The 57,063-nt window shown below is 66.6% G+C and carries 48 protein-coding genes (2 of these 48 cut by a window edge); 27 read left to right on the forward strand and 21 right to left on the reverse strand.

The features are described 5' to 3' along the window. The 3 genes from ACHWVH_RS00485 to ACHWVH_RS00495 all read left to right on the forward strand — a co-directional run. Positions 1–589 carry the 3' portion of an EAL domain-containing protein gene (locus tag ACHWVH_RS00485; protein ID WP_152180853.1) on the forward strand. The gene continues 206 nt to the left of window position 1, outside the view, so only the last 589 of its 795 coding nucleotides appear in the window; the start codon falls outside the window, past its left edge; it ends in the stop codon at positions 587–589. Between the two features lie 91 nt (positions 590–680). Continuing rightward, positions 681–1,259: a mechanosensitive ion channel domain-containing protein gene (locus ACHWVH_RS00490; RefSeq protein WP_394686455.1), complete on the forward strand. Its 579-nt coding sequence runs from the start codon at positions 681–683 to the stop codon at positions 1,257–1,259. A gap of 109 nt (positions 1,260–1,368) precedes the next feature. After that, on the forward strand, positions 1,369–1,632 hold the full coding sequence (locus ACHWVH_RS00495; protein ID WP_017914688.1) for a DUF2789 domain-containing protein: 264 nt from the start codon (positions 1,369–1,371) through the stop codon (positions 1,630–1,632). 3 nt (positions 1,633–1,635) lie between these two features. Here the strand turns inward: ACHWVH_RS00495 and ACHWVH_RS00500 are convergent, their stop codons facing one another. Next, entirely contained in the window at positions 1,636–1,902 is a 267-nt protein-coding gene (locus ACHWVH_RS00500) for a DksA/TraR family C4-type zinc finger protein (protein ID WP_010342319.1), read from the reverse strand. 113 nt (positions 1,903–2,015) lie between these two features. Beyond that, positions 2,016–2,549, reverse strand: coding sequence for a DUF2058 domain-containing protein (locus ACHWVH_RS00505; RefSeq protein WP_152237953.1), 534 nt, complete (start codon positions 2,547–2,549; stop codon positions 2,016–2,018). A gap of 117 nt (positions 2,550–2,666) precedes the next feature. Between ACHWVH_RS00505 and ACHWVH_RS00510 the strand changes: the two genes are divergently transcribed. Together ACHWVH_RS00510 and ACHWVH_RS00515 are read left to right on the forward strand one after the other, a co-directional pair. Continuing rightward, complete coding sequence (locus tag ACHWVH_RS00510; RefSeq protein ID WP_267121171.1) at positions 2,667–3,164, forward strand: YgjP-like metallopeptidase domain-containing protein; 498 nt, start codon at positions 2,667–2,669, stop codon at positions 3,162–3,164. Positions 3,165–3,232: 68 nt separating this feature from the next. Then, on the forward strand, positions 3,233–3,943 hold the full coding sequence (locus ACHWVH_RS00515) for an rRNA pseudouridine synthase (RefSeq protein ID WP_394686456.1): 711 nt from the start codon (positions 3,233–3,235) through the stop codon (positions 3,941–3,943). Positions 3,944–4,044: 101 nt separating this feature from the next. Here the strand turns inward: ACHWVH_RS00515 and ACHWVH_RS00520 are convergent, their stop codons facing one another. After that, a complete protein-coding gene (locus ACHWVH_RS00520; protein ID WP_148828783.1) occupies positions 4,045–4,851 on the reverse strand; it encodes an SGNH/GDSL hydrolase family protein in 807 nt (268 codons plus the stop codon). 505 nt (positions 4,852–5,356) lie between these two features. Here ACHWVH_RS00520 and ACHWVH_RS00525 point away from each other — a divergent pair. Further along, a complete protein-coding gene (locus tag ACHWVH_RS00525) occupies positions 5,357–6,976 on the forward strand; it encodes a PQQ-binding-like beta-propeller repeat protein (RefSeq protein WP_394686523.1) in 1,620 nt (539 codons plus the stop codon). A 251-nt stretch (positions 6,977–7,227) separates the two neighbouring features. On the opposite strand, the gene ACHWVH_RS00530 is transcribed toward ACHWVH_RS00525, so the two are convergent. Further along, positions 7,228–10,140, reverse strand: coding sequence for a TonB-dependent receptor domain-containing protein (locus tag ACHWVH_RS00530; RefSeq protein WP_295926948.1), 2,913 nt, complete (start codon positions 10,138–10,140; stop codon positions 7,228–7,230). A gap of 721 nt (positions 10,141–10,861) precedes the next feature. Between ACHWVH_RS00530 and ACHWVH_RS00535 the strand changes: the two genes are divergently transcribed. Both ACHWVH_RS00535 and ACHWVH_RS00540 read left to right on the forward strand, forming a co-directional pair. Then, positions 10,862–12,262 (forward strand): serine protease, encoded by a 1,401-nt coding sequence (locus tag ACHWVH_RS00535; RefSeq protein WP_295972610.1) that lies wholly within the window; start codon positions 10,862–10,864, stop codon positions 12,260–12,262. A gap of 132 nt (positions 12,263–12,394) precedes the next feature. After that, positions 12,395–12,562 carry a hypothetical protein gene (locus tag ACHWVH_RS00540; protein ID WP_295911273.1) on the forward strand — a complete coding sequence of 56 codons (168 nt, stop codon included), beginning with the start codon at positions 12,395–12,397 and terminating at the stop codon, positions 12,560–12,562. Positions 12,563–12,663: 101 nt separating this feature from the next. Here the strand turns inward: ACHWVH_RS00540 and ACHWVH_RS00545 are convergent, their stop codons facing one another. The 3 genes from ACHWVH_RS00545 to ACHWVH_RS00555 all read right to left on the reverse strand — a co-directional run bounded on the left by ACHWVH_RS00545 (position 12,664) and on the right by ACHWVH_RS00555 (position 14,642). Further along, the gene (locus ACHWVH_RS00545; protein WP_017908222.1) at positions 12,664–12,837 is read right to left on the reverse strand and encodes a DUF1328 family protein; all 174 of its coding nucleotides are present in this window, start codon (positions 12,835–12,837) and stop codon (positions 12,664–12,666) included. A 153-nt stretch (positions 12,838–12,990) separates the two neighbouring features. After that, positions 12,991–13,566, reverse strand: a complete 576-nt coding sequence (locus ACHWVH_RS00550; protein ID WP_295926955.1) for a glycoside hydrolase family 108 protein — start codon at positions 13,564–13,566, stop codon at positions 12,991–12,993. Positions 13,567–13,667: 101 nt separating this feature from the next. Continuing rightward, the gene (locus tag ACHWVH_RS00555; RefSeq protein WP_295926958.1) at positions 13,668–14,642 is read right to left on the reverse strand and encodes a lipase family protein; all 975 of its coding nucleotides are present in this window, start codon (positions 14,640–14,642) and stop codon (positions 13,668–13,670) included. A 289-nt stretch (positions 14,643–14,931) separates the two neighbouring features. Between ACHWVH_RS00555 and ACHWVH_RS00560 the strand changes: the two genes are divergently transcribed. Beyond that, a complete protein-coding gene (locus ACHWVH_RS00560; protein WP_010342308.1) occupies positions 14,932–15,420 on the forward strand; it encodes a pyridoxamine 5'-phosphate oxidase family protein in 489 nt (162 codons plus the stop codon). A gap of 171 nt (positions 15,421–15,591) precedes the next feature. Here ACHWVH_RS00560 and ACHWVH_RS00565 read toward each other — a convergent pair whose 3' ends face one another. From ACHWVH_RS00565 to ACHWVH_RS00580, 4 genes are all read right to left on the reverse strand, one after another. Then, positions 15,592–16,743 (reverse strand): M50 family metallopeptidase, encoded by a 1,152-nt coding sequence (locus ACHWVH_RS00565; RefSeq protein ID WP_394686457.1) that lies wholly within the window; start codon positions 16,741–16,743, stop codon positions 15,592–15,594. Positions 16,744–17,054: 311 nt separating this feature from the next. Continuing rightward, positions 17,055–18,113 carry an HDOD domain-containing protein gene (locus ACHWVH_RS00570; protein WP_394686458.1) on the reverse strand — a complete coding sequence of 353 codons (1,059 nt, stop codon included), beginning with the start codon at positions 18,111–18,113 and terminating at the stop codon, positions 17,055–17,057. A 315-nt stretch (positions 18,114–18,428) separates the two neighbouring features. Next, positions 18,429–18,914 carry a nuclear transport factor 2 family protein gene (locus ACHWVH_RS00575; protein WP_394686459.1) on the reverse strand — a complete coding sequence of 162 codons (486 nt, stop codon included), beginning with the start codon at positions 18,912–18,914 and terminating at the stop codon, positions 18,429–18,431. A 156-nt stretch (positions 18,915–19,070) separates the two neighbouring features. Continuing rightward, on the reverse strand, positions 19,071–22,643 hold the full coding sequence (locus ACHWVH_RS00580; RefSeq protein WP_394686460.1) for a methylmalonyl-CoA mutase family protein: 3,573 nt from the start codon (positions 22,641–22,643) through the stop codon (positions 19,071–19,073). A gap of 218 nt (positions 22,644–22,861) precedes the next feature. Between ACHWVH_RS00580 and ACHWVH_RS00585 the strand changes: the two genes are divergently transcribed. Together ACHWVH_RS00585 and ACHWVH_RS00590 are read left to right on the forward strand one after the other, a co-directional pair. Then, positions 22,862–23,179: a hypothetical protein gene (locus ACHWVH_RS00585; protein ID WP_295926967.1), complete on the forward strand. Its 318-nt coding sequence runs from the start codon at positions 22,862–22,864 to the stop codon at positions 23,177–23,179. 466 nt (positions 23,180–23,645) lie between these two features. Continuing rightward, positions 23,646–24,746, forward strand: coding sequence for a Glu/Leu/Phe/Val dehydrogenase dimerization domain-containing protein (locus tag ACHWVH_RS00590; RefSeq protein WP_295926969.1), 1,101 nt, complete (start codon positions 23,646–23,648; stop codon positions 24,744–24,746). Between the two features lie 123 nt (positions 24,747–24,869). Here ACHWVH_RS00590 and ACHWVH_RS00595 read toward each other — a convergent pair whose 3' ends face one another. Further along, entirely contained in the window at positions 24,870–27,683 is a 2,814-nt protein-coding gene (locus ACHWVH_RS00595; RefSeq protein WP_295926972.1) for an autotransporter serine protease, read from the reverse strand. Positions 27,684–27,885: 202 nt separating this feature from the next. Between ACHWVH_RS00595 and ACHWVH_RS00600 the strand changes: the two genes are divergently transcribed. From ACHWVH_RS00600 to ACHWVH_RS00625, 6 genes are all read left to right on the forward strand, one after another. Continuing rightward, positions 27,886–29,061 carry a thiolase family protein gene (locus ACHWVH_RS00600; RefSeq protein ID WP_267118344.1) on the forward strand — a complete coding sequence of 392 codons (1,176 nt, stop codon included), beginning with the start codon at positions 27,886–27,888 and terminating at the stop codon, positions 29,059–29,061. A 122-nt stretch (positions 29,062–29,183) separates the two neighbouring features. Then, positions 29,184–29,525 carry a hypothetical protein gene (locus ACHWVH_RS00605; RefSeq protein ID WP_048490955.1) on the forward strand — a complete coding sequence of 114 codons (342 nt, stop codon included), beginning with the start codon at positions 29,184–29,186 and terminating at the stop codon, positions 29,523–29,525. 580 nt (positions 29,526–30,105) lie between these two features. Continuing rightward, entirely contained in the window at positions 30,106–30,459 is a 354-nt protein-coding gene (locus ACHWVH_RS00610; protein WP_267085124.1) for a hypothetical protein, read from the forward strand. A 127-nt stretch (positions 30,460–30,586) separates the two neighbouring features. Beyond that, positions 30,587–32,296: a diguanylate cyclase gene (locus tag ACHWVH_RS00615; RefSeq protein WP_394686461.1), complete on the forward strand. Its 1,710-nt coding sequence runs from the start codon at positions 30,587–30,589 to the stop codon at positions 32,294–32,296. A gap of 104 nt (positions 32,297–32,400) precedes the next feature. Continuing rightward, positions 32,401–32,946: a polymer-forming cytoskeletal protein gene (locus tag ACHWVH_RS00620; protein WP_295919171.1), complete on the forward strand. Its 546-nt coding sequence runs from the start codon at positions 32,401–32,403 to the stop codon at positions 32,944–32,946. After that, the gene (locus ACHWVH_RS00625; protein WP_017916930.1) at positions 32,943–33,305 is read left to right on the forward strand and encodes a hypothetical protein; all 363 of its coding nucleotides are present in this window, start codon (positions 32,943–32,945) and stop codon (positions 33,303–33,305) included. The genes ACHWVH_RS00620 and ACHWVH_RS00625 overlap by 4 nt, the downstream gene beginning before the upstream one ends. Positions 33,306–33,765: 460 nt before the next feature. On the opposite strand, the gene ACHWVH_RS00630 is transcribed toward ACHWVH_RS00625, so the two are convergent. Beyond that, a complete protein-coding gene (locus ACHWVH_RS00630; protein ID WP_394686524.1) occupies positions 33,766–35,421 on the reverse strand; it encodes an acyl-CoA dehydrogenase family protein in 1,656 nt (551 codons plus the stop codon). A 96-nt stretch (positions 35,422–35,517) separates the two neighbouring features. On the opposite strand from ACHWVH_RS00630, the gene ACHWVH_RS00635 reads away from it, so the two are divergent. From ACHWVH_RS00635 to pdeM, 4 genes are read left to right on the forward strand one after another with little or no spacing between them, the layout of a single operon-like run. Continuing rightward, complete coding sequence (locus ACHWVH_RS00635; protein ID WP_295926981.1) at positions 35,518–36,522, forward strand: ligase-associated DNA damage response exonuclease; 1,005 nt, start codon at positions 35,518–35,520, stop codon at positions 36,520–36,522. Next, a complete protein-coding gene (locus ACHWVH_RS00640) occupies positions 36,519–38,111 on the forward strand; it encodes an ATP-dependent DNA ligase (protein ID WP_394686462.1) in 1,593 nt (530 codons plus the stop codon). The genes ACHWVH_RS00635 and ACHWVH_RS00640 overlap by 4 nt, the downstream gene beginning before the upstream one ends. After that, entirely contained in the window at positions 38,108–40,654 is a 2,547-nt protein-coding gene (locus ACHWVH_RS00645) for a ligase-associated DNA damage response DEXH box helicase (RefSeq protein ID WP_295926985.1), read from the forward strand. Before ACHWVH_RS00640 ends, ACHWVH_RS00645 begins: the two co-directional genes overlap by 4 nt. Then, positions 40,644–41,294: a ligase-associated DNA damage response endonuclease PdeM gene (gene pdeM, locus ACHWVH_RS00650; RefSeq protein WP_267123395.1), complete on the forward strand. Its 651-nt coding sequence runs from the start codon at positions 40,644–40,646 to the stop codon at positions 41,292–41,294. Before ACHWVH_RS00645 ends, pdeM begins: the two co-directional genes overlap by 11 nt. 273 nt (positions 41,295–41,567) lie before the next feature. Here pdeM and ACHWVH_RS00655 read toward each other — a convergent pair whose 3' ends face one another. The 5 genes from ACHWVH_RS00655 to nagZ all read right to left on the reverse strand — a co-directional run bounded on the left by ACHWVH_RS00655 (position 41,568) and on the right by nagZ (position 45,612). Then, positions 41,568–42,818, reverse strand: coding sequence for an NAD(P)/FAD-dependent oxidoreductase (locus ACHWVH_RS00655; RefSeq protein WP_295926990.1), 1,251 nt, complete (start codon positions 42,816–42,818; stop codon positions 41,568–41,570). 95 nt (positions 42,819–42,913) lie between these two features. Next, positions 42,914–43,120 carry a cold-shock protein gene (locus ACHWVH_RS00660; RefSeq protein WP_003488188.1) on the reverse strand — a complete coding sequence of 69 codons (207 nt, stop codon included), beginning with the start codon at positions 43,118–43,120 and terminating at the stop codon, positions 42,914–42,916. 88 nt (positions 43,121–43,208) lie between these two features. Further along, a complete protein-coding gene (locus ACHWVH_RS00665) occupies positions 43,209–43,955 on the reverse strand; it encodes an S-methyl-5'-thioinosine phosphorylase (protein ID WP_010342285.1) in 747 nt (248 codons plus the stop codon). Between the two features lie 95 nt (positions 43,956–44,050). Further along, positions 44,051–44,605 carry a hypoxanthine-guanine phosphoribosyltransferase gene (locus tag ACHWVH_RS00670; RefSeq protein ID WP_295921999.1) on the reverse strand — a complete coding sequence of 185 codons (555 nt, stop codon included), beginning with the start codon at positions 44,603–44,605 and terminating at the stop codon, positions 44,051–44,053. After that, complete coding sequence (gene nagZ / locus ACHWVH_RS00675; protein ID WP_267099088.1) at positions 44,605–45,612, reverse strand: beta-N-acetylhexosaminidase; 1,008 nt, start codon at positions 45,610–45,612, stop codon at positions 44,605–44,607. The genes ACHWVH_RS00670 and nagZ overlap by 1 nt, the downstream gene beginning before the upstream one ends. 646 nt (positions 45,613–46,258) lie before the next feature. On the opposite strand from nagZ, the gene ACHWVH_RS00680 reads away from it, so the two are divergent. The 4 genes from ACHWVH_RS00680 to ACHWVH_RS00695 all read left to right on the forward strand — a co-directional run bounded on the left by ACHWVH_RS00680 (position 46,259) and on the right by ACHWVH_RS00695 (position 52,625). Further along, positions 46,259–47,533, forward strand: coding sequence for an HlyD family secretion protein (locus tag ACHWVH_RS00680; protein ID WP_295926997.1), 1,275 nt, complete (start codon positions 46,259–46,261; stop codon positions 47,531–47,533). Next, positions 47,526–49,628, forward strand: coding sequence for a peptidase domain-containing ABC transporter (locus ACHWVH_RS00685; RefSeq protein WP_394686463.1), 2,103 nt, complete (start codon positions 47,526–47,528; stop codon positions 49,626–49,628). The genes ACHWVH_RS00680 and ACHWVH_RS00685 overlap by 8 nt, the downstream gene beginning before the upstream one ends. A 562-nt stretch (positions 49,629–50,190) precedes the next feature. Next, positions 50,191–51,231: a RimK family alpha-L-glutamate ligase gene (locus ACHWVH_RS00690; protein WP_295927003.1), complete on the forward strand. Its 1,041-nt coding sequence runs from the start codon at positions 50,191–50,193 to the stop codon at positions 51,229–51,231. A 242-nt stretch (positions 51,232–51,473) separates the two neighbouring features. Further along, positions 51,474–52,625 carry a DUF6624 domain-containing protein gene (locus ACHWVH_RS00695; RefSeq protein WP_295927004.1) on the forward strand — a complete coding sequence of 384 codons (1,152 nt, stop codon included), beginning with the start codon at positions 51,474–51,476 and terminating at the stop codon, positions 52,623–52,625. A 251-nt stretch (positions 52,626–52,876) separates the two neighbouring features. Here the strand turns inward: ACHWVH_RS00695 and ACHWVH_RS00700 are convergent, their stop codons facing one another. The 3 genes from ACHWVH_RS00700 to rlmD form a co-directional block, all read right to left on the reverse strand. Beyond that, on the reverse strand, positions 52,877–53,542 hold the full coding sequence (locus ACHWVH_RS00700) for a DsbA family oxidoreductase (RefSeq protein ID WP_295927006.1): 666 nt from the start codon (positions 53,540–53,542) through the stop codon (positions 52,877–52,879). Positions 53,543–53,659: 117 nt separating this feature from the next. Beyond that, positions 53,660–54,184, reverse strand: a complete 525-nt coding sequence (locus tag ACHWVH_RS00705) for a CYTH domain-containing protein (protein WP_267107882.1) — start codon at positions 54,182–54,184, stop codon at positions 53,660–53,662. 76 nt (positions 54,185–54,260) lie between these two features. Continuing rightward, positions 54,261–55,607, reverse strand: coding sequence for a 23S rRNA (uracil(1939)-C(5))-methyltransferase RlmD (gene rlmD / locus ACHWVH_RS00710; RefSeq protein WP_295927010.1), 1,347 nt, complete (start codon positions 55,605–55,607; stop codon positions 54,261–54,263). 144 nt (positions 55,608–55,751) lie between these two features. On the opposite strand from rlmD, the gene ACHWVH_RS00715 reads away from it, so the two are divergent. Together ACHWVH_RS00715 and ACHWVH_RS00720 are read left to right on the forward strand one after the other, a co-directional pair. After that, the gene (locus ACHWVH_RS00715; protein WP_026144765.1) at positions 55,752–56,468 is read left to right on the forward strand and encodes a response regulator transcription factor; all 717 of its coding nucleotides are present in this window, start codon (positions 55,752–55,754) and stop codon (positions 56,466–56,468) included. Between the two features lie 305 nt (positions 56,469–56,773). Beyond that, a protein-coding gene (locus ACHWVH_RS00720; protein ID WP_394686464.1) for a TonB-dependent siderophore receptor crosses the window boundary here: on the forward strand, positions 56,774–57,063 show its 5' portion. The gene runs 1,888 nt beyond the window's last position; only the first 290 of its 2,178 coding nucleotides appear in the window; it begins with the start codon at positions 56,774–56,776; the stop codon falls past the right edge of the window.

The raw sequence follows: 57,063 nt of genomic DNA on the forward strand, positions 1-57,063 counted from the left end.
GATGTACCGCTTCGACCAGACCTGCCGGGTGCAGGCGATCGCCACCGCCGCGCAGCTGGGCCTGCGCACGCGCCTGTCGATCAACTTCATTCCCAATGCGGTGTACGAGCCGGCGACCTGCATCCGCCTGACCCTGAGGGCGGCCGAGCACTTCGGTGTGCCCACCGGCGACCTGATCTTCGAGTTGAGCGAGTCCGAACGCATCGCCGACCTGCCCAAGGTCGTGCGCATCCTGCGCGACTACGCGCAGCGCGGCTTCCTGACCGCGATCGACGACTTCGGCGCCGGCCACTCCGGCCTCAACCTGCTCGCCGATTTCCAGCCGCACCTGATCAAGCTGGACATGGCGCTGATCCGCGGCATCGACGGCAGCGCCGCGCGCCGCCACATCGTCGGCGGCATCGTCGCGATGGCCGCGCCGCTGGGCTGCCGCATCCTCGCCGAGGGCGTGGAGACGCCTGCCGAGTACCGCGCACTGCGTGCGCTGGGCATCGACCTCTACCAGGGCTATCTGTTCGCCAAGCCGGCGCTGGAAGCCTTGCCGGACGTCACCGAGGCCCAGTGGGAGGCGCTGGAACGCGCCGGCTGAACCGCCCACCGCCGCAGCGCACGCCAGCACGACTTGCCCGCGGCGGCCACGCTTGCGACCATCGCGCCTCCCCTGCGTGTTCCGAAGTGCAATGCCCTCGCTCCATACCCTGCTGCCGCCGTGGACGCACCGCTGGCTCGACGTGATCGTGCCCGGCGCGCAGATCGTGCTGATCGTGCTCGGCGCCTGGTTGCTGCGGACCTTGCTGCGACGGTTGATCCGGCGCCTGGGCGAGCACTACGCACTGCCGCCGGAACTGGTGATGATGGCGCGCCGCGGCATCGGCTTCGTGATCTACGCGGCGGCGCTGCTGCTGATCCTGGACCGCTTCGGCGTCTCCGGCACCGTGCTGTGGACCGCCTTCACCGGCTTCGCCGCGGTCGCGGCGGTGGCGTTCTTCGCCGCCTGGAGCGTGCTGTCCAACATCTTCTGCACGCTGTTGATCTTCACCACGCGCCCGTTCCGCCTGCACGACCACATCGAATTGCTGGAGAACGGCGAAAAGCCGGGACTGAAGGGCCAGGTGATCGACATCAACCTGATCTACACCACGCTGCGCGAGGAACGCGACGGCGACGGCGAGAGCGTGCTGCAGATCCCCAACAGCCTGTTCTTCCAGCGCAGCACGCGCCGCTGGCGCGGCCATCCGGCTCCATCCGGGCTGGGCTGAGCGCCGCACGCCACCGACGCGGACGCTGACGCCACGCACATGACGAAGCCGCTATGGTCGATGCCAGCCGCCTAGCGCGGCGATCTCCCCTTTCCCGACCAGGTACTGCATGGAACCCGTCATTCATCCGTTCGCCGACCTCTTCGCCCAACTTGGCCTGCCCAACAGCGAAGGCGAGATTCGCCAGTTCATCGCCCAGCATGCGCCGCTGCCCGATGACATGCGCCTGGAAGAAGCCCCGTTCTGGACACCCGCGCAGGCGCAACTGCTGCGCGAGGAGCGCCTGGAAGACGCCGACTGGGCGATCGTGGTCGATCAGCTCAACATCGCGCTGCACGCAAAGCCTGCGCTGGAGACCGATCGCGCCGGCTGAGCCTCAGCGCAGCTGGCTGTCCTTGCTGCCGCGGCGGTTGTAGCCGCTGTGCTCGTGCTGCGCGCGGTCCTGCGCGTCCTGGCAGGCCACGCACAGGCGCACACCCGGCACGGCCTTGCGCCGCGCCTCGGGAATCGGCGCGTCGCAGTCCTCGCAGTGGCTCAGCCCCGGCCCCTGCGGAAGTTGGCTGCGCGCCCGCTTGATCGCATCCTCGACGGTCGCATCGATCTGGTCCTGCACCGCGCCGTCGCCTGCCCACCCAGTGGCCATGGTCGTCTCCGCACTCTTGCCTTGCCTGGATGATGCGGCCGGCACCGGCGAATGCAATGCACGCCGGCTTCACCTCGCCGAGACGTTCATGCAGCGCCGCCCGGCGTCCCGCCTCACCAGATCAGGTCGTCCGGGACCTTGAACTGGCTGTAGTACGGATCGTCCTCGCCGCTGGCCGGCGTTGCTGCCAGCGCATCGAACACGATGGTCGCCGGATCGCGCGCGACGATCTTCTCCACGACGGCGCGCGGCACCGGCACGTAGCCGGCATCCAGCCGCGCGATCGCCACGCTGCCGGCGATCAGCTGCGCGCGCAGCGCCGCATCCACCCGCAGCCGCTGGATCTTGCCGGCATCGGTGAAGTGGTAGTCGATCTCGCCGTCGGCCTTGAGCTTGTGGCTTTCGACCAGTTGCCGCGCCTGCGCGCGCTGCTCCTGCACACGCGCCTGCGCATTGCGCTCGGCGGACAGCGCACGATCGCGCTCCACCCGCTCCTGCCGCAACCGCTCGCTCTCCAGCTGCTCGGCACTGGGCGGCGGCGGGGTCTTGCCCTGGCGCGCCTTGGCCTGCTCGCGCGCGACCTGCGCCACCTGGCTCTTCTTCACCAGGCCGGCCTTGAGCAGTTGCTCCTGCAGGGGATTGCGCATCGGAAGCGTCCACGGACTCGGATTCGGGAGGCGCATGATACCCGCAGCGCCGGTGCCCGCCCGCGAAGGCCGCACACGGCGGATGCCCCGCCGCGCGCGGCAGGCTAAGGTGGCGGGATGGACACCCTGCGCTACCTCGTCGGCTACCCACCCCAGGTCCTGGACCAGGTGCGCGAACTGATCGCGCGCCAGCGCCTGGGCGACTGGCTGCGCCGCCGCTACCCCGAGGCCAACGCGGTGCGCACCGATCGCCAGTTGTACGACTACACGCAGGCGCTGAAGGACCGTTGCATGCGCAGCGCCGAACCGCTGCACAAGGTGGTCTACGACAACCGCCTGCAGGCGGTGAAACATGCGCTGGGCACCCACACCACGGTGTCGCGCGTGCAGGGCGGCAAGCTCAAGGCCAGCCGCGAGATCCGCATCGCCGGCGTGTTCCGCGACGCGCCGGCGGCGTTCCTGCCGATGATCGTGGCCCACGAACTGGCGCACCTGAAGGAAAGCGCGCACAACAAGGCCTTCTACCAGCTGTGCGCACACATGACGCCGGACTACCACCAGTTGGAGTTCGACCTGCGTCTCTACCTGACCCAGTTGGAACTGGCCGAGCACTGAGGCGCAGCTGCGTGGCAGCGTCCCCGCGACGCCCGTACACTGCGCCCCCGACCGATCGCGTACTGCCGATGTCCAGCCCCGTCCGTCTCGACAAGCATCTCGCCGCCCTGCTGCCGTGTTCGCGCGGCGAGGCGCAGCAGTACATCGAGGGCGGCTGGGTCAGCGTGAACGGGGTGGTGGTCGAGGAACCGCAGACGCCGATCACCACCCAGCAGGTGACGCTGGCGCCCGACGCGCAACTCGGCCCGGCGCAGGCGGTCACGCTGCTGCTGCACAAACCGGCCGGGATGCGCGCCGAGGATGCGATGGCATTGGCGACGCCCGGCAACCGCAGCGCGCTGGATGCCAGCGACATGCGTGTGCTCAAGCGCCATTTCCTGCGCCTGAGTCTGCCGCTGCCATTGGAGACCGAGGCCAGCGGATTGCTGGTGCTGAGCCAGGACCGCCGCGTACTGCGGCGGCTGAGCGAGGACGCGGCCACGCTGGAGCAGGAGTTCGTGGTGGAGGTGAGCGGCACGTTGCAGCCCTACGGCCTGCATCGGCTCGCGCACGGCCTGCGCCATGGCCAGCGCACGCTGCCGCCGTGCAAGGTCAGCTGGCAGAGCGAACAGCGCCTGCGCTTCGCGATCAAGCACGTGCAGCCGGGCCAGTTGCACGACATGTGCGCGCAGGTCGGGCTGGAAGTGACCGGCCTGCGCCGCCTGCGCATCGGCCGCATTCCGCTGGGCAAGCTGGCGCCGGGCGAGTGGCGCTATCTGCCGGAGGGTGAGCGGTTCTGAGGGATTGCGGGTGCGGCCTCGCCGATCGTTGTTGCCGGCGGTCGTACCCTCACCCCAACCCCTCTCCCGGGGGGAGAGGGGCTAGGAGCGCGCGCGGTGACTCAGGGCTTTGCCAGCGCGCGCTGGATCGCCTGCTCGGCCAGTGGCGCCATCACCGCATAGCCGGCGTTGTTGGGGTGCACGCCATCGATGGCCACGGTCTTGTCCATGCCGCCGTCGCGGTTGCTCAGCTTGCTGTAGTAGTCCAGGTACACCGCGTCGTGCTGCTGCGCGTACTGCTGCATCCACGCGTTGAGCGCACGCACCTTCTGCGCCGGCTGCAGGCCCGGCCGCCACGGATAGTCGGTGACCGGCAACACCGAAGCCAGCACCACCTTGATGTGATGCGCCTGCGCAAGCTCGGTCATCGCGCTGAGGTTGTCCTCGATCATCTCCAGGGTGGACAGCCCGGTGTTGCCGGCCAGATCGTTGGTGCCGGCCAGGATCACCACCACCGCCGGCTTCAGGTCGATCACGTCCTGGCGGAAGCGCACCAGCATCTGCGCGGTGGTCTGCCCGGAAATGCCGCGATTGACGTAGGCGGACTTGCCGGGGAAGAACGTGGTGCCTTCGCGACGGCCCCAGGCGTCGGTGATGGAGTCGCCGTAGAACACCACGCGCGGCGCGTCCGCTGCCGGCGCCGGCAGCGCGGCATTGTCGGCGCGATAGCGCTGCAGTTGCGCCCAATCGAGCAGGCGCTGCTGCATCGCCTTCACTTCATCGGGCTTGAGCGTGTCCGGCGCCCGCGTGTACAGCGCATCGACCTTGCCCTCCAGCGCCGCGGTGGACACGGGCGTTGCCGCCTGCACGGCGCCAGCGGCCGTGGCGCACAGCGCGATGGCGAGGGACAACAGCGAGGGGCATTTCATCGAGGCATTCCTTGTGCGGACAACGGTGATCGCACAGTGTAACCAACCGCTCGCACCGCCCATGCGGCGTCGCCGCAGCGCACTGCGGCACGTCCGACTGCACCGCGATTCAGCCCGCGCTCACGCGGCGAATCCGGCACACGGGATCGATGGCGCATATCGCCACGCGCCACGCGGACGCAATCTGCCGCGCCGTGTCGATGCGCGGCAACACGCGGCCGCGACGGCCATCGCAGCCTGCGACGACATGCGTCACGCGCGTGCCGGCACGATGACAACGCGATGCCGCCACCATCGTTTTTCGCTATCGCAGCAACCTTTTGCAAAGGCCCTAACTTTTTCGTAAGTACATGACACGCAAGGATTTTCACTTCTAGGATGGCCGCGGACGTGACGGGGGGATCCTCACTCCCAAGCCCGAAGGACATCCATGAAAACGCGTGATGCACACCAGAACCACTCCCGCCTGCGGCTGGCGTTGATTCCCGGCTTGATGTTCAGCGCAATGGCGATGGCGCAGTCCGCAGGCACCGCAGCGGCGACGACCGACACCAGCGCCGCCAGCGCCGCCAGCGCCGCCAGCGCACAATGGCGCAGCACGTTCTCCGGCGGTACGCCGTTCGCCACGCACAGCCTCTGGGACAGCGCCGGCGGCGGCTTCCTCAACACCCGCTTCGCGCCCGGCGAATGGCAGATCACTCCGTTCAACGCCGCGCGCCTGAAGACCGCGTGGACCTTCACCACCCAGGGCGACGTCTCGGCCACGCCGACCGTGCAGGGCACGGCGCTGTACGTGCCGGACTGGGGCGGCCAGCTGTATCGCATCGACACCGACCTGGGCAAGGCGGTGTGGCAGGTGAAGCTGGCCGACTACACCGGCATCGCCGGTTCGCTGTCGCGCAACAGCCCTGCGATCGCGCGCGACAGCGTGCTGGTCGGCGACCAGGCCAGCGGCACGGTGCTGGCGATCGACAAGGCCACCGGCAAGCTGTTGTGGAAGACCCTGGTCGAGTCCAACCCGCAGGCGCGCATCACCGCCTCGCCGGTGATCTACGGCGACCGCGTCTACGTCGGCGTGTCCTCCGGCGACTGGGGCGGCCTGAGCGCCGGCTACAAGTATTCCTTCCGCGGCAGCGTCGCCGCGCTGGACCTGAAGACCGGCAAGCTGCTGTGGAGCTTCCGCACCACGCCGGAGGGCTACACCGGTGCCTCGGTGTGGGGCACGCTGGCGATCGATCCGCTGCGCCAGCGCGTCTACGCCACCACCGGCAACAACTACTCGGTGCCGACCGAGGTGGCCAGCTGCGTCAAGAACGCCAACGGCGACAAGACCGCGCAACTGGCCTGCATGGCGCCGGACAACTACGTCGACTCGGTGTTGGCGCTGGACATGCGCAGCGGCAAGCCGGTGTGGACGCGCCGCCTGCAGGGCGCCGACGCCTGGTCGCTGTCGTGCCTGGTCGCGCCGACCAATGGCCTGTGCCAGGACCCGCAGGGGCCGGACTACGACTTCAGCGGCGGCGGCGCCAACCTGTTCACGGCGATCCGCAACGGCAAGCCGCAGGCGCTGGTCGGTGCCGGCCAGAAGAGCGGCGTGTACTGGGCCTTCGACGCCGACACCGGGCAGACCGTGTGGTCGACCCAGGTCGGCCCGGGCGGCACCGCCGGCGGCATCGAGTGGGGCTCGTCGGTGGATCCGTTCTCCGGTCGCGTGTACGTGGCCATCAACAACAACGAGCACACGCCGTACACGCTGGCGCCGGGCAACACCGAGACCTGGAACGCCGGCTCGTGGGCCGCGCTGGATGCGGCCAGCGGCAAGATCCTCTGGCAGGTCAAGGTGCCGGGTACCGATCCGGTGCAGACCGCGTTCGGCGCCGGCGGCCGCGGCCCGCTGGCGTCGTCGCCGGGCCTGGTCTACGCGGGCTCGATGTCCGGCGCGATGACCGTGCTCGATGCCAAGACCGGCGCCACGCTGTGGAGCTTCGATGCCGGCGGCTCGGTGTCCAGCGCACCGGCGATCGTCGATGGTGCGGTGTACTGGGGTGCGGGCTACAGCCGCTTCAACTTCGGCACCGGGGTCAACAAGCTGTACAAGTTCGTGCCGTCGAACCGGCGCCGCTGAGCGCAGCTCAGGACCGCCTCTTCGGTTGTAGTGCCTCTCCTGCGAATGCCTCTCCTGCGCAAGCGGGAGAGGCTGTTGCACGATGATCGAGCGCATCGCATCGCGAAGCGCAAGGCGCCAGGTGAGATCACGTGGCGCACGTACGCTTGGACAGCGCGCGCTGCGACGAGAGCTGACATGAGGCAACGCCAGGCCCATGAAGATCCGGGGGCTCCGCTTCCCGCGAAGCCCGCCGACGATCAGCTGCCCGCTCAGTTGAACGTGTAGTCCAGGGTCAGGAACATTTCCCGGCCGTTGTACTCGCTCGCGGTCTGCCCGGTGGTGACGAACTCGAAGCCGCCGGCGTAATACGGAATCGCACCGACCTTGTCGAAGATGTTCGACACGGTGAGCTTCGCATGCAGGTCCGGCGTGACCTGCAGGCCGACCGAGCCGTTCCAGGTGATCCAGGCCGGCGCGTGGCCCCGGTAGGTCGTATCCGGCACGGTGACCTGGTTGCCGTCCTGGGTGACCTGGCAGACGCCGGTGGAGATCGTGTTGCCGCCATTGGACACCGTGACCATGCCGGGCTGGATGCCGTTGGGCAGCACGTCGCAGCCGGCGTAGTTGGGGGCGCGCATGCGGCCGTTGCGCACGCCGGAGATCGACACGTTCCAGCGGCCCTTGGTCCAGTCGGCGATCCAGGTCATGCGGCTGGCCACGTTCTGATAGCGGGTGTTCTGCAACGGATCCGACGCCAGCACGCGCTGCTTGTACGACAGGTTGTTGGTGTAGTTGATGCCGGCGCGGAAGTCGCCGTAGCCGTCGGTGTGGAACTTGTAGTCCAGCGTCGCATCGACGCCGGCCACGTACAGCGAGGCTTCGTTGATCGGGCCAGATTGCACGGACACGATCTGGCCGTTGGCGTCGCGCTTCACCATCTGGCTGACCATCCGGCAGTACTCCGATCCGGCCACGTGCGCCGTGTACGGCGACAGGCCCGACGTCCCGTTCGGCTTCAGCCCGGTCAGGCAGCCGGCTTCGTCGGCCAGCACGGTGTCCTGGCCGAGGTACTGGATGGCGTTGTCCACGCCCATGTTCCAGTAGTCGGCCGACACCGACAGCCCCTGCACGCCCGGCACCTGCCAGACGAAGCCGTAGGTCCAGGAGTGCCCGGTCTGCGGCAGCAGCAGGCGGCTGCCGTTGGTGTAGAGCGTGTAGTACTGCGACCCGGGACGCTGCACGCTGTTGCACCAGGTGTTGTTGTTCTGCCCGGCCTTGATCGCGTTCACGCACTGCAGCGGGTCGGCGTAGAAGCCCACCGGCGAGGTCGAACCGGTCAGGTAGATGGCCTGCATGTCCGGCGCCTTGAAGTTGGTGCCGTAGCTGCCGCGCAGCAGCAGACCGTCGTACGGACGCCACTCCAGGCCCGAGCCCCAGGTACGGGCGATGTCGGCACGGCTGGCGTCGTTGTACTTGTCCAGGCGGCCGGACAGCGTCCAGGTCACCGACTCCAGCACCGGCACGCGGAACTCCGTGCCCAGCGAGAAACGCTGCCGGGTGCCGGCACCGGTGAGGTAGGCGCCGAACGGGTTCTGGAACGTGGACGGATCGGCCGCACGCGGGTCGGGCGACAGCTTGAAGCCGTTGTGTGCGGCTTCGAGCACCGCGGCCCAGCCCACCGACCGGTCGGCCCAGGGCAGCTTGAACAGGTCGCCGTTGACGCGCAGTTGCGCCTGGTCGAGCCAGGACGACGCGGTGTTCACGCCGGTCACCGCGAACTGGTCGTACTGCTGCGGGGTGATCGGGTTCCAGAACTGCTGCCAGTTGAAGGCGTAGATCGGCAGGCCGTCGGCGGTGGTGCCCTGCTGCTGGCCGAGGAAGAAGGTGTTGGTGGCCTGCGCGTTGTAGCCGGTGAACTCCTCGCGGACGATGTACTTCTGCGTGTTGAGGTTGAGGTCCCAGTTGAAACGGCCGTCGAACACGGTGCCGCGCAGGCCGGCCTGCAGGTTCCAGTTGCGCTCGCGATCGTAGGTGTTGGCGCTGACGCCGATCTCTTTCTGGGTCAGCTGGCGGATCACCTGGTTGACCGTCTGCCCGGTGGTCTGGTCGTAGAACGGGCCGGCGCTGAACACGTTGAGCTGCGTGTTGGAGATGCCCACGGTCTGGTACAGCGCGGCCGAGCCGTAGAACTGCAGACCGTTCTGGAAGTCGTACTCGCCCGCCAGATAGCCGCTGTTGCTGATGCTGCCCGGGGTCAGCACCCAGTTCTGGAACAGCGCCGGCTGCGCGCAGTAGAAGCCGTTGTCGGTGACGCCGGTGACCTGGGTGCCGTTGGTGGTCACCGAGTGCGATTGGGTCAGGCGCGAGTTGGTGAACTTGTCGCAGGTGCCGGCGGGCGGCGTGATGTAGCGGCCGTTGGCATCGGTGGCCGACAGGGCGATCGCGCCGGCGGCGTCGTACTGGTAGCCGAACATGCGCGAGGCCGGCCCCCAGGCGCCGTAGCCCGCGTCGGCCACGGAATCCTGGTACGGCCGGTCCATGCCCCACAGCGCGCTGCGGTTGGAGTGCTCCAAATTGTAGGTCACGTGCCAGTTGTCGCCCGCGCGGCCACCGACGTAGTTGATGTCGCCGTATCGGCGGCCGCCACGCGTCGCGCCGCCCGCAGTGACCTGCAACTGGTTGCCCTGGTAGTCCTTCTTCAGGATCACGTTCACCACGCCGGCGACCGCGTCCGAGCCGTAGATCGACGACGCGCCGGAGGCCAGCACTTCGATGTGATCGATCATCCCGGTGGGGATGTTGTTGAAGTTCTGGAAGTTGCTCTGCTTGTTGAGCGGCTGCGGGTAATCGACCACGCGATGGCCGTCGATCATCAGCAGGCTGAAACCGGGGCCGAGCCCGCGCAGGTTCACCGAGCGCGCATTGACCGAACTGGAGCCCCACGAGGCCGGGTCGGACACCTGCTGGCCCACCTGCGGCAGCGAGTCGAGGAATTCCCACAGGGTGGTGTAGCCCTGCTTCTTGATCTCTTCGCCGGTGATGGTGACCACCGGCGCAGGGCCTTCGACCTCCACGCGCGGGATCAGCGATCCGGTGACCGTCACCGCCTTGAGTTCGACCGGCTTGTCGGCCTTGCCGGCGCCATTGGGCGGGGCCGCGTCATCGGGCGCGGATTGCGCCATGACAGAGGGCGCCCACAGGGCGAGCGCAACGGAACTGGCGATGAGTCCGCGCCGGAAAGCGATTCTGTTCACTGGTCTCCCCCCACAGGAGCGATCGATGTTCGAGATGTACCGAGCCCGCCCTAGCCCCCTGGCCTCGCGCGGGCCGTCCGCAAGGCGGTGCATACAAGAACGAAAAGTTCATATATGCGACGCCAGCGTTATAGGCCGAATTTGAATCGATGCAAGCTGCGTCGCAGCACGCCAGATACCGATTCAAGTGATTGAATCTACTGAAATTTGTCGGAAAGATTGCAGAAAGGTGGCAACCGGTCAGGACCGTGCTCGGCGGGAGCGTCCGCGCCTTGCTTCATGCGGCTCGGCGGGGCGGCCTGAGCCGCTGGTGAGCGTGAGCGGGCGGACTGGCCGACGTCCGTGTCGACGTGTCGATCAGGCCGCTCCAGATAGCGCTACCCATCCTGCCCTTCCCAGTCGACAGGCTCGTATCCGCATTGCAGCGCGCAGGCAACGGCACCGCTGCGGCATCGCAGCGCCGTGCGCTTCTTTCGCGCCATCACACGCAATGTGAGCAGCTGTCTACGAAACCGGCCCTCCGAGCGTGACGCCTGACACGCAACCGCCCTGGCGTCGTCCGTAGCCTCGGCAGGCACCTCGAACTCGGGTGCAATGGCATCCGGTCCCCTGCCGGATGGTCTCGTCCCTCTTCGCAGAAGGAAGATCGATGAATCGCAAGCATGCGTTGTACCTGGCGTTGCTCGCCGGCATTGCCGGCATGTCCCCCGCCGCCATGGCTGCCACTCCCCCAGCAGCCGAAATGGATTCCGCCCCGGTCGAAGCCCGCCCGGATGCCGCCGCGCTCGGTGGCGCGGAACTGCGCAGCCTTCCCCCGGGCAGCGCGCACGCCCCGCGCCTGATCGAACTTGCCGCGCCCGACAGCAGCAAGGCCGCGGCGATGAAGCAGGCACGCGGGCAACAGGTCAAGCACGGCCAGCCGCTGCAGATCGGCTTTTCCCGCGACGTCGCCAAGCCCGACATCAACCTGCGTCGCCTGCGCTGGCAGACGCTGCCCAACGGCGCCCAGGTCACCAGTTTCGAAATCGCCTCGACCAACGCGCAGGCGCTGCGCGCAGCGCTGCAGCTCAGCGGCAGCGGCGCCCAGCCCGGCGATCCGCGCAAGGCGACGCTGCGCTTCGCCGGCGACGACGGCCGCGTGTTCCAGCAGAGCGGCGCCGAGTTCGCCGGCAGCCAGCCCGGCTGGTCGGCGGTGATCGCCGGCGCGCGCATGGTGGTGGAGATCGAACTGCCGGCCGGCCAGTACCCGCAAGGCTTCGCGCTGAAGATCCCGCAGCTCTCGCACCTGGACATCAGCCCGGTGGCCAGCGACACGATGATGCGGCCGATGATCGGCGAGAGCGATTCGTGCGAGCGCGACATCGTCTGCCGCGCCAACCCGACCTCCGGCTTCACCTCGGCGGCCAAGTCGGTGGCGCGCATGACCTTCACCAGCGGCGGCAGCACCTACCTGTGCACCGGCACCCTGCTCAACAACAGCAATTCGCCGAAGAAAGCGATGTTCTGGAGCGCGGCGCACTGCATCAGCACCCAGACCGTGGCCAATACGCTGCAGACCTACTGGTTCTACGACGCCACCACCTGCGGCGGCTCCACGGTCAATTCCAACTACACCACGCTCGGCGGCGGCGCCTACCTGCGCTATACCAACACCACCCGCGACACCACGCTGCTCGAGCTCAAGAGCGCTCCGCCGAGCGGCGCGTTCTACGCGGGCTGGAGCAGTTCGGCGATCGGCTCGACCGGCACCGCGATCGAGGGCATCCACCACCCGGCCGGCGACGTCAAGAAGTACTCGCTGGGCAAGGTCACCGCGCTGTCCAGCTCCATCGACGGCAAGTCGCCGCTGTACCGCGTGCAGTGGAGCACCGGCGTCACCGAGGGCGGCTCGTCCGGCTCCGGCCTGTTCACCGTCAACAGCAGCGGCGCCTATCAATTGCGCGGCGGCCTGTATGGCGGCACCTCGTACTGCAGCGCACCGAGCGATCCCGACTACTACTCGCGCTTCGCCGACGTGTATTCGTCGATCCAGCAGTATCTGAGCCCGTAAGCCAAGGTCCGGGAGGGCCGTACTCCCGCACCTGCGCCTAGGACAGGCCGTCCCGATGACGGCCTGTCCGTTTCGCACGCCGAAGCCGCGCAGCGGCTACACTCAGGGCATTCCCCTGACGGCAGACATGCATTGGCCAAGCCCAACTACTCCTTCGAAAAGCGGCAGCGCGAGCTGGCCAAGAAGAAACAGCAGGAAGAAAAAGAAGCGCGCAAGCGCGAAGCGCGTGCCGCAGCGGCCAAGCCTGCCTCCGACGACGACGCTGCAACGCACGAAGCGGATACCGCCAGAGACGCCTAGGCCTTCAATGGGACAGTAGGCGCCTGCCGACCACCACAGGGCCTCGCTCTACGGACCTGTCGCGCGACGCACCTGCATCGACGCGACACCCGGCCTGGTGCCTAACTGACCTTCTTGGCCAGCATGGTGCCCAGCACGAACAGCACCAGGGCGATGGCGATGCCGGCCCAGAACAGGAACTTGGCGACGCCGATCGCCGCGCCCGCCACGCCGCTGAAGCCGAGCGCGCCGGCGATGAGTCCGATGATGGCGATGATGATGGCCCACTTGATCATGATGCGGTCTTCCCGAAAACGAGGACAGGCGCACGCCGTCATCGCGTGCGCTGGCGTCTGCAGATGGCCGACGCTGGTTCGGGAGACTAGACAGCGCGGCATGCGCATGCGGTGAAACGCAGATGCACGCGCCGTGCACGGCGCGGCGTCGCATCAGGCGGTGCCGGTCTGCGCAGGCGCCGACGCATCGGCCGGCAGGCTCGCCGGGAACCATTCCGCGCGGCGCAGCCAGCCGGCCAGGAACTCGGCGTCGGCCGGACGCTCCGCCACCAGGCGCTGGTAGTAGGCGATGCGCTGCTGCCGGTACTGCGCGTACACCTGTGCCGTGTCCGCACTGGCAAGCGCCGCCAGGGTCGCCGGCCCCATCTCGCCATCGACCGCCAAGCCGGTCGCGCCCAGTTGCTGCAGGACGCGCTGCAGCAGCGAGATCGCGACATCGCCGGCATTGACGTAGAAATCGAACACGAGCTCGGCCAACGTCTGCGAGGCGATCTGATCGGCGCCGATCCTGTCCCAGTAGTCGTGCTGGTAGATCGTCGCGGCCTGCTGCACAGTCAATGCGCGCAGGTTCTGCAGCGTCGGCGCTTGGCCCAGCAGCGCTTGCGCGCAGCGCAGGAAGGTGGCCAGGGTGATGCCGCGGTTGGTGGCGCCGCCCGGATCGTTCGGATCATCGACGAAGCCGCCCTCGAACCGCAGCAGCTGTGGGAGATACAGGTCGAACGATGCCATGGCGACGTCCTCGCGATCGATGGGCGGTCAGCGTGGCACCCGCGGCGGCACAATGCAGTGACCGCGGGCACAACGGGCGCGCCGCCAGGCCGCGCACGCACTCACGGCGTGGCCGCCGCCGGCGACGCCGCTGCCCCCTCCGGAAAGCCGAGCGCCTGCTCGGCCGCTCGCGCGGTCAGCGCCATGTCCGCCCAGGCCGGATGCGGCGTGGTGGGCGGGATCTGGCTGCGCATCAGCCGCTGCGGATCGGTCTGGTCGGCGAAGGTCCCGCTCCAGGCCTGCGGCGTCTGCCACAGGGCGTGCTGCAGCACGACCTGCATGTTGGCGATGGAGTGCCGCGCCAGCAGATGCGGAAACCAGGCGCCGTTGACGTCGTAGGCGGTGCGGAACGCCTGCCCCACCGACGCATAGCCGAACGTGGACGGCGGCAGCGACGGCGCGTAGTCCCAGTAGTTGTAGCAGCGCGTGCTGTCGGCCGCGGCGATATGCGCGGCATAGGCCTGTTCCCAGCTCGCGTCGCCGACCATCGGGCTGCAGAAGTTGATGTTGCGGCTGGGCAGCCCCGGCCGGCTCAGCGCCAGGTCCAGCGAGAACAACTGGCTCAGCGCGCCCCCCAGGCTGTGCCCGGTGACGTAGACCTGGGTCGGCGCGAAGTGCTCCAGCAGCGCGAACAACTGCGCGCGCATCGAGGCGCGCATGGCGCCGCCCCTGCCGTTGTAGATGCCGTAGAACCCGGCCGACACCTGCGGCACCGGCGTGACGGTACCGGCGCTGGGCACGAAGGCGGTGGTGGAGAAGTCCAGGTCCTCGTAGATGTCCAGGTCCGAATCGGTGCCGCGGAACGCGAACAGATAGGTCCCGGCAGTGGCAGTGGAACGGAACAGCAGGCCGAACAGTTCCTCGCTGCCCCCCAGCGGGTCGCCATCCCAGCCGGACCAGCGGGCGACCAGACGGTAGTCGGACGGTGCCGAGACCGGCTTGCCTTCATAGGCCGCGTAGGCGGCGATGCTGGCGGCGGCCATCGCCAGGGTCAGTTGCGGCGGCAACAGCGGTTGCGTCGCGGGAATCGCACTCATCGGCAAACGTCCTGTCGGAAAGCGGCGCGTGCCGCGGGCAGTCGGCACACGCCTTCCCTGCGGAACGGTGGTCCGTCCGCCACGCTGCATGCGTGGCGTGGTCGCTTAGTAGCACTGGGGATCGGCGCGATGCTTCGATACGCATCGCAGCGCGCTGCACATCGCCGCACTTGTCTACAGCGATCCGCGCGCACCGGCTCTGCACGTGGCCTGCACCCTCCCGTCACGGACCGCGCGCGCGCCTGCCGGCACAGTGCAGGCGGGCACTGTCGCCCGCTCGGAGATCCGCATGGCCAGCCCGCAGGAACTGGAAGAGAAATTCTGGAAGGCATTGAAGTCCGACCGCACCGTGATGCTGGGCCTGGACGGCGTCGAGGACGGCCACGCCCGGCCGATGACCGCGCAGTTCGAGGGCGATCGCGGCGGCCCGATCTGGTTCTTCACCTCCAAGGACAACGCGCTGGTGCAGAAGCTGACGCAGAGCCAGCGGGTGATCGCGGCGTTCAGCGCCAAGAACCACGACCTGTTCGCCAGCATCAGCGGCACGCTCAGCGTCGATAACGACCAGGCGGTGATCGAGCGCCTGTGGAACGGCTTCATCGACGCCTGGTACGAACAGGGCAAGGACGATCCGAAGCTGGCGCTGCTGCGCCTGGACCCGGATCACGCGCAGATCTGGCTCAACGGTTCCAGCCTGATGGCCGGCATCAAGGTGCTGTTCGGCATCGACCCCAAGCGCGACTACCAGGACAAGGTCGCCGACGTGCCGCTGCGCTGAGGTAGACGCGCTCGCCACGCCGCCGTAGCGCCGGCTGCATGCGTGCAGCCGGTGCATCCGCTCGGCCGGCCGCCTCCTGCCCGCCGGGCGCATCGCGTCTGCATGAGGTCGAGAAAACGCGCCGCGCTTCATGCGAGCGGCGCATGGCGTCGACCGCGCCGAAGCAACGGGTCATTCGGCCTTCAGCAGTCCACGAATCGCATCGCGCAGCACGGCTTCGGTGGCTCGCAGGGCACGATCGACCTGGTCTTCGGCCGCCGCCTCCGCCAGCCGCAACCACGCCTGCGCCCCCGCCGGGTCGGCGTGCCGCGCGGCCATCAATGCCCGGCAGCGCGGACGCAACGCAGGAGCGATCCAGTCCGCCTCCGCCGTCAGTCCCGCATCCAGCACCTCCATCTCGGCGCTTCCTGCCATTGCACGCGAAAATGCGAATTCGCACCGCAGCAGCATGACCAGCGTCTCCCATTGCGCGGCAGCGTGCCCCGCCTCGGCGAGGCGCTGTTCCATCTGCGGCTGCAGTTCCGCCGCTTGCCGCCACTGACCACGCTGTTGCGCCGCCTTCAACGCAAACCAGCTGTGGCACAAGGCCAGGTCGCTGCGTGCGAGCACGTCCAGGCGGGACGGCGACAGCCTGTCCGCGGTGACGCCCTGGCATGTCCACCCATTGAGTTCTGCAAGCACGTACGCCGGGGCATCCGCTTCGTGCCACTGCGCCACATTCGCCCATTGCAAGCCGTCGGTTGCTCCCGACCGTCCCTGCACCGGCAACAGATTGATCAGTGCGACCGCGAAGTTGAGGACGCCGATGCCAACGCAGAATGCGCCCATATTGCTGTCGACCCCGGCGCATCGCGCGGCAAGCCATGCGATCGACGCCACCAGCAGATTGGCCGCCGGCCCGCCGACGATCGTCAATCGATACTGCCGGCGCAGCGACAGGGAGGGATCCGGCACGGGCAGCACGAAACCGATCGGATGGCCCGGACGCACGCGCCGCCAACGCATCCTCCAGCCACGGCGGCTCGCATGCAGTTGCAGCGGGCCGATATGGATCAGGTAGACGGTCATGCCCGCGGCACGTGCCGCCAGCACGTGGCCGCACTCGTGCAGCGCCACCGTCGCCATGCCCGCCAGCGGAAGACTGAGCAGGATCACCGGCAACTCGACCATGCCCGGCGCCCAGACGCCCTGGACCAGGGCGATAGCGCCGACCGCCATCGCCGAGACGCCGATCAGCAACAGCACGCCCTGCACGCCTGTCAGGAGCCGATTGAGCCAAGGCGATGGCATCCACGCGCCGCGTGTTGTCCCGGCCGAACTCATGGCCGGCTCCGCGCGGCACCGAGCGGCCACCTGCCAAGCCGGAACTGCGCAGCGCATGCATGCGCAGGCGCCGCCAGCAGGGCGCCACCTTCATGGACGGCGATCGTCGCCAACGGCGCCAGCAAGCAGATCAGCCTCGGCGCCAGCGTGGACACGACAGGGATCCGCGCCTGCGTCGGCGCATGCTGTCTCGCGCTGTCGGCTGCGCCGACCTCCCGTCGCATCGCCCGGTAGCCGAGCATCGCTTCGGCACCCGCCCGCTCTGCCGCACGTTTCGACCAATCACTGGCTGGGCCACGCAACGGCGCCACCTAACGGCGATAGCGCACCGCCAGCTGCGCGGCCGCCGCGGCGCGATGCCGGCGCAGGGCCAGGCCGAGCGCACTCATGGTCGCCGCATCGGCGTCGCCCGACTGCTCCTCCAGGGCGCGTTGCACGCGCGGCGACAGCCCCCAGTCCGCGGAAATGGCCTTGGCGCAGTGCGCCGACCAGGCCTCCAGCATCTCGGTCATCGCCGCCGGCGTGGGCGCTGCCTCGGCGTGGCGTGCGTGGACATCGCGCAGCACCTGCACCACCGAGACCGCACCCAACCCGCACAACAGCGCCAGCAACTGCGCGGCGTTCGCATCCTCGCGGTCGGGCACTTGGGAGGCGGCGTGCGCCGACAGCAGGGTGTGTTCCCACAGGACCGCCGCACAGCGGCCGAAGACGCTGCCGTCGTCGACGATCACCGGTTGCAGCAGCGCCGCCAGCACGATCTGGCGCAGGCCCTCGGTGCCGAGCAGGGCCACCGCCCGTTCCAGGTTCTCGATCGGCTCGGGATGGCGGCGGTAGACGACGCTGTTGGCGATGCGCAGCAGGTTGCCGGCCAGCGCCGGGTCCTGGCCCAGGATCGTGGCGATGGAATGGGCGCCGGCGGTCGGGTCGTTGATCGCGCGGGTGAGCTGCGGCAGCAGGTGCGGGCGTCGCGGCGTGTAGCGCGGATGCGCGTCGATGCGCGCCAGCACCGCGGCGGCCTCGGCCATGACCGCCGGCGCAGGCGTGGCCGACGTGCTCACCGGCCGGCCGGCGAATGCCAGCTCGCACAGGCGCGCCAGGATCGCGGCGTCCGGCACCGGATCCAGATCGAGCAGGGCAGGGTCGGCGAAAGGGTCGAGGCCCGGGTCCACCGGGGCAACAGGCGCGGCTGGCGCGGTGGGTGCAGACACGGCCGGTGCCGCGGATACGTCGGCATCCTCGACATGGGCGCGCGCCTGCGGCGCATCGGCCGCATCGCCAGGGCCACGCCGCAGCCACCACCACAGTCCGCCCCCCAGCACCAGCGCACCCGCACTGATGGCAATCCACATGATCGGCACGATCGTCGTCATCCGCAAAACATCGCCAGGTCCCCGCGCCCGGCCACCGGTGCGCGCCCACGCGGCACGCCATGTCATTCAAGCACGCCGCGCGGGTTTCTGCGCAACGCCGACGTGATGCGGTGGCCGACCGCCGTGAGGCGGTCATGGACAACGCGCGATCGCGCCACTCAGCAGCAAGCAAGCGGCGTGCCGACACCGCGCTGCACCACTCCATCAGCCTGTGGCGCCGCTCCTCGCTGCCGCCTGCGGACGGCACGTGGCGGATCTGGTCGGGGCGATGGGGCTTGAACGCCGCCCTCTGGGGGCCGACGGCCGCCCCCTCGCTCAGTGCGGCGCCGATGCGGGCGCGGTGCGATGCCCGTAGCTGAGTACCCGTGTCAACTTCCAACCGTCCGGATCCTGGCGCCACACCATCACGAACTTGGCGATGCCCTCGCAGCGGCCGCTGGCCAGCTCGCAGAAGCGGTGCTCGCCTTCCTCGATCGCCCCGAAGTCCTTGATCGGATAGACCCGCAACGTACCGGGCAGCAACTCGCGGCGGACCTTGCCGCAGATCCATTTGCGCGTGTTGTCGACGACGCTCGCGCGGTCCCAGGTGACGCCGCCGGTGTCGTGGTAGAACTCCACGTCCGGCACGAACGACGACTCGAACGCCGCCAGGTCGCAGCGGTTGTAGGCCTCGAACAGGCGCTGGTCCAGCGCCGCGACGGTGTCGAACAGCGGCCCCGCCGCCCCATCCCCGGCCGGTTCCGCCGCGCGGGTCGTCGCCGCGCACGCCATCAACACTGCCAACGCTCCCCAGACTTTCATCGGCACCCTCTGCGTGAGTCGATGGGACACTATGAGACCGCCCGGGCCGCGGCCGCAAGATTGCCGCATGCGCTGGCGCGGCGCCGCAGAAGCGCACGTGGCAGGCACCCTCGCCGTCCCCGGCGCGCCGGCGTCGGCAGCCACGACCGTCGGCGCCTACATGTTGCGCCGATACTCGCCGCCCACCTCGTACAGCGCATGGCTGATCTGGCCCAGGCTGTGGGTCTTGACCGCCTCCATCAGCGCCGCGAACACGTTGCGGCGCTCGCGCGCGGTGCGCTGCAGCGCGCCCAGGCCGGCGCCGCCGGCGGCCAGCGCCAGCGCGTTGCGGCGCTGCTGCCAGTCGCGCACGTTGCCGATCTGCTGGTCCTTTTCCTGCTCGGTGGAGCGGATCAGCTCGATCTCGGTCGCGGTCTCGCCGGCATGCTCCTTGGGCAGGAAGGTGTTGACCCCGACCAGCGGCAGACTGCCGTCGTGCTTCTTGTGTTCGTAGTACAGGCTCTCTTCCTGGATCTTGCCGCGCTGGTACATGGTGTCCATCGCGCCGAGCACGCCGCCGCGCTCGCTGATCGCCTCGAACTCCTTGTACACCGCTTCTTCCACCAGGTCGGTGAGCTGCTCGACGATGAAACTGCCCTGCCAGGGGTTCTCGCAGAAGTTCAGCCCCAGTTCCTTGTTGATGATCATCTGGATCGCCACCGCGCGGCGCACGCTTTCCTCGGTCGGCGTGGTGATCGCCTCGTCGTAGGCGTTGGTGTGCAGGCTGTTGCAGTTGTCGAACAGCGCGTACAGCGCCTGCAGCGTGGTGCGGATGTCGTTGAACTGGATCTCCTGCGCGTGCAGCGAACGGCCCGAGGTCTGGATGTGGTACTTCATCATCTGGCTGCGCTCGTTGCCGCCGTAGCGCTCGCGCATCGCCCGCGCCCAGATCCGCCGCGCCACGCGGCCGATCACCGTGTACTCCGGGTCCATGCCGTTGCTGAAGAAGAAGCTCAGGTTCGGCGCGAAATCGTCGATGTGCATGCCGCGCGCCAGGTAGTACTCGACGATGGTGAAACCGTTGCTGAGAGTGAAGGCGAGCTGGCTGATCGGGTTCGCGCCGGCCTCGGCGATGTGGTAACCGGAAATGGACACCGAATAGAAGTTGCGCACCTTCTGCTCGACGAAATACTGCTGAATGTCGCCCATCATGCGCAGCGCGAACTCGGTGCTGAAGATGCAGGTGTTCTGCGCCTGGTCCTCCTTGAGGATGTCGGCCTGCACCGTGCCGCGCACGCTGGACAGGGTCTGCGCCTTGATCTGCGCGTAGGTCTCCGCGTCCACCAACTGGTCGCCGCTGACCCCGAGCAGGGCCAGACCGAGGCCGTCGTTGCCCGGCGGCAACGCGCCGTGATAGCGCGGGCGTTCGCGGCCTTCGAACAATCGGGCCAGGGTCTGCTCGGCCTGCGCCCAACGCTGCGCGTCGGCCTTCAGATACTTCTCCACCTGCTGGTCGATGGCGGTGTTCATGAACATCGCCAGGATCATCGGCGCCGGGCCGTTGATGGTCATCGACACGCTGGTGGTCGGCGCGCACAGGTCGAAGCCGGAGTACAGCTTCTTCATGTCGTCCAGGGTCGGGATGTTGACTCCGGAGTTGCCGATCTTGCCGTAGATGTCCGGGCGCGGCGCCGGGTCCTCGCCGTACAGGGTGACGCTGTCGAAGGCGGTGGACAGGCGTGCGGCCGGCTGGCCGACGCTCAGGTAGTGGAAGCGCCGGTTGGTGCGCTCGGGCGTGCCCTCGCCGGCGAACATGCGGATCGGATCCTCGCCGGTGCGCCGGTACGGATACACGCCGCCGGTGTACGGATAGCTGCCGGGCAGGTTCTCCTTGCCGAGGAAGGTCAGCAGTTCGCCCCAGCTCTTGTAGCGCGGCGCGGCGATCTTCGGAATGGACTGGTGGCTGAGCGACTGCCGGTAGTTCTCCACCCGGATCGGCTTGCCGCGCACCGCGTATTCGGTGACCGGGTCGGTGATCGACTTCAGCCGCTGCGGCCACTCGCGCAGCAGTTTCAGCGATTCGCTGGACAGCGACTGCAGCGCATCGTTGTAGCGCTGGCGCAGGAGCAGCAGGCTGGCGTCGACGGCATCAGCGGACGCATCGGCGGATGCACGCGACGCCGGCAGCAGATCCTGCGCCGCATACAGTTCCAGTTGCGCCGGCAACTGCGGATCCTGCAGTTCGTGCAGCGCCTGCCAGAACGCCTGCGCGCGGTCGGCGGCCTCGGCCTGGCGCAGCACGCCGGCATTGAGGGCGCGCCCCTGCTCTGCGATCTCGGCCAGGTAGCGCACGCGTGCGCCGGGAATCAGCACGGTGGCGCGCGGCTCCTTCAGCATGGTGTCGAGCTGCGGGCGGAAATCGCAGTGCGCCTGTGCGCCCGGCGCATTTGCCGCGGTGTCCGCCTGCGTGGCCAGCTTGTCGCGCAGCAGACGGCACAGATTGACGAACATCCAGCTCACGCCGGGGTCGTTGAACTGGCTGGCGATGGTCGGATACACCGGCACCGCCTCGTCCTCCAGCTGGAACGCCGCGCGGTTGCGCCGCCACTGCTTGCGCACGTCGCGCAGCGCGTCCTCGGCGCCGCGCCGGTCGTACTTGTTCAGCACCACCAACTCGGCGAAGTCGAGCATGTCGATCTTCTCCAACTGGCTCGGCGCGCCGTAGTCGCTGGTCATCACGTACACCGGGAAATCGACCAGATCGACGATCTCCGAATCGCTCTGGCCGATACCGGCGGTCTCCACGATCACCAGGTCGTAGCCGATGCCCTTGAGCAGCGCGATGCAGTCCTTCAGCACGCGGTTGGTGGCGGCGTGCTGGCGCCGCGTGGCCATCGAGCGCATGTACACGCGCGGGCTGCGCAGCGCGTTCATGCGGATGCGGTCGCCGAGCAGCGCACCGCCGGTGCGGCGCCGGCTGGGGTCGACCGAGACCACCGCGATGCGCATCTGCGGGAAGCTGGCCAGGAAGCGGTTGAGCAGTTCGTCGGTGACCGAGGACTTGCCGGCACCGCCGGTGCCGGTCAGGCCGAGTACGGGCGCGGCGCGCCGACTGCGCGACTCCGCCGCGGACGCCGTGCCGGACTGCCACTGCTTGCGCAGCAACGCCAGTTCCGCCTCCGAGAACGCCCCATCCTCGATCGCCGACAGCATCTGGCCGATGCCGATCTCGTCGTCGATGTCCGGCAGCGGGGAGCCGGCCGGCGTCGCGCCACGCGCCTCCGCCGCGGTCTCGCGCCCTTGCCCGGCACGCGCCACCACGTCCTCGATCATCTCCACCAGGCCCATCTTCATGCCGTCGTTGGGGTGGTAGATGCGCTCCACGCCATAGGCCTGCAGTTCGGCGATTTCCTCGGGCGTGATGGTGCCGCCACCGCCACCGAACACCCGCACATGGCCGGCGCCGCGCTCGCGCAGCATGTCGACCATGTACTTGAAGTACTCCACGTGCCCGCCCTGGTAGGACGACAGCGCGATCGCGTCGGCATCCTCGTGCAGCGCCGCGCGCACCACGTCCTCGACGCTGCGGTTGTGGCCGAGATGGATCACCTCGGCGCCCTGCGCCTGGATCAGGCGGCGCATGATGTTGATCGCCGCATCGTGGCCGTCGAACAGGCTGGCGGCGGTGACGAAACGCAGGGGACTGGCGTCGGTCTGCGGCAACGGAACGCGGGACGCGGGAAGGCTCATCGTGCGGACATCGAAAAGAGAATGCCGCGATTCTAGGCGCGCAGCGCGACACGGGCAGGTTGCGCTGCAGCATGCGCACGTGGGCGGCAAACCGCGTACGCGACGTCGCACCTGGCTATCCGCTGCATGAATACGCCCTCGGAAACGCGTCAACAACCGTGCCGGTCGCGGCGTTTCCTCCCGCGTCGGCAGCCCGCCGATGCCTTCGGAGACATCGCATGTTCGTTCGTCCCTTGTTGCTGGCCACCCTGCTCGGCGGCGCGCTCGCCGGCGCCATGGCCGCCGCGCCCGCGCAGGCGCGCGAAGTGGGGGAACTGTCGGTCCGCACCGCCCCGCCGCCGCCTCGGGTGGAACGAGTGGTGGTGCGGCCCGGCTATGTCTGGATGCCCGGTTACTGGCAATGGAACGGACGCCACCACGTCTGGGTCGCCGGCCGCTACGTGGTGGAACGGCCGGGCTACGTCTATGTCGGTCCGCGCTGGGAGCACTACGGCCCCGCCTATCGCTTCCACGCCGGCTATTGGGCACGTCACTAATCCCAGCTCCCCGAACCGGGCCCGCGATCGCCGTGCCGGCGGCGATCGCGGGCAACGCCGCCGCGGCGTGCTGGGCCGCGGCAAGGCGTCAACAATCGCTGCCGCCCATGGCGCCAACGTGCGCCTCCTCCCGCCGCACCAGCATCGGTCACCGCGACCGCGGGACCGGCCCAGGCCACATCGCGCCGCCCGCCCCTATGTGCCCGGCGCCAAAACCGCCCTCTCCCGCGACTCACGCGCCTCCCGGCGAACGCGCACACACCGCCTGTGGCGTCGCACAGCGCCACGAGATGCCCGCCCCGCCCGGCCACCACGCCATCGCACCGGCGGCCGGCAATTGCTTTAAAATGTCGGCATCGCGACGCTCAGGGCCTGTTCCGGAACCGTCGCGTTTTTGTTTTGCGCCACCCACCAGGCACGTTCCTGGACCATGGTGTCCGACACCTGCAACGCCAGCGGAGCCCCCATGCTTTTCGAAACGCTAGCCAACACCGGCCACGAACAGGTCGTCTTCTGCCACAACCGCGACGTGGGACTGCAGGCGATCATCGCCATCCACAACACCGTGCTCGGCCCCGCGCTGGGCGGCGTGCGCATGCGCCCCTACGCCAACACCGAGTCCGCCCTGCAGGACGCGCTGCGGCTCAGCCGCACCATGACCTACAAGAACGCGCTGGCCGGGCTCAACATCGGTGGCGGCAAGGCGGTGATCATCGGCGACCCGAAGAGCGACAAGTCCGAAGCGCTGTTTCGTGCCTTCGGCCGCTACGTCGATTCGCTGGGCGGCCGCTACATCACCGCCGAGGACGTCGGCACCGACGTCAACGACATGGAGCAGATCTACCTGGAGACCGAGTACGTCACCGGCGTGCACCAGGTGCACGGCGGCTCCGGCGACCCGGCCCCGTTCACCGCCTACGGCGCGCTGCAGGCGCTGATGGCGTCGCTGCAGCGCAAGTTCGGCCACGAGGAGATCGGCAAGACCAGCATCGCCTTGCAGGGCCTGGGCCACATCGGCATGGAGCTGGTGAAGCTGCTCAAGGAACGCGGCGCCAAGCTGTTCGTGACCGACCTGGACCCGGCGCTGGTCGCGCGCGCGGTGGCCGAATACGGCGCCGAAGCGGTGGACCCGGACGATATCTACGACGTCGCCGCCGACGTGCTGGCGCCGTGCGCCATGGAGAGCGCGCTCGACGAGGCCAAGCTGCCGCGACTCAAGGTCAAGATCGTCTGCGGCACCGCCAACAACCAACTGGCCAATGCCGCGGTCGGCGAGGAACTGCACCGCCGCGGCATCCTCTACGCGCCCGACTACGCGGTCAACGCCGGCGGCGTCATGAACGTGTCGCTGGAGATCGACGGCTACAACCGCGAACGCGCGATGCGGCTGATCCGCAGCATGTACCACAATCTCGGCAAGATCTTCGACCTCTCCGAGCGCGAGAACATTCCGCCGCAACAGGCCGCCGACCGCATCGCCGAGGCGCGCATGCAGGCGATCGGCAAGCTCAAGCTGCCGCTGGGCCGTACCGCACCGCGCTCGATGGGCCACCTGCGCGGCGAGTGATGCCTCGCGCCGCCGCCTGCGCCGCAGGCGGGAGGCCGCAGATCGCAGGGCCGGGACGTCCCGGCCCTGCTTGACGGATCGACCCCGCACCGGCGCCGCACGCGCCGGACCGGGTCCCCGGACTCAGAAGCCCAGGCGATAGCGCAGCGACACCGCGCGGTCGTCGCCGCGCGGGCCGAAGCGCTGGTCGTAACCCAGCCCCAGCAACGCCCCATTCCAGCGCGTCTGCAGGCTGGCGCCGAACAGGCCGCCGGAGCGTGCCGGCTGCAGGTCCACCAGCGGCGCCCAGGCGTTCACGCCGACGAAGCTGGCCTGCCGGTCCAGTCCCTGCGCGGCCAGCGTCTGCTGCCACTCGGCATAGCCCTGCAGCGACCAGCCGCGCCCGCCGAATCCGCCGCGCAGGCCGGCCAACGCCTGGCTGCGCGAGGAACTGGCGGCACCGGCCATCAGCCCGAAGCCATCGCCGCCCTGTTCGCGGAAGCCATCGCTGTCGATGCGGCTGTAGTCGGCGCCGGCATACGGGGTCAGCCACGCCGGGCCGCGTCCGAGCCGATAGCCAACCTCGACGCTGGAAGACAGGAAACGACCGGCATAGCGGCTGGAGGCGTCGGCAACGGTGTCGCCGAGCAGCAGGCTGCGGTCGAGCTGGCGCTGGTACTGGCCGCTGCCCAGTTGCGCCAGCGCGTACGCATTGCCCGCCATCGCGCCGAGATAGGCCTGGCCCTGCACCTGGCGGTTGCGGCTGCGGTCCAGGCTGCCGGCGTCGCTGGCACGGCTCTCGCCGAAGGCGAAGCCAGCCACCGCGTGCTCGCCCAGGCGCAGGTCCTGGCCCATCAGCCAGCCGTCGAGCTGGAACTGGCTGCCGGCGAAGCTGCCCTGCCCGGTCTCGCCCAGGCGCTGGCTCCAGGCACCGACCGCGCGCGGTTGGTCGACCAGCGTATCGAAGCGGCTGGACAGCGCGCGCCGCTGCAGGTCCATGGTGTCGAAGGTCATCGCGGTGGCCGCGGCATGCGCCTCGCCGGACAGGCTGCGCAGGGTCGCCGACGCCGCCGCCACGCTCGGCGCCTGCTGCACCGCGCCGGCGGCCTTGAGCAGGGCGCCATCGACCGTGGCCGGGTCGTGGCTCAGTTGCGTGTTGAGCTGCGCGAACGCCGCGTCCACGCGGGTCGCCGAGGCCAGGCTGGCGGCGGTGACGTTGCCGAAACCCGCCGCGGCCGCCGTGACGCTCAACGCCTGCACGGTGATCGAGGCACTGGTGGCGTCGTAGGACAGCGACGAGGTCAGGAACACGTTCGACGGCGTGGTCACCGAGGCGAAGGTGCCGGTGAGCCCGCCGTTGGCCTGCAGCACCGTGTACGCGGTGTTGTTGACCACGTAGTCGCGCTTGCCGAGCACGTACAGCGAACCGCCCTGCAGGGTGGCGCTGCCGCCGACCGAGAGCTTGTCGCCGACCAGCAGCGCCAGGCGGCCGTTGCTGCTCTGCACGTAGTTGCCGCTCAGGCTCAGCGTGGCCGCACCGACCTGGAAGGTGCCGGCATTGGCGACACTGCCGCCGAGCGCGCCGGTGCCGACGAAGGTGGCGCCATTGCTGATCGCCACGTTCGAGCTGCCCAGGCTGGCCGCGCTGAGCGTGCCGCCCTGCACCTGGGTGTCGCCGCTGTAGGTGTTCTGGGTGCCGCTGAGATTCAGCGTGCCGCTGCCCTGCTTGATCAGCCCGCCGCTGCCGGCGATGTTGTTGGCCCAGGTCGAATTGCCGGTGAATCCCACCGTCACGTCGCCCCAGTCGAAGCGGCCCGGCCCCTGCACCGCCTTGCCGACGTTGAGCAGGCCGTAGCCGAAGGTCGCGTCCACGCCGGGCGTGCCCAGGTCGGTGGCGGTGCCGAGCAGGGTCTGCCGGACCAGGTCGTTGGTGAAGTACGGGAAGGCCTGCCAGACCAGCGCCGCCGCGCCGGACACCAGCGGCGCCGCGAACGAGGTGCCGCTGCCGTAGTAGTAGTCGGGGTTGCTGGTGGAGGTGGTCGCCTTGGGATCGACGAACACCTCGGTGCCGGGCGCGACCAGGCAGTAGCGCATCGCCGCGCCGCAGGCGTTGGAGTACGAGGCCAGTTGCGTGCCGGTGCTCGAATCGGTTGCCGCCACCACCAGCCAGCCGCGCTCCAGGTCCGCCGCCGGCAGGGTGCCGTTGGGGCCGGCCTTGCTGGGCAGCGAAGCGATGTCCGAGGGCGTGGACTTGGATTCGTTGCCGGCGGCGAACACCACCAGGCCACCGTTGCCGAGCACGAACGGACGGTACTCGGCGGCGATGGCATTGGTCGAGTTCAGGTCGGTCCAGTAGATGCCGCCCCAGGAGTTGTTCATCACCTTGACGCCGGCATTGATCAGGTCCTGGTGCACCTGGGTCAGGCCTAGTCCGCCGCTGACCTGGTTGCCGCTGCCACTGCCGTCGTCCTTGGGCGGCGTATCGGAAATGATGCGCGCGGACACGATCTGCGCGCCCGGCGCGATGCCGCCCGGCCACTGTCCGACCGACTTGCCTGCCGCCAACTGCGCCACGGTGGTGCCGTGGCCGTCGACGTCGTCGACCTTGGTGTTGTTCTGGCTCGGATCGACGTAGATCAGGTTCGACACCACCCGCCCGGCCAGGGCCGGATGGTTGCGGTTGACGCCGGTATCGACCACGCCGATGCGGTAGCCGCTGCCGTCGTAGCCGGCGTTGTGCGCGGCCAGCGTATTGGTCAGGGTCAGGTGCGCGTCGAACGCCGGCTGTGGCGGCGGCGGCGAGGTCGGAGGTGGCGACGTCGGCGGCGGCGGTGGTGGGGGCGGAGGCGGCGAGGTCGGTGGCGGACTGCCATGGGTCAGATTGCCGCCACCGCCACCGCCGCCACCGCACGAGGTGAGCGCAACCGCTACCGCGGCCGCCAGCAGCGACCGTGCCATCAATGCCCGCATGTTCTTCCCCTCTACCTTGATCTGCCGCAGCGGCCGGTGCCATTCCCATTCATCGGCCGTCGGCGACTGTGATGACCCACGTCAATCTACACCGAAACACCGCCCATCGGACGGCCGCTCCAGGCAGCTGCGATTGGCAGAACCCGCGCCGCGGCCGATAATCGGCACACCACTTTCGTAAGGGTTTGCCATGACCGAGATCGTCATCGCCGCGGCCAAGCGCACCGCCATCGGCGCGTTCCTGGGCCAGTTCAACGGCGTGCCCACGCCGACGCTGGGCGCCGCGGCCATCCGCGCCGCGCTGGAGCAGTCCGGCATCCCCGCCGCGGACGTTTCCGAAGTCATCATGGGCTGCGTGCTGCCGGCCAATCTCGGCCAGGCCCCGGCACGTCAGGCCGCGCGCGCGGCCGGCGTGCCCGACGGCACCGGCGCCACCACGATCAACAAGGTCTGCGGCTCGGGCATGAAGGCGGTGATGCTGGGACACGACCTGATCAAGGCCGGTTCGGCCAGCATCGTCGTCGCCGGCGGCATGGAGTCGATGAGCAACGCGCCGCACTTGCTGCCGAACTCGCGTACCGGCAACCGCTACGGCAACTTCCAGGCGGTCGACCACATGGCCTGGGACGGCCTGACCAATCCCGACGACGGCCAGGCGATGGGCGTGTTCGGCGAGGCCACCGCGGAGAAATTCGGCTTCAGCCGCCAGGACCAGGACGCGTTCGCGATCGAATCGGTGAACCGCGCGCAGGCCGCGCAGCGCGATGGCGCCTTCGCCGACGAGATCGTCCCGGTCGCCGTGGCCACCCGCAAGGGCGAGGTACGGGTCGACAGCGACGAGCAGCCGGGCAAGTCCGACGTGACCAAGATCCCGGCGCTGAAGCCGGCGTTCAAGAAGGACGGCACGGTCACCGCGGCCAGCTCCTCGAGCATCTCCGACGGCGCCGCCGCACTGGTGCTGCTGGGCGCCGACGAGGCCGCCCGCCGCGGCATCGCGCCTCTGGCGCGAATCGTCGGCCATGCGACCTTCTCGCAGGCGCCGGAATGGTTCACCACCGCGCCGGTGGGCGCGATCCGCAAGCTGCTTGACCAGGTCGGCTGGAGCCTGGACGACGTTGACCTGTTCGAGATCAACGAAGCCTTCGCCGTGGTGGCGATGGTGCCGATCAAGGAACTGGGCCTGGACCACGCCAAGGTCAACGTCCATGGCGGCGCCTGCGCGCTCGGCCATCCGATCGGCGCCTCCGGTGCGCGGCTGCTGGTGACATTGCTAAATGCGTTGCGCAGCCGTGGCGGCCGCCGCGGAATCGCGACGCTGTGCATCGGCGGTGGCGAAGCGACAGCGGTCGCCATCGAATTGATTTGATTGGGATTAACCCCTGAAACACAAAAATGAATGCGCATGCGCTTGACAGCCGACTTTGGCTTGTCATCATGTTGAGGGCGCGCATTCGCGCGTTGCCTAACTAAACGACGAGGATAGACACAATGAGCATCAACAAGCTGCTGATCGCAATGGCCCTGGGCCTGGCCCTGGCCGCGTGCTCGAAGCAGGAGCAGGCCCAGGACGCCGCCGCTTCGGCTAACGAAGCCGCCACCGACGCGCAGGCTGCTGCCGACCAGTCGGCTGCCGCCGGCGCCCCGACCGCCGACGCCGCTCAGGCCGCTGCCGACACCGCCGCGACCGCCGCCAACACCGCTGCCGACGCTTCGGCCGCTGCCGCCGCTGCCCCGACCGATGCCGCTGCCGACAAGGCTGCCGACACCGCCAAGGCTGCGGAAGACACCGCCGACAAGGCGAAGGACGCTGCTCAGGAAGCCAAGAAGTAATCACTTCTTGCTTTTTGCAGTCCTGAAAGAGCCGCTGGTCCGCCAGCGGCTTTTTCTTTGCCCGGCGTTTGCCGGGCAGCACGGCAACGGCGCCACCAGCGTGCCGGCACAGCGTGTTCCCGGAGGGCGGCTAGGTGACGACGCATGCATGTCGCCTCGCGCGAATGCCGCGCCGTCGTCCGTCGCTGACGTCACTGACGTCGCCTCGCAAGCGTGCGTCCCCGCACACAGGATTTGTCCGCGCCATTGCGTCGTCCACGCGTAGCGCGCATGCAAGCGCGACGCATGACCCGCACGACGCGCCGCACCGCCGCCCGCGGCGGGCGATGCGCACCGCTGCCACGCGCCATGCACGTGCGGCGCGTACGCGCCGACGCCGCACATCCGCATGGCCCGCATCGCCGGCATGCGACGGCAGCCGCGCGCATCGCACTGCCTGACTCCCACCCCACGGCGCCTCCCCCACCAGCGACAGCGCCTTCCTGAACACTGCCCCGCGCCACCGCCTCGCCTTGACGCAGGCTGCATGCGCGTCCGCCTAGGCTGCGCCGCGTCACCCACCCGTGGACGGAGAAGCCGCATGAACAAGACCCCGATCGTGGCCCTGCTGGGCGCCCTCGCACTGGCCGGCTGCCAGGGTCCCGAATCGCAGCAGGCACAACGCGACGCCAAGGTCGCTGCCGAACAGACCGGCGAAGCGGCCAAGGAAGCCGCCGGCCAGGTCGCGCAGGCCGGGCGCGAGGTCGCCGCCGACGCGCGCGATGCCGCGCACCGTGCGGCCAACTCCGATGCCGTCCAGGATGCCTCGGCCGCAGCCAAGGAGATGGCGGCCGATGCCAGCGAGGCCACGGCGAATGCGGCGCAGAAAGTCGCCGACAAGGCGCGCGAGAACGCCAACGAAGATCCGCACAACGGCGACCGCGAGCAGCATTGAGTCATTGGCCGTCCCCGCGCACGCGGGGACGGCCGCTGCCGCGCAGCGCGTGCCGCGCGCTGTGCCGGCAAGTCGTCTTTTGTGACGCCGGTCCAAGGCGTTTGCGGCGTCACAGTAGACTTTTGCGATGCCGATTCTCCAACGTGTGCGGGCCAGGACCCGTCTAGCCCTGTTGTTCTCCGCCGCGGTCTTCGTGCTGATCGGCGCCGGCGTGTTCTACGGCGCGCAACGCGCGATCTCCGACGCCGCACGCGTCGCCCATACCCACGAAGTGCTGCGCAACATCGACGAGGTGCAATCCACCTTGCTGATGACCGAATCCTCCTTGCGCGGCTACGAGCTGACCGACAACCAGGCGTATCTGAGCCTCTACTACGACAGCGCCGAACGCGTGCCGCGGCAGTTGGCGCAACTGCGCAAGCTGGTCGCCGACAATCCCGTGCAGATCGCCAATGTGCAGATGCTGGAGCAACTGGCGAACACGCGGCTGGTGCAGATGCGGCAGATGCTGGCGGTGTACCAGCGCGACGGCCTGGAAGCGCTGCAGCGGGCGATGGCGCCCAGCGTGTACCAGAGCTCCAGCGCGGTCCGCGATCAGGTGCAGCAGATGACCGACGTGGAACTGCAACTGCTGCAGAGCCGCGACACGTCCAACCAGCGCAGCGCCGACATGTTGCTTGCCCTGGCCCTGGCCGGCATTCCGTTCGGCCTGGGCAGCGTCGGCGTCGTCTATGCGCTGCTGTTCCGCGAGTTGCGTAACCGCAGCAACGCCGAACAGGCCGCCTCGATCGCCAATGAGAGAATGGAAGCCAGCATCAACGAGCTGGAGCGCACCAGTGCCGACCTCAACGCGCTCAGCCGCTATACCGGCCTGTTGCAGAGCTGTGCCGAACCGGCCGAGGCGCTGACGGTGACCGCGCGCCTGCTCGCCGCGCTGATGCCCGACGCCGGCGGCAGCGTCTATCTGCTGCGCGCCTCGCGCGACCGTGCCGAGGAAATCGTCAGCTGGGGCCAGCCGCCGGTCGGCAGCGAGCCGGCGGTGGCGCCGCAGGACTGCTGGGCCTTGCGCCGCGACAAGAGCCATTTCGTGCACGCGCAGGGCCACGACTCGGTCTGCGCGCATCTGCGCGAGGATCCCTACGCGGCCGGCGCCAGCACCGCCTGCATTCCGTTGTCGGCACAGGGCACCCAACTGGGCTTCGTGTTCCTGGCCGGGCGCGGCCCCGGCGCGCTGCCGCGCATCGCCATCGCCGAGGCCGCCGCCGAGCAGCTGTCGCTGGCGCTGAGCAACCTGCGCCTGCGCGAGTCGCTGCGCCTGCAGTCGATCCGCGACCCGCTCACCGGCCTGTTCAACCGGCGCTACCTGGAAGAATCGCTCAACCACGAACTGGCGCGCTGCGGGCGCCGGCAGATGCCGCTGTCGCTGCTGATGCTGGACGTGGACCACTTCAAGCAGTTCAACGACCTGCACGGCCACGGCGGCGGCGACGCCCTGCTGGCCGCGGTCGGGCAGATGCTGTCGACGCGGCTGCGCGGCGAGGACATCGCCTGCCGCTACGGCGGCGAGGAGTTCACGGTGATCCTGCCGGAGACCGGGCCGGAACAGGCGCAGGCCATCGCCGAGCAGATCCGCAGCGCTGCCCAGCAATTGAGCGCGACCGTGGACGGCAAGGCGCTGCCGGCGGTGACCATGTCGATCGGCGTGGCCAGCTATGCGCGCGACGGCGTGGTCGCCACCACCCTGCTGCGCAAGGCCGATGCGGCGCTGTACCGGGCCAAGCGCTGCGGCCGCAACCAGGTGCAGGCCTACGACCCGACGCTGGACGGCATGGGCTGAACCGGCGGCGGTCGCAGTCGGGCCGCTGTTTTGAAGAAAGCGTCACAAAACCGACGCGATAGAGCGGCGATAGTCGCGCTTCCCCCGACTGGAGACGACAGCCCATGTCCATCTGGAAAGACCAGGGTCCTGCGCGCAAGGATGGCCTGCCGCCCGTTCCCGGCAACGGCGCGTTACCGCCGGAGCCGCGCCCGGCGGGCGATGCCGCCCCAGGCGAACCGCTCGCCGCGGTCGCCGCCGCCGCCCCTGCCGCCCGCGCCGCTGCGCCGGCACCCGCCGCGAAGGAATCGCTGATCGCCGCCGACATCAGTATCGAGGGCAAGATCGAGGGCACCGGCCACATCCGCATCGCCGGCAAGTTCAAGGGCGACGTCAATGTGCAGGGCGACCTCACCATCGAGACCGGCGCCAAGCTCAGCGGCGGCGTGCGCGCCGACAAGGTGGTGATCGCCGGCGAGCTGGAAGGCAACATCGAATCGGCCTCGCGGGTGGAGCTGCTTGCGTCCGGCGCGCTGATCGGCGACGTCAAGGCCGGCTCGCTGACCGTGGCCGCCGGCTCGCGCATGCGCGGCCAAGCCGACTTCGGCTGGGACGACGACAAACATGCCCGCAAGGGCGGCAAGCCCGCGGAGTCCGACGCCGGCGCATGAGCAGCCCGCGTCCCGGCAGTCCGGGGGCGACCCGGACCTGCCCGCACTGCAAGGCCACCATTCTCGAAAGCGCCAGCGTCTGCCCGGCGTGCAAGCACCACCTGCGCTTCGATTCGGCGGTGCTGCAGCAGTCGGCGCCATCGGCGCTGGTGCCACTGCGGGTGGAAGGGAGCATCCGCCACCCGGCCGACGGCAGCGCCTGGGAGTACACCGTGTTGGTGAGCATCCGCAACGGCCGCGGCGAGGAAATCAAGCGCCAACTGGTCGGCGTCGGCGCCATGCTCGACGGCGAGGAGCGCAGTTTCACGCTCTCGGTCGAGGCGACGCCGGTGCGGGGTGGGAAGCGCGGAAAACATTAGCGCCTTGCGGCGCCGGGATTGGGGATTGGGGATTCGTAAAAGCCTGGCCCCTCTCCCATCGGGAGAGGGTTTGGGGTGAGGGTACGGCTGCGCGTCGCCTCTGATCACCGCACTTGCTGCGTGGCTACGTTGGCCGCCGTACCCTCATCCGCCCCTTCGGGGCACCTTCTCCCGGAGGGAGAAGGAAGTGCTGGCCCACTTTTCTACATGTCGAGGGCGCGCTGGCCTTCATACCGCAGCTCATGGCATTGCAGAAGCTGAGCCCCTCTCCCGTCGGGAGAGGGGTTGGGGTGAGGGTACGGTCGCGCGACGCCGGTGATCACTGCACTTGCTGCCTGACTAGGCTGGCAGCCGTACCCTCATCCGCCCCTGCGGGGCACCTTCTCCTGGAGGGAGAAGGAAGTGCCGGCCCACTCATTTCCCACTTGGCGACGGCGCGGTGCGTCGCCATGCCACACGCCTACGGCAACGCACGCATCAGCAGTTCCTCGACCGGCACACCCGGCTCCAGCGTGCCGAACGCCAGGCCATGCGCGCCGGCCAGGCGACTGCGTACGAACGTCGAGGCGGCCGGACTGCCGCTGCGCAGCAGGAGCGCGGCCTGCAAGGCCAGCGCGATGCGTTCGGCCAGGCGCCGTGCGCTGTACTCGTCCACTTCGGCGTTGCCGGACAGCGACGCGCGCAGTGCGTCCAGCGCCGCGTCGTACGCCGGGTCGGTGCCGCCCGCCGTCTGCAGTTCCGCCAGCACTGCGGCCGCGCTGGCCGGTTCGCGCGCCAGCGCGCGCAGCACGTCCAGGCACTGGATGTTGCCGCTCCCCTCCCAGATCGAATTCAGCGGCGCCTGCCGGTACAGCCGCGGCAGGATCGACTCCTCGACGTAGCCGGCACCGCCCAGGCATTCCTGCGCCTCGTTGACGAAGGCCGGCGCGCGCTTGCACAGCCAGTACTTGCCCAGCGCGGTGGCAATGCGCGCGAACGCCGCTTCCGACGCATCGACGTCGGCCGCATCCACCGCGCGCGCCACCCGCAGCGCGAACGCGGTGGCGGCTTCCGATTCCAGGGCCAGATCGGCCAGCACGTTGCGCATCAGCGGCTGCTCGACCAGGCGCTTGCCGAACGCGATGCGATGCCGCGCGTGGTGCAGCGCCTGGGCGAACGCCATGCGCATCTGCGCGGCGGCGGCGAGCATGCAGTCCAGCCGGGTCAGCATCACCATGCCGATGATCCGCGCCACGCCACGCCCTTCCTCGCCGACCCGCTGCGCCCAGGCCCCGGCGAACTCGACTTCGCTGGACGCGTTGGACCAGTCGCCCAGCTTGTCCTTCAGCCGCATCAGCCGCAGCGCGTTGAGCTGCCCATCGGGCAGGCGCCGTGGCAGCAGGAAGCAGGTCAGGCCGCCCGGCGCCTGCGCCAGCACCAGGAAGCCGTCGGACATCGGTGCGGAGAAGAACCACTTGTGCCCGACCAGGCTGTACGCGCCGGCACCGTGCAGCGGCGTGGCGACGGTGGCGTTGCGGCGCACGTCCGAGCCGCCCTGCTTCTCGGTCATGCCCATGCCCAGGGTGATGCCGGCCTTGTCGGCGATCGGCACATCGCGCGGGTCGTAGTGCGGCGCGGCGGCCTTGTCGGCCCACTCACGCAAGGCCGGGTCCTGGCGCAACACCGCGACAGCGGCATGGGTCATGGTCAGCGGGCAACTGGTGCCGGCTTCGGCCTGGTGGTGCAGGTAGCTCAGCGCCGCGCGCGCCACATGCGCGCCCGGCTCCGGGCTCTGCCAGGACAGCCCGGCCACGCCATGGCGCTTGGCCGCGTCCAGCAACTGGTGATAGGCCGGGTGAAACTCGACCGTGTCGATGCGGTGGCCGTAGCGGTCGTGCGTGCGCAGCCGCGGACGGTCGCGGTTGGCGTCGAAGCCGAGCCGATATAGCGCATCGCCGGCCAGCACGCCGTACTGCGCCAGCGTCGCCGCGAAGCCGTCCGCGCCCTCGCGTGCGCAGGCCTCACGCAGCGCCGCGTCGTCGGCCCACAGATCGCGCGGTTCGAACGGCGGCGGCTGATTGTCGACCATATGCGTGGCGAACGCCGGCAGGTCCGTGTGCATGCATCTCCCTCCCAGAAGCGCTGCACGCATTGTGGCCGATCCGTCGCGTCGCCGCGAACGCGCGGGGCGGATTCTCATCTCCTGCACACCGGCTTGGACACAGTGGCGCCCATGCCGAATGCCGCTTCCCAGGACCTGGTGGTGCTGCGCCCGGAAGGGCTGTACTGCCCCGCCGGCGACTTCCATATCGATCCCTGGCGGCCGGTGCCGCGCGCGGTCATCACCCACGGCCACGGCGACCACGCGCGCTCGGGCATGGGCGAATACCACTGCGCCGCCGCCGGCCTGCCGATCCTGCGCTGGCGGCTGGGCGAGCAGGTCTATCGCGCCTACGACTACGGCACCCGCTTCACGCTCGGCCGCGCGCAGGTGTCGCTGCATCCGGCCGGGCACGTGCTCGGCTCGGCGCAGGTACGCATCGAAGTGGATGGCGAGGTCTGGGTCGCCTCGGGCGACTACAAGCGCCAGCCCGATCCGACCTGCGCGCCGTTCGAGGTGATGCGCTGCGACACCTTCATCACCGAGGCCACCTTCGCCCTGCCGGTGTACCGCTGGCCGGACACCAGCGCGGTGGCGCGCGAGATCGTCGCCTGGCGCCGCGAGTGCGGCGCGCGCGGCGAGGCCGCGGTGCTGTTCTGCTACGCATTGGGCAAAGCGCAGCGCGTGCTCGCCGAGCTGCAGCCGTGGGACGACCAGCCGGCGCTGCTGCACGGCGCGGTGGCGGCCGGCGTGGCGGTGTACCGCGAGGCCGGCGTGGCGATGCTGGACACGCGCACCGTGTCCGAACTGGACAAGCGCGCCGACTACGCCGGGCAGTTGGTGCTGGCGCCGCCGTCGGCCGCCGGCAGTCCGTGGCTGCGCCGCTTCCGCCATGCGCAACTCGGCTTCGCCTCGGGCTGGATGCGGCTGCGCGGCAACCGCCGCCGGCGCAACTACGACCGCGGCTTCGTGGTCTCCGACCATGCCGACTGGCCCGACCTGCTGCGCACCATCGACGAGACCGGAGCGCGGCGCGTGATTGCGACCCACGGCAACACCGACGCGATCATCCGCGCACTCAATGAACGCGGTGTGGCCGCCGAGGCGTTCCGTACCGACTACGGTGGCGAGGAATGAAGCGCTTCGCCGCGCTGTACCGGCAACTGGACCAGAGCACCGCGACGCTGGACAAGCGCGCCGCGCTGGTGGCGTACTTCGAGCAGGCGCCGCCGGCCGACGCGGCCTGGGCGATCTGGTTGCTCAGCGGCGGCAAGCTGCGGCGCATCGCCAACACCCGCGAACTGCGCGAGTGGATCGCGGGGGAAAGCGGCCTGCCCGGCTGGCTGGTGGACGACAGCTACGACCACGTCGGCGATCTGGCCGAAACCCTGACCCTGCTGCTCGACGATCCGGCGGAAACCCCCGACCCCGCACCCCTGCGCGACTGGATCGAGGAACGCCTGCTGCCGGTGGCCGCACAGGACGAGGCCGCGCGCCGCGCCGCGGTGGTGGCGGGCTGGCGCAGCCTGGCCTTCGACGAACGCCTGCTGTTCAACAAGCTGCTGACCGGAGCGCTGCGCGTGGGCGTCTCGCAGCGGCTGGTGCAGCAGGCGCTGGCGGCGATGTCGGGGATCGACATCGCACGCATCGCCCAGCGCATGCTCGGCGCCTGGTCGCCGACGCCGCAGGCGCTGGAGCAGTTGCTGTCCGACGAGGTGCTGCCCAGCGACCGCCAGCAGCCCTACCCGTTCTTCCTGGCCTCGCCGCTGGAAGCCGAGGCCGCCACGCTCGGTGCCCTCGACGATTGGCTGCTGGAATGGAAATGGGACGGCATCCGCCTGCAACTGATCCGCCGCGACGGCGAGGTGGCGTTGTGGTCGCGTGGCGAGGAACGCCTGGACGGGCGCTTCCCGGAGATCGAGGCGGCGGCGGCGACGTTACCGCGCGATGCGGTGATCGATGGCGAACTGCTGGTCTGGCGCGAAGGCGAGCCCGCGCCGCTGCCGTTCACCGCGCTGCAGACCCGCATCCAGCGGCGCAAGCCCGGTGCAAAGACCCTGGCCGACACGCCGGCGCGGGTGCTCGCCTACGACCTGCTGGAACTGGACGGCCAGGACCTGCGCGAGCAGCCGCTGCAGCAGCGCCGCGCGCAACTGCAGGCCTTGCTGGAGGCGCACGCCGATCCGCGCCTCACGCTGTCGCCGCAGGTGCACGCCACGACGTGGGAGCAGGCGGCGACGCTGCGCGAGGATGCGCGCACGCGCGGCGTGGAAGGGCTGATGCTCAAGCGCGCGACGTCGCCCTACCAGTCCGGCCGGCGCCGTGGCGACTGGTGGAAATGGAAGGTGGCGCCGCTGACCATCGATGCGGTGCTGCTGTACGCGCAAGCGGGCCACGGCCGGCGCAGCACGCTGTACACCGACTACACCTTCGGCCTGTGGGACGGCGAGCAACTGGTGCCGGTGGCCAAGGCCTACTCGGGCCTGGACGACAGCGAGATCCTGGCGCTGGACCGCTGGATCCGCGCGCACACCACCGAGCGCTTCGGCCCGGTGCGCGCGGTGACGCCGTATCACGTGTTCGAGCTCGGTTTCGAGGCGGTGAATCGCAGCAGCCGGCACAAGTCCGGCATCGCCGTGCGCTTCCCGCGCATCCTGCGCTGGCGCCACGACAAGCCGTTCGCCGAGGCCGACCGCTTGACCACGCTGCAGGCGCTGGCGCGATGAGCGGATCGGCGGCGCGGCGGCGCCCGGCCGATGCGCCGCTGTACGCCTGGTTCGCGCAGCAGGGCTGGCAACCGCTGCCGTTCCAGCGCGCGCTGTGGCGGCAGTACCTGGACGGCGGCTCCGGGCTGCTGCACACGCCCACCGGCAGCGGCAAGACCCTGGCTGCGTTCGGCGGCCCGTTGTTGGAGGGTCTGCGTGCGCAGGCCGCGGCGCAGGCGGCCGCCGCCAAACAGAAGCCCGCCCGTGGCAACGGCGCCAGCGCGACTGCCAAGACCGTCGCGCCGCCGCGCACGCGCCGGCAGGCGCAGCGCGACCTCAAGGTGCTGTGGATCACCCCGTTGCGCGCGCTCGCCGCCGACACGGTACGCGCGCTGCGCGAACCGGCGCAGGCGCTGGGCCTGGACTGGCAGATCGGCCTGCGCACCGGCGATGCCAGCGCCCGCGACAAGCGCCTGGCGCGCAGCGGCAAGCTCGACGTGCTGGTGACCACGCCCGAATCGCTGGCACTGCTGCTGTCCTATCCCGACACCGCGCCGCAACTGGCGACGCTGCGCTGCGTGATCGTCGACGAGTGGCACGAACTGCTCGGCAACAAGCGCGGCGTGCTGCTGCAGCTGTGCCTGGCGCGGCTGCGCGGCTGGGCGCCGACGCTGCGCACCTGGGGCCTATCGGCCACGCTCGGCAACCTGGACGAGGCGCGCGACGTGCTGCTGCCGCACCTGCCGCAGGCGCCGATCGTGGCCGGGGTCAAGCCGCGCACGCTGACCCTGGAGACGCTGGCACCCGCGGTGGGCGAGCGCTTCCCCTGGGCCGGGCACCTGGGCCTGGCGCAATTGCCGCGGGTGCTGGAAAAACTCTTCGCGGTGCGCACCAGCCTGCTGTTCACCAACACCCGCGCGCAGGCCGAGCTGTGGCATCAGGCGCTGACCTCGGTGTGGCCGGAAGAAGCGCACACCCTGGCCCTGCACCACGGCTCGCTGGATCCCGCACTGCGCAGCGCTGCCGAGCAAGGCCTGCGCGACGGCAGCCTGCGCTGCGTGGTGGCGACCTCGAGTCTGGACCTGGGCGTAGATTTTCCGGCCGTCGACCAGGTGCTGCAGATCGGCAGCCCCAAGGGCGTGGCGCGGCTGCTGCAGCGTGCCGGCCGCGCCAAGCACCGCCCCGGCGAGGCCGGCCACATGTTGTGCGTGCCCTCGCACGCGCTGGAACTGGTCGAATACGCCGCGGCGCGCCGCGCCATCGCCCATGGCCGCATCGAATCGCGGCCCTCGCCGCGGCTGTCGCTGGACGTGCTGGCGCAGCACTGCATCACCTGCGCACTGGGCGGCGGCTTCGCTGCCGACGCGCTGTACGCCGAAGTGCGCGGCACCGCCGCCTTCGCCATGCTGGATGCGCCGACCTGGCAGGCGGTGCTGGAGTTCGTCGTGCAGGGCGGACGCGCGCTGGCGCAGTATCCGGACTACCGCAAGGTGGTGCTGGACGCGGACGGCCTGTACCGCGTGCACGACCGCCGCATCGCCCTGCGTCATCGCCTGTCGATCGGCACCATCACCAGCGACGGCAGCGTCGCGGTGCGCTTCCTGCGCGGCGGCCGGCTCGGCGCGGTGGAGGAGCAGTTCGTCGGCCGTCTGCGCCGCGGCGATCGCTTCCAGTTCGCCGGGCGCCTGCTGGAACTGGTGCGACTGGAGGACATGACCGCGTATGTGCGCCTGGCCAAGGGCGGCGACGGCAGCGTGCCGAAGTGGATGGGCGGGCGCATGCCGCTGTCTTCGGAACTGGGCCGCGAGGTGGAAGCGGTGTTCGCCGATCCGCGCGGCGAGGCCGAACTGCGCGCGCTGGCGCCACTGCTCGGACTGCAGCGCGCGCTGTCGGATCTGCCGGCGCCGCAGCGGCTGCTGGCCGAGCGCGTGCGCGCCCGCGACGGCCAGCACCTGTTCGTGTATCCGTTCGCCGGCCGCCAGGTGCACGAAGGCCTGGCCGCGCTGCTGGCGCTGCGCTGGGGCCGGCGGCAGCGCAATACCTTCAGCTTCGCCGCCAACGACTATGGCTTCGTGCTGTCGCCGGCGGAGGACGCGCCGATCGATGCGGCACTGCTGCGCGAACTGCTGAGTCCTGCGCAGTTGTTCGAGGATCTGCGCGAGAGCCTCAACCTCGGCGAACTGGCGCGCCGCCAGTTCCGCGAGATCGCCCGCGTCGCCGGCCTGTTGCCGCCCAGCCTGCCCGGCCGCCTGCCGCGCAGCCTGCGCCAGCTGCAGGCCTCCAGCGGCCTGCTGTACGACGTGCTGAGCCGCTTCGATCCCGAGCACCTGCTGCTGGCGCAGGCCGAGCGCGAGGTGTTGCAGGGCGAGATGGAACTGACCCGGCTCGCCGCCACCCTGGACGATTGCGCCGCGCGCGAGCTGGCACTGCACAGCCCGCGCAGCCTCACGCCACTGGCGTTCCCGCTGTGGGCCGAGAGCATCCGCGGTCAGCTCAGCACCGAGGACTGGAAAGCGCGGGTGATGCGCGCGGCGGCGCAACTGGAGCAGCGCCATGCGCGCTGAACTGGACTGGCGGCTGGCCGGCGAACCGATGCGCCTGCTCGGCGACCGCGCACTGTACTGGCCGGCGCGGCGACGGCTGCTGATCGCCGACCTGCACCTGGGCAAGGCCGACGTCTTCCGCCGCGCCGGCATCGGCCTGCCGCGCGGCGGCACCGCGCTCGACCTGGCGCGGCTGTCGGCGCTGCTGGAGGCGCAGGACGCGGCGGAACTGTGGATCCTCGGCGACGTGCTGCATGGCGCCGCACCCGATGCCGACTGGCAACGCCAGTGGCATGCCTGGCGCACGCAGCATCCGCAGCTGCGCGTGGCGGCGATCGCCGGCAACCACGACCGCGCCCTCGCCGGCGCCGGGCTGGATATCGCGCCGCTTGGCACGCAGGTGGAGGACGGCCCGTTCGTGTTGCGCCACGATCCGGTGACGGATGCGCAGCGCCACGTGCTGTGCGGGCACCTGCACCCGCTGGCCAAACTGCCTGGCTTGCGCCCGCGCTGGCCGGCGTTCTGGCTGCGCGACGGCATGACCGTGCTGCCGGCGTTCTCGCACTTCACCGCCGGCGTCGCCCCGGTGCTGGCGCCGGGCGAGCGCTTGGTCGCCTGCGTCGAAGGCGCGGCCTTCGCCCTTCCAGTGGCGACGGCGTAGATCGGGCGGGGTGGCGACTGGTCGTGACTGCAACCGAAGTGGCCAGTGCGATGCCGTGCTGTGGGAGGGACTTCAGTCCCGACGCGACCAACTGAAGGGTGCCGGGGCTGAAGCCCATCCCGCACAAGATTGGCGAATCGCGGCACGACAATGTTGCAACTGCAAACACAGAACATCGCCGTCGGGCCGCGCTCGCCGCGTTGCGCTCTGCACGCGCCGTCGCCGCGACGAATCACCCAGGCGCGCGTTCACCTGCGTCCGCGATCTCGCCGCCTACGGCAGCGCCACGCGCCGCGCCACCGCGTCCTGCAACGCTTCGAGAAACTCTGGCGCCAGCGGCAGCTTGCCGAACCAGCCTTGCTGGGTGCCGCTGAGCACGCGCAGCATGTGTCCGCGGCCCCCCGGCATGCGCCCGGCCGGCAGCATGCCCACATCGCGCAGCCGCGCCACCACGTCGCGCTCGGACTGGAACAGCGGGGTCAGCCAGCGGCTCCAGAACTGGTACACCGCCACGTGCGCCTGGCGCTGCGCCTGGTAGCGCGCCAGCGCCGCCTCGATGTCCGGCGCGGTACGCAGGCTCTCGCTCAATGCCCAGGCATCCATCAGCGCCATGTTGACGCCCTGCCCCAGTTGCGGGCTCATCGCATGCGCCGCGTCGCCTGCCAGCACCAGGCGGCCGCGGTACCAGTGCCGCTGCACCGCATCGCGGTAGCTGGCCCGCGCCAGTTGCGCCGGTGCGTCGATCTGCGCCAGGCGTTCGCGCGCCTGCGGCCACAGCTGCGCGATCTCCTCCAGCCACGGCTGCACACCGCGCGCCTGCCAGGCATCGAACTCGGCGGTCGGCAGGCTCCAGAAGAAACTCACCCGGGGCTCGGCATCGCCTGGGCGGGTGCCCACCGGCAGCAGGCCGATCATCTTGCGCGCGGCCACGTAGCGCTGGCGCAGTTCGTCGGCGAAGGCCCAGTCGCCGCGCGGCAGCAGGCACCACAGCGCGCCCCACGGATACATCCGGTCCAGCCGCGTCGCCTGCACCTGCGCGCGCAGCGCCGAGGCCGAGCCGTCGCAGGCGATCACCAGGTCGAATGGCCCATGCCAGCGGCCGTGCTGGTCCTGCACCCGGCGCAGCGTGTCGTCGATGGCGACGATGCGCGTATCGCGCTGCAGCGTGGCGTAGCCGTCCCAGGCCTGCGCCAGCAGGGCGAACAAGGCGCCGCGCTGCATGCCCAGCCCGAACAGGCGCGCCTCCAGGTCGTGGTAGCGCATGTCCATCACCGCGCGCCCGCACGGGGTCTCGCCGTACAGGCGGTGCACCGGCGCGCCGTAGGCCAGGGCCTGCTCGAGCAGGCCGATCCGCCACAGCACCTGCAGGCCGGTCGGCTGCAGCAGGAAACCGGCGCCGACCGGCCCGGGCTCGGCGGCGCGCTCGAACACCTTCACGCGGTGCCCGTCGCGCGCCAGCAGCAGCGCCAGTGCCTGGCCTGCGGTGCCATACCCCACGATCCCGATCTGCAATCCTTGCGTCATTGCCCGCACCGCCTGCCGACGCCGACACCACGGCGTCTCCCATAAAAAACCCCGCCGAAGCGGGGTTCAAGGCACAACCGAGTCAACGCGCGCGCTTACTCGACCGGCGTGATATTCGAGGCTTGCGCGCCCTTCGGACCCTGGGTCACGTCGTAGCTGACACGCTGTCCTTCCTGCAGGCTGCGGAAGCCCTTGGAGTTGATCGCGGAGAAGTGCGCGAACACATCGGCGCTACCGTCTTCCGGAGAAATAAAACCAAATCCCTTGGCGTCGTTGAACCACTTGACGGTACCGTTCGGCATGGTGATGCGAGACCTTTTGCAGTGAATGGGTGGTGGTTGTGCGGCAGCCGCACCGGCGGAGTATGCAAAGCTTGCGCAACGAAGACAATCACCCGCGCGCCAGTTCCCCCACCAGCTCCGGCAGCCCGACCGAGGCCGCCTCGACATTGGCCAGCACCTCGGCCAGGGTGATTTCCTCGGCGTCGCCGCAGCCGGCCGCCCAGTTCGCCACGATCGCCAGGCAGGCGTAGTCCAGGCCCAGCTCGCGCGCCAACCCGGCTTCGGGCATGCCGGTCATGCCGACCAGGTCGCAACCGTCGCGGCGCAGCCGCGCGATCTCGGCGATGGTTTCCAGGCGCGGCCCCTGCGTGGCGGCGTAGCAGCCACCGTCCACAAGCGCGGTGCCGGTGACGCGCGCGGCGGCGAGGATCTTGCTGCGCAGCAGCGGCGAATACGGATGACCGAAATCCACGTGCAGCACCTCGCTGCCCGGCTCTTCGCACAGGGTGGAGATGCGCCCCCAGGTGTAGTCGATGAGCTGATCCGGGCAGGCCAGCACGCGCGGGCCGAAGCGCTCGGTGATGCCGCCCACCGTGTTCAACGCGAGCACGCGCGTGGCGCCGATCTGCTGCAGTGCAGCAAGGTTGGCGCGGTAGTTGATCTTGTGCGGCGGCAGCGAATGGCCTTCGCCGTGGCGGGCCAGGAAGGCGACGCGGTGGCCGAGCAGCGTGCCGACCCGCACCGGGCCGGAAGGCGCGCCGTAGCGCGTCTCGACCTCGTGGGTCTGCACATCGTCCAGTTGTGCGAGCTTGTAGACGCCGGTGCCGCCGATGACGGCCAGTGCGATGTTGTCCATGCGGAACCTCGAACGAAAGGGAATACCTGCGCCGGCGACGCGCGCCGGCAGCGGGAAACGGCAGCCACGCAGGCGAGGCTGGCTCGCCTGGCCGCTTACTCCTTCATCGCGTAGATCGCCGGCAGGTTGCGCAGGGCCTCGTTGACGTCCATGCCGAAGCCGAACACGTAGCGGTCCGGCACTTCGACGCCGACATAGTCGGCGCTGACCCCGGGCACGCAGCGGTCGTGGCGCTTGACCGTCAGCGCGGCGATGCGCACGTCGGTGGCGCCCTGCTCCAGGCACCACTCGCGCACCGCCTTCAGGGTCAGGCCTTCGTCGAGGATGTCGTCGAGCAACAGCACGCGGCGGCCGTACAGCGCGGTGGCCGGGCGGTGCTTCCACACCAGTTCGCCGCCGACGGTCTCGCCGCGGTAGCGGGTGGCGTGCAGGTAGTCCAGCTGCAGGTCCTGGCCGCGGCTGCCCAGTTCCAGCGCCAGCTGGCCGGCGAACGGCAGCGCGCCGTGCATGATGGTCAGGTAGACCGGGATTTCGCCGCGGTAGTCGGCGGCGATGGCGTCGGCCATCTGGGCGATGGCCTGGTCGATGCGGGTGCGATCGACCAGCAGGTCGGCCTGGGCCAGGGCCTGGGCGATGGTGAGAGTGGACATCAGGCGGTTTTTCCGAAGGTGGAGAGCAGATGGGATTGGGTGTGGCCATAGCGGGCGTCGGCCAGCAGGCCGTCCCAGCCAAGGCCGCCGCGGCCGATCAGGCCGAGCAGCGCGGCGGTGTTGAGCGGGCGATCGCGCACGGCCTGCAGCGAGTCTTCGACCAGTTCCGGGTGGCAGACCAGCACCACGTCGCAGCCGGCGTCCAGGTGCGCAGTGACCCGCGCGGCGACGGCGCCAGCGGCGAACGAGGCGGCCATGCCGATGTCGTCGGAGAACACCACGCCACGGAAGCCCAGCTCCTGGCGCAGGATCTGCCGGATCCAGCGCGGCGAGTAGCCGGCCGGTTCCGGCGCCACCTGCGGGTAGACCACGTGCGCCATCATCACCGCGTCGGCGCCGGCGGCGATGCCGGCGGCGAACGGCACCAGGTCTTCCTGGCGCAGAGTCTCCAGCGGCCGCGGGTCCTCGGCGTTGTCGACGTGGGTGTCCTCGAGCACGGTGCCGTGGCCGGGGAAATGCTTGAGAGTGGCGCCCATGCCCACGCTGTGCATGCCGCGCACGTAGGCCGCGGCGAAGGCCGCGACCACCTGCGGATCGTCGCTGAAGGCGCGGTCGCCGATGGCGCGGTTGCCGCGGGCCAGGTCCAGCACCGGGGCGAAGCTCAGGTCGATGCCGCTGGCGCGGATCTCGCTGGCCATCAGCCAGGCGTGCTGCTCGGCCATCTCCAGCGCCGCGGCCGGATCGCGCGCGTACAGCGCGCCGAAATCCTGCAGCGGCGGCAATGCGCTGTAGCCCTCGCGGAAGCGCTGCACGCGCCCGCCTTCCTGGTCCACGCAGAGCAGCAGCGGCCGCGGCGTGGCGGCGCGGATCGCCGCACTCAACTCGGTCACCTGCGCGCGCGAGGCGAAATTGCGTTTGAACAGGACCACGCCGGCCACCGCATCGTGCTGCAGCCAGTCGCGCTCCTGCGCGGTGAGTTCGGTACCGGCAACGCCGATCGCGAGCATGCGGGGGATTCCTCCTGCCGGCGCGGTTCAGGCGCCTGTGGGTCGGCATTGTCGCAGATGCCGGCGTCGGCGGAAGGTCGGCGCAGCGCTGCGGCTCATGCACAGTGAGCGTATTGGATCTCGACGAGGTTGCCGCTTTGCGGCAGTGCCTATAACGCGCAGTCATCGGGGCCGCAGTCCTGGATCGCTTCCGGCGCCGCCGGCAACAAGCCGCGCAGCGTCGCGTCGCGGCAAACACCTCCAGCGGCTACGCCCCCTGGATCACATGGTGGCCGTCGAGAACTTAGCTCGACACTGCACGGATCCCAGTCGCCTGCGCGAGCTCGTGAAGAAAGTACGGGCTATCACTGCCAGCTCGGAATATGAAAATTTTTTTCCAATAGTGAGCCAACGAACGCTTTCTTAGCGTTACCGAGATTAAAGGAAAGCTATTTTTGACAATCAAGGCACTGCGAGCTTACGGCAAGAAATTCGTAACGCCAGCGAAGGTCTAGCCTACGTACGAAGATGAGCGGTCTTGTCAGGGACACCGCGCCCATATCCAACTGCCAGATAAACGAGGCCGCTCACACACACTTGACTTTCATAAACGCAATTGATATCACGCAATGGGATAAGCATTCCAATCCGCGTTCAAGGATGAGCAATGTCTCTTTTTAGAGATGAAGTATTTCAAGCCAGAAGAAATGATAATTTTGGAGGAATTCGCATACCGCCCCCGAGAATGGGTTGGTTAGCGGCATATATTGCAGCTTCTTCTCTAACTGCACTAGTACTCATTTTTTTCTTTGGCTCTTACACAAAAATAGAAGCGGCCGAAGGGATTTTAGTCCCAACCGATGGGCAGATAGATATAATCCCACCAAAAAACGGCCTAATCAGCCAAATTTTTGTCCACGAAGGTGACTTGGTCAAATCCGGAGCGCCGCTTTTCGAGTTAACGGAAAGCCGAGAAAGCGTTAGTCTTGGAGATACGCAAAAAGCCACCGCTGCACAGCTAGTAAAAAAACTAGAAATGCTACACGAGGCTCAAAATCAGCAAAAGAGTAATTTTGCGTTAAAGAGCCAAGAGCTGGCAAATACCATAAATCTACTGACCAGCCAAAAGAAAGACATAGAAGAACAGTTGTCAATTCAAGCTGACCGAGCTCAAGCCGCAATGGAACTTTATAGAAAGTGGCAGAAAGACGCCAAAGGCGTCATAAGCGGATATCAGATCGGCCAACAATACGATACAGCAATGCAACACAAAGCAACTTTAGCCAGCCTTAGCCAGCAACGGTTCCGCATTTCGGAAGAAATAATGCGAAACAAATCAGAGATGGAGCAATTGCCGGCTACACTTCGAGAAAAACTTTTATTACTTGATCTTCAAGTGGCAGATGTCGAACAGGCTCGCCTAGGGAATGCCGAAAACTCATCAATCATTATTCGAGCGAGCAGGCCAGGTCGAATAAACAACATAATGGCAAAAGAAGGACAGGCTGTAAACACGGACTTCTCCCTAATGACACTGGTTGCAAATACCTCTCCACTTCAGGCAGAGCTATGGATTCCTGATGTATCAGCTGGATCAATAAGGGAAGGCTCCGCCGTATCCATTGAATACACCGCCTTTCCAAAGCAAACATATGGACTTCAACCAGGACACGTAAAAAGCATTTCTCTTAGCCCTGTACCTCAGTCAAAACTTAGCAAATATCTTGGCCAAGAAATCAAAGGTGCACGCTTTCGCATTTTGGTTGAACTAAGTGATGACTCAGCTTGGCTAGCAAACCATGAGATCACGCTGAAGCCGGGCATGTCCTTAAAAGCAGAGATAGTCGTAGGCAAGCAAAAAATACGTGATCTGATCAAACCGAAAAATTTCAAGATACAGAGCGATCAGCCCATGCCAACCAAGAGACTGAAAAATGGCTGACGACTCAGGATTTATTAATTGGAGTCAGAAGCGTCGAGTAGAACTTGTGATGCAGTCCGAAGGCGCGGAGTGCGGACTAGCGTGCCTCACAATGATTTCTAAATTTCATGGCCATAATATCGACCTTCCAAGTCTGCGCAGACGATTCAGTTCTTCCTTAAAAGGAATTACTCTCGCAAGAATGATTGATATTGCAAATGAACTGTCATTTGAGTGCAGGCCATTAAAGGCCGAATTAGAGTATCTATCCTTTGCAAAATTGCCGTGCATAGCACATTGGGATCTAAACCATTTCGTAGTCATAGCCGCCACAAAGAAAAACAAAATTGTCATCTTTGATCCCGCACGTGGACTCCGAAAGATTACCTATAGGGAAGCCAGTGACCATTTCACTGGAGTGTTGCTCGAACTAGAGCCTTCGACGGACTTCACCCCACAGACGGAAGTTCGCCACATAACCCTGAAGGCACTCACAGGAAAAATCTACGGATTAAAGAGGACCATCACTCAAATAATAATTTTAGCCATTGGAATAGAGGCATTAGCCTTAGCAACTCCATTGCAGTTGCAATTAACTATTGACCAGTTCACCGCATCAAATGATACAAACATCTTACTAATAATAAGCATCTCATTTGCCTTAATCGTTATTACACAAGCACTATTGTCAATTGCTCGAGCTTGGATAATAAGCTGGTTGGGAGCCAATATCAACTCTCAGTGGGTCACCAATATGTTCAGCCATCTATTGAGGCTACCGCTAGAGTTTTTTGAAAAGCGCCACCTGGGCGACATTCTATCTAGATTCTCGTCAATATATACAATTCAATCAACACTTACAGGATCTTTTCTTTCGGCGATTCTTGATGGATTAACGGGAATATTGGCCTTACTACTATTAATCTCCTACAGCCCTGCCCTAACTTTCTTTGCTGTCACGATGACATGCACTTATTCACTGCTTCGCGCGATTATGTTTAAGAGTTTATGGTCAGCCAATGAACAGAGTGTCGTTTACGCGGCACGGCAACAAACAGAACTTATGGAATCGGTACGCGGCATCCAAGCCATTAAGATATCGAAAAAGCAAGCTGAACGAAAATCGCGCCTAAGTAATTCAACGATGGAGGCGGCGAAAAGGCAGCTATCCGCACAAAGAATCGAACTCGGCTTCAATACTGCTAACCAAGGAATATTCGGATTACAACGTGTTGTTCTGATTGCAGCCTGTGCTTACATGGTAAGCAAAGGACAACTCAGCCCCGGCATGTTAGTAGCTTTTGTTGCGTATGCCGATCAGTTTTCATTGAAAACCAGCACTTTAGTGGACAAGTTAATTGAATTTAAAATGCTTAGACTTCATTTACTACGGATATCAGACATTGCTCTCGAAAGTCCTGAAAATCCAGTAACATTCATCAATAAAAAGGAAAAAGGAAACAGCGGAAATATCCACATTGAAAATGTCAGCCATAGATATTCAGATGACGAGCCCTGGGTGATAAAAAACTTGTCATTGGAAATCACTAGGGGCGAATCGCTTGCTATCGTAGGCCCTAGCGGATGCGGCAAGTCCACGCTGGCCAAATTGATCCTTGGGCTCCTAGCGCCGACTCAAGGCACAATAAAATTCGGAAATTCCAGCAGCCTAGCAATCACCCCAGTAGCGATTGCTGCAGTGATGCAAGATGACAACCTCTTTTCGGGAAGTATTGCTGACAATATCGCATTCTTTGATAGTGATGCAGATAAAAGTAAAATTGAGGAAGCAGCTCGCCTAGCGGCCATCCATAATGAGATAAATATAATGCCGATGGGGTATGAAACGCTCGTTGGAGATATGGGCTCTACTCTATCAGGAGGTCAGAAGCAGCGTTTACTTTTAGCTCGTGCATTATATAGAAAGCCACAAGTCCTAGTTTTAGACGAGGCATCAAGCCACTTAGATGCCGAGAACGAAGCATTGATCAACAAAACCATTAAAGATCTAAATATAACAAGAATAGTTATCGCCCATCGAAAAGAGACTATTGAACAAGCTGATAGAATTTTTGACTTATCACTGAGCATGTCAATAGCATCACGTAGCAACTGAAGCAAGGGCCCTGCTGCAGTTGCCACGTGGCGTTAGGTAGACGCCAACTCAAACCGACAAAGGCTATAAAATGAAGAATGATACTGTGAAGCCCGTGCTGAAGTCCCTTTCCCGCTTGGTAACGACCGATGAACTAACAAAAGTTAGCGGTGCCGGCACGGTAGTCAAACTACCGGGGGCAGTAACCACGGAAAATTCATACGATAAAAATGGAAAGTATGTCTCCCAAGACAAAATCGAAAGCAATTAAGCTTGTACATACAAGGAGAAAACAATGAAAAAAGACACTATCACTCCTCTAGCCAAGACTTTGGCTCGCCACATCTCTGCAGATGAACTCGGCCAAGTGAGTGGAGCTGGAACAGTAGTACGCACCCCGGCCGCTGGATCTGGTGGAACGGCAACTGAAGAAACATACAAGGGAAACTCTAAGACACCCAGTGGGCTAGATACAATTATCGAGACGCCCTAACTGCGTGAGCGTGCACCACATTAGTGGTGCACGCTTCATTCAAATCAAAATGCGATCAATTTCCGCATCTCATAACAAGATGATATAAGCATGACATCTAAAATACTTATAGTATCTTCCGAAGAAGAGGATACACACGCTAAGGTCGTCGCCTGGTCTTTAATTGAGAAAGGACACGAGGTGACGTTCTGGGATACGTCCAAAGCCATTCAAACCTCAGGATATAGTGTTGAAGTTGGTAATAATTTTCCACTGACAATTGAAGTAAATTCCCAAAAGAATTTTGATAGCGCTTGGCTCAGACGTGTATTTTGGCCCCGGAATTTCTCTATCGCCACGGATGCTGCGGACAAAGATTATATTTCTGGAGAGAACAAGAGATACATAGATAACACGCTTGAGTGCCTATCTGGCAACGGCATTAAATGGCTCAACGACAAGACATCTTGCATTAGTGGTGAGCTAAAAATCAAACAACTTCACGCATGCCAGAAACTGGGAATTCGCTTCCCTGACACTTTAATTAGCTCCGACGCCTCAAAGATTAGAAATTTTGTTGCAAAGCGCGGCGCCGTAGCAGTAAAACCGCTGGATGTTTACACCTGGAATCAAAGCGACGGCAGCAGACTTATGACCTATACAAACGTCATAACCAATGCTGAGCTCAATAGTATAAGCGACGATGAATTGCTTTCATGCCCAGCAATATATCAGGAATTAATTGATAAAAATCTGGAACTCCGCGTGGTAGCCGTTGGAGGTGAAGTATTTTCATGCAGCATTAAAAACTCAAATACTGAATGCATTGACTTTCGATTTTATCAGACCGATGAAAGCCTTGTTTATTCTTCATTCGAAACGCCACCAAGGCTAAAAGAAGACATATTAAAACTTACTCACTTTTTTGGCTTGCAAATGGTGAGCAGCGATTTTTGCGTAGACAAAGATGGAAACATTTTTTTCCTTGATTTAAATCCGGGCGGTGCTTTTCTTTTCGTCGAATACTGGGGAGGAAGTCGCATTGTAGCGAGTGTCGCAGCCTTGCTTGGAGGAGGCGCACCCAGCGAATACAAAAGCCTAGCTGATTATAACCTAATGGCTGAAGAAGAAAATAAAGTAACCGGGGCGTAACCAACTGGAAACCGCAGTCGAGTTAAGTTTAAAGGCCCATCCTGTTTATTTAACAAATGAAAGACGTCGCTAACTTGTAGCAATGCGCACCATCTTCCCCGCGTCTACTGACCTATTTGTTTTTGCGAAGCATCACTGATAAATTTTAGAGACAAAACGCACCATTAAAAGCGAATCGCGAGAGCAACGATAATAGCAAGCCATTGACTTCGGTCTACCCAATAATCACGATAGGAACTACGATGCATCAGCTGCCAAGAAATAAATTAATTCGAAGCTTCCTGCAGGCGTTTTTTTTGACTGGCTTATTCGTCATAGTACCTATTGCTATTGCAGAAGATGTGCCTCCAGCTTATGACATAGCTGTAGCAAGTAGCGCCCAGAGAGACCAGGAGTATTTGTCCGCCCTGAAGAAGCTGAACGACGAGGCTAATCAGGCACTCACTATAGAGCAATTGAAACAATTCAAGGCTCTTTTGGTCTCGAAAGGCTGGCCGACTAATGAAACCACAGGAAGGGAGGGAATTGATTTCGCTGGTTATTTGCTTTTACGCGCTTCTGCAGAATTCTCTTTTCAGCAATACATGCTTGAGCTAATGGATCAGCAGGTTGATATAGACATTGATCCTGCGGCCTATGCACATTTATCTGATCTAATTTATCAACAGCATGCAGATGATCAGCTCTATGGAACTCTTCTAGGCATTGTCGCAGGTAAAGTGGCGCCGGTACCAACAATGACACGCTATGGGAAAAGCAGATTCTTTCGAGACTTCTACGGGCTTGCGCCCCTCGACCAGGAAATTGAAGAGGCGCAGAAGCAGGTGAATTTGGGCAGTCCAATCCCCCAAATTTACGCTGAGCGCAGACTATCTAAGCAACCCAACGTATATTCTCGTCCAGATATAAGAGAAAGCCTGGGACATATGATCGCGGATGATCAAGCAGCGCGCCAGGCCATTTCACGAGCGACTACCGAAAAAGAAATGATGACCGCTAAGAAGCGAGTTGCCGAAGTAGACAAAAAGAACCTTCCGGTGATTAAGTCAATCTTTAGAGAAGTTGGTTTCCCTACCATTGCTATGGTTGGAAGAGACGGCGTCTCTACTGCTTTTTTGCTCGTTCAGCATGCAGACGACGATCTCGATTTTCAGCGATTCGCTCTTAAACTAGCGAAACCATTAATGGAACAGCGGCAGCTTGCCAAACAGCAATACGCTATGCTTTTTGATCGCGTCAGTTTAGCTAGCGGCAAACCTCAACTGTATGGCACCCAAGTCCAGACAGTAGATGGAAAAACAACTCTTCGCCCTGTTGAAGACACTGAAAATCTTGATGCTAGGCGCAAACAAATGGCACTTGGACCAATAAAGGACTATCTCAATTCCTTTTAGAAAATTTCAAATTAAGACTTTCAATGCTTTGGAAAATTTCAAAAGCCCGAAGAAAGATTGGACTTGTTTCAGCAATTTAAATCCCGCCAACAAACCGTGCTCATTACTCACAATGCTTTGCGACGCTAACCAGAAGCGTGCATTGGATTCCCTGCACGCGCTGTTCATCGCGACCTCACAGCTTTGTCGCAGATCTCGGCAGCGGTCACTGCGCATTGCGCGCAGGCCAGGTTGCCGCTTTGCGACAGCGCCTACACCGCGCAGCCGCCGGAGCCGCAGTCCAGCGCCGCCGGGAGCAAACCGCGCACGGTGGCGGCGAATACGTCCGGTGGCTGCGCGCCCTGCAGCGCCTGGCGGCCATCGATGACGTAGGTGGGCACCGCGCGGATGCCCATGGCCTGCGCCTGCTGCAGTTCCGCCTCGATCTCGTCCAGTCCCTCGTCGCCGGCCAGCAGCGCCTGCACCCGCGCCGCCGACAACCCACCGGCGGCACCGGCATCGCACAGCGTCTGCACCTCGGCCAGGTTGCGGCCCTCGGCGAAGTGCGCATGGAACAGCGCCTCGGCGACCGCGTCGACGTCGCCCTCGCGCGCGGCCAGCCACAGCAAGCGGTGCGCGGGCAGCGTGGTCACCCGCACCTGGCCGCGGCCGAAGTCGAACGGCAGGCCTTCGGCGCGCGCGGTGGCCTGGGTCTGCGCCAGGATCTGCTCGGTGCGCGCCGCACCGCCGAACTTGGCCGCATAGGCCTCGCGCAACGGCACCGGCTCGGTGCCGGCGTCCGGATCCAGCTGATACGGATGCCAGTGGATCTCCAGCGCCGGCGCATCCGCGCCGAGCGACGCAAGACCTTGCTGCAACCGGCGCTTGCCGATCCAGCACCAGGGACAGACCACGTCGGACCAGATATCGATGCGCATGAGCGGGGATTGAAGATTGGGTAGTCGCAAAAGCATAAGCCCGATCGCCGCGAGAAGCGGGGATTCGGGATTCGGGATTGGGGATTCGCAAAAGCGGGCCGCGTGCGGCGTTTGGCTTTACGCTTTTGCCAATCCCGAATCCCCACTCCCCAATCCCGTCCATTCGCAGAATGGACACGTCGCCAACGCCACGTTGTAGTACCGCGGGTCGTCGGTGACTTCGGCGCCGAGCCAGTCGGGCCTGGCGAATGCCTCGTCGGCACTGTCCAGCTCGATCTCGGCGACCACCAGCCCGGCGTTGTCGCCGAGAAACTCGTCCACTTCCCAGAGGTGGCCCTGGTACTGCACAAGATGCCGGCGCTTGTCGATCAGCCCGCCCACGCACAGCGCAAGCAGCGCGCGCGCATCGGCCAGCGGGATCGGATACTCGAACTCCTGGCGGGTATGCCCGAGCTCGCGCGACTTGAGGTTGAGGAACGCGGCCTCGCCCTGCACCCGCACCCGCACTGACGCCTTCTGCGCCCCGCTGGCCAGCGCCGCCTGGTCGTTGAGATAGCCCTGCGCCATCGGCATCACCGCATGCGCCGCCGCGCGCCAGCCGTCGCCGATGACGAGGAATTTGCGTTCGATTTCGATGGCCATGGGAATCGGGAATGGGGAATGGGGAAAGGAGAATGGAAAAAGCTTAAACCGCGCGCGCAGCCGCTGTGACGAATCCCTAATCCCGATTCCCCATTCCCGGCTTTTCGAACACCGCAATGCTCTCCACATGCGCGGTGTGCGGGAACATGTCCATCGCGCCGGCGGCCTTGAGCACGAAGCCCTGTTCGTTGACCAGGTAGCCGGCGTCGCGCGCCAGCGAGCCGGGATGGCAGCTGACGTAGACGATGCGCTGGAACTGTTTCAGCGGCAGTTGCTGCAGCACCTCCAGCGCGCCGGAACGCGGCGGGTCCAGCAGCAACTTGTCGAAGCCCTGGCGCATCCACGGCGCCTGGCGCTGGTCCTGGGTCAGATCGGCGGCGAAGAACTGGGCATTGTCCAGGCCGTTGCGCAGCGCGTTCTCCCGCGCGCGCGCCACCAGCCCGGCGTCGCCTTCCACGCCGACCACCTCGCGCACGGTGCGCGCCAGCGGCAGGGTGAAGTTGCCCAGGCCGCAGAACAGGTCCAGCACGCGGTCGTCGGGCTGCGCATCGAGCAGCGCCAGCGCGTGCGCGATCATCTTCTCGTTGAGCGCGGCATTGACCTGGATGAAGTCCAGCGGGCGGAACGCCAGTTCCACATCCCACTGCGGCAGCCGGAACGACAGCGGCACGGCCTGCGGATACAGCGGGTGCACGCTGTCCACACCACCGGGCTGCAGGAAGATGGCGAAGTCGTGCTCCTGGGCGAAGGCGATCAGCGCGTCTTGGTCGCGCGCGCTCAGCGGCTGCATGTGGCGGAAGGTCAGCGCCACCGCGGCGTCGCCGGCGATGAACTCGATCTGCGGGATGTCGCGTTTGCCGTCCAGGCTTTCGACCAGCTCGGCCAGCGCGGTCACCTTGAAACCGATCTGCGGGATCACCGTGTGGCAGACCGACAGGTCGGCGACGAAACGCGGATCCTGCTCGCGGAACCCGACCAGGGTCTTGTCCTTCTTTTCCACCCGCCTAACCGAGAAGCGGCCCTTGCGCCGATAGCCCCAGGGCGCGCCGGTCAGCGCCGGCAGCAACGCCTGCGGGGTCACGTGGCCGATGCGCTCCAGGTTCTCGGTCAGCACCCGCTGCTTGGCGACGATCTGCTGGTCCTCGGCCAGGTGCTGCAGCACGCAGCCGGCGCAGACCCCGAAATGCGGGCAGCGCGGCGTCACCCGCTGCGGCGAGGCCTGCAGCACCTGCACGGTGCGCGCCTCGTCGAAGTGGCGGTTGCGCGCGGTGGGTTCGGCCAGGACGGTCTCGCCGGGCAGCGCGCCGGCGACGAAGGCGACCTTGTCGCCCTCGCGGCGGGCCACGCCGCGGCCATCGTGGCTGAGGTCGGCGATGTCGGTCTGGAAGGGCGTGCGGTCGAGACGATTTCTGGATCGGGCCACGTGGCAACAGGCTGCGGGCGGAAAAGGGCGGCTATTGTCGCAGATGGGCCGGGCCGGGACCGGCTTGCGATTGCCGCGCCGGCGAGGCAAAGTGGCGCACGCACGCGCGCCGCCGCGCGGGATGCGACCACGCCGCATGGAGGCATCAGCATGGCATCGAACCAGGACCCGGTAACGCGACTGCTGCTCGTCGAAGACGACCCGATCAGCCGCGCTTTCTTCGACGCGACGCTGCAGGCGCTGCCGGCCCAGGTGGACCTGGCCGACTCCGTCGCCAGCGCCCTCGCCCGCGCGCAGACGCAGGCGCACGACCTGTGGCTGATCGACGCCAACCTGCCCGACGGCAGCGGCAGCGATTTGCTGTGCCAGTTGCAGCGGCAACGCCCCGGCACCCTGGGGCTGGCGCATACCGCCGACACCAGCGCCACGGTCCGCGCGCAGTTGCTCGACGCCGGGTTCGCCGACGTGCTGCTGAAACCGCTCAGCACCGAACGGCTGCTGCAATCGGTGCGCCGGCTGCTCGCGCGCGGCCGCCTCGGCGGCACCGCCGGGACCGCCGAACCGACCCTGGACTGGGACGAGACCACCGCGCTGGCCGCGCTCAACGGCGAGCGCGCGCACTTGATCGCATTGCGCGAACTGTTCCTGGCCGAGTTGCCCGGCACCCGCGATGCGGTGGCCTCGGCCCTGCAACTCAGCGACGACCAGGCCGTGCGCAGCCACCTGCACCGGCTGCAGGCCAGCTGCGGCTTCGTCGGCGCCGCCCGCCTGGCGCGGGCCGTGCGCCAGTTGCATGGCGACCCGGCCTCTTCGCAGGCCCGCCACCAGTTCAGCGAGGCGGTGGCGGCGTTGTTGCACTGAAGGCCGGGATTGGGGATTGGAGATTGGGGATGGCTCCCAGTCACTTCCCACGCGTCGGCGTGGGGCGCCATCTGCCGCAACCCGCGCTTCTCGAGCGTTGCCCTGGCGATCCCGGCCGGTAGCCGCCCTTCCCCGCGGTCACGATTCGGTCTCGCGACGATGACGACAACGACGGCGCCCGCATGGCGCTCGCCACACAGCGAAACTTGCAAATAAGATTCGTTCTCGAATAAATTAACGCCCCGACGACATCTGCGGACCAGCCATCGCCCCGTCCGTTCACTACACGCAACAGGGGCCTTCTCATGTTTCAGACGTCATTCCACCGGCCAGCGCCGGCCATGGGCGTGCTCGCCCGCGCGCTGCTGGCCGCTCTCGTGGCCGCCGCGTCCACCTCGGCCAGCGCCCAGGACACCGCCAGTGCCGGCACCCGCGATGCCGGGTCATCGGCCGAGGCCACGCAACTGGACACGGTCATGGTCAAAGGCCAGCGGCTCAGCCTGGACCTGCAGCAGGATGCGGCGGTCGGCGCGCTGGGCACGTCCCGCCTGCTGGATACGCCGTTCTCGGTGAGCCTGATCGAAGAACCCGAGAT

Source organism: uncultured Xanthomonas sp., from assembly GCF_964278005.1.
Classification (GTDB): Bacteria; Pseudomonadota; Gammaproteobacteria; order Xanthomonadales; family Xanthomonadaceae; genus Xanthomonas_A; species Xanthomonas_A sontii.

Bases quoted from the DNA above. Each gene is read 5' to 3' on its own strand.
- ACHWVH_RS00490 (WP_394686455.1), top strand. From the start codon at position 681: ATGCCCTCGCTCCATACCCTGCTGCCGCCGTGGACGCACCGCTGGCTC.
- ACHWVH_RS00495 (WP_017914688.1), top strand. From the start codon at position 1,369: ATGGAACCCGTCATTCATCCGTTCGCCGACCTCTTCGCCCAACTTGGC.
- ACHWVH_RS00500 (WP_010342319.1), bottom strand. From the start codon at position 1,902: ATGGCCACTGGGTGGGCAGGCGACGGCGCGGTGCAGGACCAGATCGAT.
- ACHWVH_RS00505 (WP_152237953.1), bottom strand. From the start codon at position 2,549: ATGCGCAATCCCCTGCAGGAGCAACTGCTCAAGGCCGGCCTGGTGAAG.
- ACHWVH_RS00510 (WP_267121171.1), top strand. From the start codon at position 2,667: ATGGACACCCTGCGCTACCTCGTCGGCTACCCACCCCAGGTCCTGGAC.
- ACHWVH_RS00515 (WP_394686456.1), top strand. From the start codon at position 3,233: ATGTCCAGCCCCGTCCGTCTCGACAAGCATCTCGCCGCCCTGCTGCCG.
- ACHWVH_RS00520 (WP_148828783.1), bottom strand. From the start codon at position 4,851: ATGAAATGCCCCTCGCTGTTGTCCCTCGCCATCGCGCTGTGCGCCACG.
- ACHWVH_RS00525 (WP_394686523.1), top strand. From the start codon at position 5,357: ATGGCGATGGCGCAGTCCGCAGGCACCGCAGCGGCGACGACCGACACC.
- ACHWVH_RS00530 (WP_295926948.1), bottom strand. From the start codon at position 10,140: ATGGCGCAATCCGCGCCCGATGACGCGGCCCCGCCCAATGGCGCCGGC.
- ACHWVH_RS00535 (WP_295972610.1), top strand. From the start codon at position 10,862: ATGAATCGCAAGCATGCGTTGTACCTGGCGTTGCTCGCCGGCATTGCC.
- ACHWVH_RS00545 (WP_017908222.1), bottom strand. From the start codon at position 12,837: ATGATCAAGTGGGCCATCATCATCGCCATCATCGGACTCATCGCCGGC.
- ACHWVH_RS00550 (WP_295926955.1), bottom strand. From the start codon at position 13,566: ATGGCATCGTTCGACCTGTATCTCCCACAGCTGCTGCGGTTCGAGGGC.
- ACHWVH_RS00555 (WP_295926958.1), bottom strand. From the start codon at position 14,642: ATGAGTGCGATTCCCGCGACGCAACCGCTGTTGCCGCCGCAACTGACC.
- ACHWVH_RS00560 (WP_010342308.1), top strand. From the start codon at position 14,932: ATGGCCAGCCCGCAGGAACTGGAAGAGAAATTCTGGAAGGCATTGAAG.
- ACHWVH_RS00565 (WP_394686457.1), bottom strand. From the start codon at position 16,743: ATGAGTTCGGCCGGGACAACACGCGGCGCGTGGATGCCATCGCCTTGG.
- ACHWVH_RS00570 (WP_394686458.1), bottom strand. From the start codon at position 18,113: ATGACGACGATCGTGCCGATCATGTGGATTGCCATCAGTGCGGGTGCG.
- ACHWVH_RS00575 (WP_394686459.1), bottom strand. From the start codon at position 18,914: ATGAAAGTCTGGGGAGCGTTGGCAGTGTTGATGGCGTGCGCGGCGACG.
- ACHWVH_RS00580 (WP_394686460.1), bottom strand. From the start codon at position 22,643: ATGAGCCTTCCCGCGTCCCGCGTTCCGTTGCCGCAGACCGACGCCAGT.
- ACHWVH_RS00585 (WP_295926967.1), top strand. From the start codon at position 22,862: ATGTTCGTTCGTCCCTTGTTGCTGGCCACCCTGCTCGGCGGCGCGCTC.
- ACHWVH_RS00590 (WP_295926969.1), top strand. From the start codon at position 23,646: ATGCTTTTCGAAACGCTAGCCAACACCGGCCACGAACAGGTCGTCTTC.
- ACHWVH_RS00595 (WP_295926972.1), bottom strand. From the start codon at position 27,683: ATGGCACGGTCGCTGCTGGCGGCCGCGGTAGCGGTTGCGCTCACCTCG.
- ACHWVH_RS00600 (WP_267118344.1), top strand. From the start codon at position 27,886: ATGACCGAGATCGTCATCGCCGCGGCCAAGCGCACCGCCATCGGCGCG.
- ACHWVH_RS00605 (WP_048490955.1), top strand. From the start codon at position 29,184: ATGAGCATCAACAAGCTGCTGATCGCAATGGCCCTGGGCCTGGCCCTG.
- ACHWVH_RS00610 (WP_267085124.1), top strand. From the start codon at position 30,106: ATGAACAAGACCCCGATCGTGGCCCTGCTGGGCGCCCTCGCACTGGCC.
- ACHWVH_RS00615 (WP_394686461.1), top strand. From the start codon at position 30,587: ATGCCGATTCTCCAACGTGTGCGGGCCAGGACCCGTCTAGCCCTGTTG.
- ACHWVH_RS00620 (WP_295919171.1), top strand. From the start codon at position 32,401: ATGTCCATCTGGAAAGACCAGGGTCCTGCGCGCAAGGATGGCCTGCCG.
- ACHWVH_RS00625 (WP_017916930.1), top strand. From the start codon at position 32,943: ATGAGCAGCCCGCGTCCCGGCAGTCCGGGGGCGACCCGGACCTGCCCG.
- ACHWVH_RS00635 (WP_295926981.1), top strand. From the start codon at position 35,518: ATGCCGAATGCCGCTTCCCAGGACCTGGTGGTGCTGCGCCCGGAAGGG.
- ACHWVH_RS00640 (WP_394686462.1), top strand. From the start codon at position 36,519: ATGAAGCGCTTCGCCGCGCTGTACCGGCAACTGGACCAGAGCACCGCG.
- ACHWVH_RS00645 (WP_295926985.1), top strand. From the start codon at position 38,108: ATGAGCGGATCGGCGGCGCGGCGGCGCCCGGCCGATGCGCCGCTGTAC.
- pdeM (WP_267123395.1), top strand. From the start codon at position 40,644: ATGCGCGCTGAACTGGACTGGCGGCTGGCCGGCGAACCGATGCGCCTG.
- ACHWVH_RS00655 (WP_295926990.1), bottom strand. From the start codon at position 42,818: ATGACGCAAGGATTGCAGATCGGGATCGTGGGGTATGGCACCGCAGGC.
- ACHWVH_RS00660 (WP_003488188.1), bottom strand. From the start codon at position 43,120: ATGCCGAACGGTACCGTCAAGTGGTTCAACGACGCCAAGGGATTTGGT.
- ACHWVH_RS00665 (WP_010342285.1), bottom strand. From the start codon at position 43,955: ATGGACAACATCGCACTGGCCGTCATCGGCGGCACCGGCGTCTACAAG.
- ACHWVH_RS00670 (WP_295921999.1), bottom strand. From the start codon at position 44,605: ATGTCCACTCTCACCATCGCCCAGGCCCTGGCCCAGGCCGACCTGCTG.
- nagZ (WP_267099088.1), bottom strand. From the start codon at position 45,612: ATGCTCGCGATCGGCGTTGCCGGTACCGAACTCACCGCGCAGGAGCGC.
- ACHWVH_RS00680 (WP_295926997.1), top strand. From the start codon at position 46,259: ATGTCTCTTTTTAGAGATGAAGTATTTCAAGCCAGAAGAAATGATAAT.
- ACHWVH_RS00685 (WP_394686463.1), top strand. From the start codon at position 47,526: ATGGCTGACGACTCAGGATTTATTAATTGGAGTCAGAAGCGTCGAGTA.
- ACHWVH_RS00690 (WP_295927003.1), top strand. From the start codon at position 50,191: ATGACATCTAAAATACTTATAGTATCTTCCGAAGAAGAGGATACACAC.
- ACHWVH_RS00695 (WP_295927004.1), top strand. From the start codon at position 51,474: ATGCATCAGCTGCCAAGAAATAAATTAATTCGAAGCTTCCTGCAGGCG.
- ACHWVH_RS00700 (WP_295927006.1), bottom strand. From the start codon at position 53,542: ATGCGCATCGATATCTGGTCCGACGTGGTCTGTCCCTGGTGCTGGATC.
- ACHWVH_RS00705 (WP_267107882.1), bottom strand. From the start codon at position 54,184: ATGGCCATCGAAATCGAACGCAAATTCCTCGTCATCGGCGACGGCTGG.